66 protein-coding genes, 1 pseudogene and 1 riboswitch (2 of these 68 running past the window's edge) are annotated in these 57,671 nt (G+C 27.0%); of the genes and pseudogenes, 64 read left to right on the top strand and 3 right to left on the bottom strand.

Annotated features, from left to right (window positions below; genetic code table 11):
• From ACYUDJ_RS06100 to ACYUDJ_RS06050, 11 genes are all read left to right on the top strand, one after another.
• On the top strand, position 1 holds a 1-nt sliver of the coding sequence (locus ACYUDJ_RS06100; RefSeq protein ID WP_003489150.1) for a sensor histidine kinase. Its footprint begins 1,028 nt before the window's first position; just 1 of its 1,029 coding nucleotides falls inside the window; its start codon lies off the left edge, out of view; only part of the stop codon is in view: it crosses the left edge, with 1 base visible at position 1.
• 409 nt (positions 2–410) lie between these two features.
• Positions 411–1,436 carry a branched-chain amino acid aminotransferase gene (locus ACYUDJ_RS06095; RefSeq protein ID WP_003489151.1) on the top strand — a complete coding sequence of 342 codons (1,026 nt, stop codon included), beginning with the start codon at positions 411–413 and terminating at the stop codon, positions 1,434–1,436.
• 238 nt (positions 1,437–1,674) lie between these two features.
• A complete protein-coding gene (locus ACYUDJ_RS06090) occupies positions 1,675–1,872 on the top strand; it encodes a helix-turn-helix transcriptional regulator (protein ID WP_003489153.1) in 198 nt (65 codons plus the stop codon).
• Between the two features lie 2 nt (positions 1,873–1,874).
• Positions 1,875–2,300, top strand: coding sequence for a hypothetical protein (locus ACYUDJ_RS06085; protein WP_003489155.1), 426 nt, complete (start codon positions 1,875–1,877; stop codon positions 2,298–2,300).
• Between the two features lie 227 nt (positions 2,301–2,527).
• Positions 2,528–3,076 (top strand): biotin transporter BioY, encoded by a 549-nt coding sequence (locus ACYUDJ_RS06080; protein WP_003489157.1) that lies wholly within the window; start codon positions 2,528–2,530, stop codon positions 3,074–3,076.
• 235 nt (positions 3,077–3,311) lie between these two features.
• Positions 3,312–5,072, top strand: a complete 1,761-nt coding sequence (locus tag ACYUDJ_RS06075; RefSeq protein WP_043031689.1) for a tetratricopeptide repeat protein — start codon at positions 3,312–3,314, stop codon at positions 5,070–5,072.
• A 475-nt stretch (positions 5,073–5,547) separates the two neighbouring features.
• Positions 5,548–6,093, top strand: a complete 546-nt coding sequence (locus ACYUDJ_RS06070; RefSeq protein WP_003489161.1) for a GNAT family N-acetyltransferase — start codon at positions 5,548–5,550, stop codon at positions 6,091–6,093.
• Between the two features lie 71 nt (positions 6,094–6,164).
• Positions 6,165–7,652 carry a LexA family protein gene (locus tag ACYUDJ_RS06065; protein WP_003489163.1) on the top strand — a complete coding sequence of 496 codons (1,488 nt, stop codon included), beginning with the start codon at positions 6,165–6,167 and terminating at the stop codon, positions 7,650–7,652.
• A gap of 282 nt (positions 7,653–7,934) precedes the next feature.
• The gene (gene cobU, locus ACYUDJ_RS06060; protein WP_003489164.1) at positions 7,935–8,492 is read left to right on the top strand and encodes a bifunctional adenosylcobinamide kinase/adenosylcobinamide-phosphate guanylyltransferase; all 558 of its coding nucleotides are present in this window, start codon (positions 7,935–7,937) and stop codon (positions 8,490–8,492) included.
• Between the two features lie 88 nt (positions 8,493–8,580).
• Positions 8,581–9,507, top strand: coding sequence for a hypothetical protein (locus tag ACYUDJ_RS06055; RefSeq protein WP_003489166.1), 927 nt, complete (start codon positions 8,581–8,583; stop codon positions 9,505–9,507).
• An 8-nt stretch (positions 9,508–9,515) separates the two neighbouring features.
• Positions 9,516–10,007, top strand: a complete 492-nt coding sequence (locus tag ACYUDJ_RS06050; protein ID WP_003489168.1) for a hypothetical protein — start codon at positions 9,516–9,518, stop codon at positions 10,005–10,007.
• 139 nt (positions 10,008–10,146) lie between these two features.
• Here ACYUDJ_RS06050 and ACYUDJ_RS06045 read toward each other — a convergent pair whose 3' ends face one another.
• A complete protein-coding gene (locus ACYUDJ_RS06045; RefSeq protein ID WP_003489170.1) occupies positions 10,147–10,914 on the bottom strand; it encodes a MerR family transcriptional regulator in 768 nt (255 codons plus the stop codon).
• 390 nt (positions 10,915–11,304) lie between these two features.
• Positions 11,305–11,485, top strand: a riboswitch (cobalamin riboswitch).
• A gap of 143 nt (positions 11,486–11,628) precedes the next feature.
• On the opposite strand from ACYUDJ_RS06045, the gene ACYUDJ_RS06040 reads away from it, so the two are divergent.
• The 48 genes and pseudogenes from ACYUDJ_RS06040 (at position 11,629) to ACYUDJ_RS05805 (ending at position 51,465) form a co-directional block, all read left to right on the top strand.
• A complete protein-coding gene (locus ACYUDJ_RS06040) occupies positions 11,629–13,110 on the top strand; it encodes a cobyric acid synthase (RefSeq protein ID WP_003489173.1) in 1,482 nt (493 codons plus the stop codon).
• A gap of 257 nt (positions 13,111–13,367) precedes the next feature.
• Positions 13,368–14,330, top strand: coding sequence for an adenosylcobinamide-phosphate synthase CbiB (gene cbiB, locus ACYUDJ_RS06035; RefSeq protein WP_003489175.1), 963 nt, complete (start codon positions 13,368–13,370; stop codon positions 14,328–14,330).
• Between the two features lie 227 nt (positions 14,331–14,557).
• Positions 14,558–15,646 carry a pyridoxal phosphate-dependent aminotransferase gene (locus tag ACYUDJ_RS06030; protein WP_042386337.1) on the top strand — a complete coding sequence of 363 codons (1,089 nt, stop codon included), beginning with the start codon at positions 14,558–14,560 and terminating at the stop codon, positions 15,644–15,646.
• Positions 15,647–15,909: 263 nt separating this feature from the next.
• Entirely contained in the window at positions 15,910–16,629 is a 720-nt protein-coding gene (locus ACYUDJ_RS06025) for an energy-coupling factor ABC transporter permease (RefSeq protein ID WP_003489179.1), read from the top strand.
• A 3-nt stretch (positions 16,630–16,632) separates the two neighbouring features.
• The gene (locus tag ACYUDJ_RS06020) at positions 16,633–16,932 is read left to right on the top strand and encodes an energy-coupling factor ABC transporter substrate-binding protein (RefSeq protein WP_003360875.1); all 300 of its coding nucleotides are present in this window, start codon (positions 16,633–16,635) and stop codon (positions 16,930–16,932) included.
• Complete coding sequence (locus ACYUDJ_RS06015; protein ID WP_003489181.1) at positions 16,910–17,596, top strand: CbiQ family ECF transporter T component; 687 nt, start codon at positions 16,910–16,912, stop codon at positions 17,594–17,596. The genes ACYUDJ_RS06020 and ACYUDJ_RS06015 overlap by 23 nt, the downstream gene beginning before the upstream one ends.
• Before the next feature lie 385 nt (positions 17,597–17,981).
• Positions 17,982–18,629, top strand: coding sequence for an NAD(P)-dependent oxidoreductase (locus ACYUDJ_RS06010; protein WP_042386340.1), 648 nt, complete (start codon positions 17,982–17,984; stop codon positions 18,627–18,629).
• On the top strand, positions 18,598–19,470 hold the full coding sequence (gene hemC / locus ACYUDJ_RS06005; protein ID WP_080333497.1) for a hydroxymethylbilane synthase: 873 nt from the start codon (positions 18,598–18,600) through the stop codon (positions 19,468–19,470). The genes ACYUDJ_RS06010 and hemC overlap by 32 nt, the downstream gene beginning before the upstream one ends.
• A gap of 302 nt (positions 19,471–19,772) precedes the next feature.
• Positions 19,773–21,233, top strand: coding sequence for a uroporphyrinogen-III C-methyltransferase (gene cobA / locus ACYUDJ_RS06000; RefSeq protein ID WP_003489187.1), 1,461 nt, complete (start codon positions 19,773–19,775; stop codon positions 21,231–21,233).
• Between the two features lie 90 nt (positions 21,234–21,323).
• Positions 21,324–22,298, top strand: coding sequence for a porphobilinogen synthase (gene hemB, locus ACYUDJ_RS05995; RefSeq protein WP_003489189.1), 975 nt, complete (start codon positions 21,324–21,326; stop codon positions 22,296–22,298).
• A gap of 129 nt (positions 22,299–22,427) precedes the next feature.
• Entirely contained in the window at positions 22,428–23,750 is a 1,323-nt protein-coding gene (locus ACYUDJ_RS05990) for a cobyrinate a,c-diamide synthase (protein ID WP_003489190.1), read from the top strand.
• A gap of 107 nt (positions 23,751–23,857) precedes the next feature.
• Positions 23,858–24,187, top strand: coding sequence for a hypothetical protein (locus ACYUDJ_RS05985; RefSeq protein ID WP_003489191.1), 330 nt, complete (start codon positions 23,858–23,860; stop codon positions 24,185–24,187).
• Positions 24,188–24,239: 52 nt separating this feature from the next.
• Positions 24,240–24,791 (top strand): SMI1/KNR4 family protein, encoded by a 552-nt coding sequence (locus ACYUDJ_RS05980; protein ID WP_043031692.1) that lies wholly within the window; start codon positions 24,240–24,242, stop codon positions 24,789–24,791.
• A 90-nt stretch (positions 24,792–24,881) separates the two neighbouring features.
• On the top strand, positions 24,882–25,577 hold the full coding sequence (locus ACYUDJ_RS05975) for a flavodoxin family protein (protein WP_003489193.1): 696 nt from the start codon (positions 24,882–24,884) through the stop codon (positions 25,575–25,577).
• Between the two features lie 61 nt (positions 25,578–25,638).
• A complete protein-coding gene (locus ACYUDJ_RS05970; protein ID WP_043031694.1) occupies positions 25,639–26,223 on the top strand; it encodes a sugar O-acetyltransferase in 585 nt (194 codons plus the stop codon).
• Between the two features lie 126 nt (positions 26,224–26,349).
• On the top strand, positions 26,350–26,976 hold the full coding sequence (locus tag ACYUDJ_RS05965; protein WP_043031695.1) for a precorrin-8X methylmutase: 627 nt from the start codon (positions 26,350–26,352) through the stop codon (positions 26,974–26,976).
• Between the two features lie 304 nt (positions 26,977–27,280).
• Positions 27,281–27,889 (top strand): HD domain-containing protein, encoded by a 609-nt coding sequence (locus ACYUDJ_RS05960; protein WP_030033988.1) that lies wholly within the window; start codon positions 27,281–27,283, stop codon positions 27,887–27,889.
• 20 nt (positions 27,890–27,909) lie between these two features.
• Positions 27,910–28,161, top strand: a pseudogene (locus tag ACYUDJ_RS05955) (DUF4829 domain-containing protein); the annotation flags it as partial.
• Between the two features lie 26 nt (positions 28,162–28,187).
• On the top strand, positions 28,188–28,616 hold the full coding sequence (locus ACYUDJ_RS05950) for a GNAT family N-acetyltransferase (RefSeq protein ID WP_003489198.1): 429 nt from the start codon (positions 28,188–28,190) through the stop codon (positions 28,614–28,616).
• A gap of 254 nt (positions 28,617–28,870) precedes the next feature.
• Positions 28,871–29,572 carry a Fic family protein gene (locus tag ACYUDJ_RS05945; protein WP_043031697.1) on the top strand — a complete coding sequence of 234 codons (702 nt, stop codon included), beginning with the start codon at positions 28,871–28,873 and terminating at the stop codon, positions 29,570–29,572.
• A gap of 29 nt (positions 29,573–29,601) precedes the next feature.
• Entirely contained in the window at positions 29,602–30,123 is a 522-nt protein-coding gene (locus ACYUDJ_RS05940; RefSeq protein WP_042386345.1) for a nitroreductase family protein, read from the top strand.
• Between the two features lie 69 nt (positions 30,124–30,192).
• Positions 30,193–30,489, top strand: coding sequence for a hypothetical protein (locus ACYUDJ_RS05935; protein WP_003489201.1), 297 nt, complete (start codon positions 30,193–30,195; stop codon positions 30,487–30,489).
• Between the two features lie 106 nt (positions 30,490–30,595).
• Entirely contained in the window at positions 30,596–31,129 is a 534-nt protein-coding gene (locus tag ACYUDJ_RS05930) for a GrpB family protein (protein WP_003489202.1), read from the top strand.
• Positions 31,130–31,212: 83 nt separating this feature from the next.
• Positions 31,213–31,656, top strand: coding sequence for a hypothetical protein (locus ACYUDJ_RS05925; RefSeq protein ID WP_043031698.1), 444 nt, complete (start codon positions 31,213–31,215; stop codon positions 31,654–31,656).
• Positions 31,657–31,668: 12 nt separating this feature from the next.
• On the top strand, positions 31,669–32,748 hold the full coding sequence (cbiD, locus tag ACYUDJ_RS05920) for a cobalt-precorrin-5B (C(1))-methyltransferase CbiD (RefSeq protein ID WP_043031699.1): 1,080 nt from the start codon (positions 31,669–31,671) through the stop codon (positions 32,746–32,748).
• Positions 32,749–32,918: 170 nt separating this feature from the next.
• Positions 32,919–33,566: a precorrin-6y C5,15-methyltransferase (decarboxylating) subunit CbiE gene (cbiE, locus tag ACYUDJ_RS05915; protein WP_003489206.1), complete on the top strand. Its 648-nt coding sequence runs from the start codon at positions 32,919–32,921 to the stop codon at positions 33,564–33,566.
• Between the two features lie 40 nt (positions 33,567–33,606).
• Positions 33,607–34,062: a GNAT family N-acetyltransferase gene (locus ACYUDJ_RS05910; protein WP_003489208.1), complete on the top strand. Its 456-nt coding sequence runs from the start codon at positions 33,607–33,609 to the stop codon at positions 34,060–34,062.
• Between the two features lie 125 nt (positions 34,063–34,187).
• Positions 34,188–34,769, top strand: a complete 582-nt coding sequence (cbiT, locus tag ACYUDJ_RS05905) for a precorrin-6Y C5,15-methyltransferase (decarboxylating) subunit CbiT (RefSeq protein WP_003489211.1) — start codon at positions 34,188–34,190, stop codon at positions 34,767–34,769.
• Positions 34,762–35,193, top strand: a complete 432-nt coding sequence (locus ACYUDJ_RS05900) for a hypothetical protein (protein WP_003489212.1) — start codon at positions 34,762–34,764, stop codon at positions 35,191–35,193. The genes cbiT and ACYUDJ_RS05900 overlap by 8 nt, the downstream gene beginning before the upstream one ends.
• 35 nt (positions 35,194–35,228) lie before the next feature.
• Positions 35,229–35,780, top strand: coding sequence for a DUF7010 family protein (locus ACYUDJ_RS05895; RefSeq protein ID WP_003489215.1), 552 nt, complete (start codon positions 35,229–35,231; stop codon positions 35,778–35,780).
• 499 nt (positions 35,781–36,279) lie between these two features.
• The gene (locus ACYUDJ_RS05890; protein ID WP_003489219.1) at positions 36,280–36,471 is read left to right on the top strand and encodes a hypothetical protein; all 192 of its coding nucleotides are present in this window, start codon (positions 36,280–36,282) and stop codon (positions 36,469–36,471) included.
• A gap of 89 nt (positions 36,472–36,560) precedes the next feature.
• Positions 36,561–37,022 (top strand): DUF5673 domain-containing protein, encoded by a 462-nt coding sequence (locus ACYUDJ_RS05885; protein WP_003489221.1) that lies wholly within the window; start codon positions 36,561–36,563, stop codon positions 37,020–37,022.
• Between the two features lie 57 nt (positions 37,023–37,079).
• Positions 37,080–37,424, top strand: a complete 345-nt coding sequence (locus tag ACYUDJ_RS05880) for a DNA-binding protein (protein WP_003489224.1) — start codon at positions 37,080–37,082, stop codon at positions 37,422–37,424.
• 65 nt (positions 37,425–37,489) lie between these two features.
• A complete protein-coding gene (locus tag ACYUDJ_RS05875; protein ID WP_003489225.1) occupies positions 37,490–38,206 on the top strand; it encodes a cobalt-factor II C(20)-methyltransferase in 717 nt (238 codons plus the stop codon).
• A 159-nt stretch (positions 38,207–38,365) separates the two neighbouring features.
• The gene (cobM, locus tag ACYUDJ_RS05870; RefSeq protein WP_003489227.1) at positions 38,366–39,124 is read left to right on the top strand and encodes a precorrin-4 C(11)-methyltransferase; all 759 of its coding nucleotides are present in this window, start codon (positions 38,366–38,368) and stop codon (positions 39,122–39,124) included.
• Entirely contained in the window at positions 39,102–40,376 is a 1,275-nt protein-coding gene (locus tag ACYUDJ_RS05865; protein WP_043031701.1) for a cobalt-precorrin 5A hydrolase, read from the top strand. Before cobM ends, ACYUDJ_RS05865 begins: the two co-directional genes overlap by 23 nt.
• 277 nt (positions 40,377–40,653) lie before the next feature.
• Positions 40,654–41,385 carry a precorrin-3B C(17)-methyltransferase gene (cobJ, locus tag ACYUDJ_RS05860; RefSeq protein ID WP_003489231.1) on the top strand — a complete coding sequence of 244 codons (732 nt, stop codon included), beginning with the start codon at positions 40,654–40,656 and terminating at the stop codon, positions 41,383–41,385.
• A gap of 33 nt (positions 41,386–41,418) precedes the next feature.
• Positions 41,419–42,186, top strand: a complete 768-nt coding sequence (locus ACYUDJ_RS05855; protein WP_003489233.1) for a cobalt-precorrin-6A reductase — start codon at positions 41,419–41,421, stop codon at positions 42,184–42,186.
• A gap of 209 nt (positions 42,187–42,395) precedes the next feature.
• A complete protein-coding gene (locus ACYUDJ_RS05850) occupies positions 42,396–42,884 on the top strand; it encodes an ECF transporter S component (RefSeq protein WP_003489235.1) in 489 nt (162 codons plus the stop codon).
• A gap of 174 nt (positions 42,885–43,058) precedes the next feature.
• Positions 43,059–43,841, top strand: a complete 783-nt coding sequence (locus ACYUDJ_RS05845) for a sirohydrochlorin cobaltochelatase (RefSeq protein WP_003489238.1) — start codon at positions 43,059–43,061, stop codon at positions 43,839–43,841.
• 12 nt (positions 43,842–43,853) lie between these two features.
• Positions 43,854–44,693 (top strand): GHMP family kinase ATP-binding protein, encoded by an 840-nt coding sequence (locus ACYUDJ_RS05840; RefSeq protein WP_003489240.1) that lies wholly within the window; start codon positions 43,854–43,856, stop codon positions 44,691–44,693.
• Positions 44,694–45,086: 393 nt separating this feature from the next.
• Positions 45,087–45,608, top strand: a complete 522-nt coding sequence (gene cobO / locus ACYUDJ_RS05835; protein ID WP_042386350.1) for a cob(I)yrinic acid a,c-diamide adenosyltransferase — start codon at positions 45,087–45,089, stop codon at positions 45,606–45,608.
• Positions 45,609–45,724: 116 nt separating this feature from the next.
• Positions 45,725–46,414 carry a Crp/Fnr family transcriptional regulator gene (locus ACYUDJ_RS05830; RefSeq protein ID WP_042386351.1) on the top strand — a complete coding sequence of 230 codons (690 nt, stop codon included), beginning with the start codon at positions 45,725–45,727 and terminating at the stop codon, positions 46,412–46,414.
• Between the two features lie 98 nt (positions 46,415–46,512).
• Entirely contained in the window at positions 46,513–47,277 is a 765-nt protein-coding gene (locus ACYUDJ_RS05825; RefSeq protein WP_003489243.1) for a formate/nitrite transporter family protein, read from the top strand.
• 19 nt (positions 47,278–47,296) lie between these two features.
• Positions 47,297–48,325, top strand: coding sequence for an anaerobic sulfite reductase subunit AsrA (gene asrA / locus ACYUDJ_RS05820; RefSeq protein WP_003489244.1), 1,029 nt, complete (start codon positions 47,297–47,299; stop codon positions 48,323–48,325).
• Positions 48,312–49,109: an anaerobic sulfite reductase subunit AsrB gene (asrB, locus tag ACYUDJ_RS05815; protein WP_003489245.1), complete on the top strand. Its 798-nt coding sequence runs from the start codon at positions 48,312–48,314 to the stop codon at positions 49,107–49,109. Before asrA ends, asrB begins: the two co-directional genes overlap by 14 nt.
• 12 nt (positions 49,110–49,121) lie before the next feature.
• On the top strand, positions 49,122–50,087 hold the full coding sequence (gene asrC, locus ACYUDJ_RS05810; RefSeq protein WP_003489246.1) for a sulfite reductase subunit C: 966 nt from the start codon (positions 49,122–49,124) through the stop codon (positions 50,085–50,087).
• A 355-nt stretch (positions 50,088–50,442) separates the two neighbouring features.
• A complete protein-coding gene (locus ACYUDJ_RS05805) occupies positions 50,443–51,465 on the top strand; it encodes a molybdopterin-binding protein (protein ID WP_042386353.1) in 1,023 nt (340 codons plus the stop codon).
• A 147-nt stretch (positions 51,466–51,612) separates the two neighbouring features.
• Here the strand turns inward: ACYUDJ_RS05805 and ACYUDJ_RS05800 are convergent, their stop codons facing one another.
• On the bottom strand, positions 51,613–51,960 hold the full coding sequence (locus ACYUDJ_RS05800; protein WP_003489249.1) for a hypothetical protein: 348 nt from the start codon (positions 51,958–51,960) through the stop codon (positions 51,613–51,615).
• 231 nt (positions 51,961–52,191) lie between these two features.
• Between ACYUDJ_RS05800 and ACYUDJ_RS05795 the strand changes: the two genes are divergently transcribed.
• The 4 genes from ACYUDJ_RS05795 (at position 52,192) to ACYUDJ_RS05780 (ending at position 55,672) form a co-directional block, all read left to right on the top strand.
• Complete coding sequence (locus ACYUDJ_RS05795; protein WP_042386356.1) at positions 52,192–52,944, top strand: YiiX/YebB-like N1pC/P60 family cysteine hydrolase; 753 nt, start codon at positions 52,192–52,194, stop codon at positions 52,942–52,944.
• 250 nt (positions 52,945–53,194) lie between these two features.
• Positions 53,195–53,797: a hypothetical protein gene (locus tag ACYUDJ_RS05790; RefSeq protein WP_003489253.1), complete on the top strand. Its 603-nt coding sequence runs from the start codon at positions 53,195–53,197 to the stop codon at positions 53,795–53,797.
• Positions 53,798–53,902: 105 nt separating this feature from the next.
• Positions 53,903–54,511, top strand: coding sequence for a hypothetical protein (locus ACYUDJ_RS05785; RefSeq protein WP_003489255.1), 609 nt, complete (start codon positions 53,903–53,905; stop codon positions 54,509–54,511).
• A 135-nt stretch (positions 54,512–54,646) separates the two neighbouring features.
• Positions 54,647–55,672, top strand: a complete 1,026-nt coding sequence (locus ACYUDJ_RS05780) for a hypothetical protein (protein ID WP_003489257.1) — start codon at positions 54,647–54,649, stop codon at positions 55,670–55,672.
• Between the two features lie 327 nt (positions 55,673–55,999).
• On the opposite strand, the gene ACYUDJ_RS05775 is transcribed toward ACYUDJ_RS05780, so the two are convergent.
• Entirely contained in the window at positions 56,000–57,025 is a 1,026-nt protein-coding gene (locus ACYUDJ_RS05775) for an ABC transporter substrate-binding protein (protein WP_043031704.1), read from the bottom strand.
• 419 nt (positions 57,026–57,444) lie between these two features.
• Between ACYUDJ_RS05775 and ACYUDJ_RS05770 the strand changes: the two genes are divergently transcribed.
• Positions 57,445–57,671, top strand: the beginning of a protein-coding gene (locus ACYUDJ_RS05770) for an ABC transporter permease (protein WP_003489261.1). 793 nt of this gene lie beyond the right edge of the window; 227 of the gene's 1,020 nt are visible here — the first part of the coding sequence; the start codon lies at positions 57,445–57,447; its stop codon lies off the right edge, out of view.

The following is a 57,671-nucleotide window of genomic DNA, read 5'->3' as shown; positions in this document are numbered from 1 at the left end:
GAATATTTTATTAAAATAAAAATCATTAATAGCATATATATTGTTAACCTAAATAAAAAAATAATAAACCATTTTCTACAGATTTATAATGAAGCAAGAGTAAGATAGTTTTTAATATTTTTTAAAATTAGGTATTGATAATTTTTAACGTGTCTATTTTATTTTTCAAATATTACCCTTTGTCATAAGAAACTCCAGTAAGATAATCAATCTAATCTGTAAATTACCTAAGGATGTATTAATTAAAATAAAATTAATTTTAAGGAATTAAATTTTAAAAAAATGAGAATCATAAGAATAAATGTTAAATATAAAATAAATATTTATGAAAGATTCTAAATAAGGATACTAGGAATTATAGTTGTAGTAAAAGCCTTAGAAAAAATATTTTTAGTTTGGAGGTACTTTGAATGAATAAAGAAGTAAATATTGATTGGGGAAATCTGGGGTTTAATTATATAAATACAGATTTACGTTATACATCAAGATGGAAAGATGGAAAATGGGATGAAGGTCAATTAGTTGAAGATAATATGATTAGTATAAATGAATCTTCAACTGCTCTTCATTATGGGCAACAATGCTTTGAAGGATTAAAAGCTTATCGTACAAAAGATAATAAAATTCAACTTTTTAGACCAGATAGAAATGCAGAACGTATGCAAGATAGTTGTAAACGTATTTTAATGCCAGAAGTTCCAACTGAAAAATTTATAGACGCATGTATTAAAGTTGTTAAAGCAAATGAGCATTATGTGCCACCTTATGGTAGTGGAGCAACGTTGTATCTTAGACCTTTTGTAATAGGTGTTGGAGATAATATTGGTGTTAAGCCGGCAGCTGAATATATATTTTCTATATTCTGTATACCAGTAGGACCTTATTTTAAAGGTGGTATGGTGCCAGTAAACTTTACAGTATCAGATTATGATAGAGCAGCTCCATACGGAACCGGTGCAGTAAAGGTTGGTGGTAACTATGCTGGAAGTCTTTATCCACATGAATTAGCTGTGAAAAAAGGATTTGCAGATTGTATTTATCTCGATCCAGCTACTCACACCAAAATAGAAGAGGTTGGAGCAGCTAACTTTTTTGGAATAACAAAGGATAATAAATTTATTACCCCAAAATCTCCATCAATTCTTCCAAGTATAACTAAGTATTCCCTTCTTCATATTGCAAAAGAATATTTAAAGATGGAAGTTGAAGAAAGAGATGTTTTAATTGATAATTTAGATGAATTTAAAGAAGCTGGTGCTTGTGGAACTGCTGCAGTAATAACTCCAATTGGTGGAATAGAATATAAAGGAAAATTACATGTATTCCACAGTGAAACAGAAGTAGGACCTATAACCAAAAAACTTTACGATACACTTTATGGAATTCAATTTGGAGAGGTAGAGTCTCCACAAGGATGGATTGTAGAAGTTAAATAATAGGTTACAGAATTCCATAATTATAATTATTAATTTTGAATCTAATGTAATAATCATATCTGAGCCATCATTTATTAATAAGTTTACTTTTCTTATGGTAAATTTATTACAGCAAAGTGATGGCTTAGCTATTTCTATAATTAATTGTTATTATCCATGTAAAGTTTGCTTGACATGGGTTAAGAAATATACTAAAATAAAAATGTAAAGCGAGATTGACATTAGGAGGAAAATAAATGTGAAAAATAAGTTAGAAGAAATAAGAAAAGAACGAGGAATTAAACAGGAAGAGCTAGCAGATATTTTAGAGGTATCTCGTCAAACTATTAGTTCCTTGGAGAATGGGAGATATAATCCATCTATTATTTTAGCCTTCAAAATTGCAAGGTATTTTAATAAAAATATTGAAGATATATTTATTTATGAGGAGGAATAAATATGAAAAAGGAAAGATTAATATTTAGCATAAACAGTGTATTAGGAATTATTTTAATATTACTAGGAGTATCTGTATTTAAGAGTTCCGATCAAGGTACAATTAGAAAATTATGTTTGGCTATTGGTAGTGTATGTACTGCTTTTGGAATAGGTTCATTAATCCAAGAATTAATAGTTTCTACAGTTGAATGTGATGAAATAAAAAAGAAAAAAGATATTGAAGTAAAGGATGAACGTAATACTCAAATTAGAGAAAAATCCGCATACAGGGTATCTTACATTATGAATTATTTGCTTTGGTCCTATACGATTTTTTTAGGTGTTATGAAAGCTAAGTTGATTTTTATTATTCCTGCAGTAGCCTTAATTGTAATTCAGCTAATTCTTTTAATTTATTACTCCAATTATTATTCAAAAACAATGTAATAAGATAAATATAATATTTTATATATTGTATTTTGTTTATGTTTTATTAAATAGGAAAATTTAAAATGTAAATTAGGAATAGATATAAAAATTTTAAATTTTATTGTTAACCTAAATAAAAAATAAGTTGACGATAGTTTGTTCTTATAATATACTATTAATAATAAATTTTGAATACGAAATATAGTCTACACATTTAAATAGTATTTATAGGAGTGATATAAAATATGGCAAAAAAATTAGAAGTAAGAGATATGATATATTCAGCATTATTTGCAACTATTATAGGAGTTTCAAGTTACATTATTATTCCATTGCCCATAAGTCCAGTACCCATAACAGCTCAAAGTTTAGCAGTTATGTTAGCAGGATGTGTTTTAACTCCAATTCAAGCAGTTCTTAGTATGGTAACTTTTTTATTAATGGGAATTATAGGTATTCCAGTTTTTTCTGGAGGAAGATCAGGAATTGGTATTATTGTAGGGAAAACTGGAGGATATTTAATTGGATTTTTAATTGGAGCTATCATAATAAGTCTTTTAGTACGTAAAAATAAATCCTTATTTAATATGTTAATAGCTTGTTTTATTGGAGGAATTGTAGTAGTACATATTTTAGGTTCAGCATGGCTTGGAGAAGTTACTTCTATAGGAATAAAAAAAGCTTTTTTATTAGGGTCAGCACCTTTTATACCTGGGGATTTAATAAAAGCTGTTGTAGCAGTTTTTATTGGAAGGAAACTAAGTAAATCAATGAAAAGAATTGGAATACAATAAAGGCAATGAAAAAAACATAAAAAATATATAAAAATGTAAAGCTGCAAGAGTAGCTTTAAAAATTGAATACAATATAATTCTATAAGCTATTAAGTGCTGTGTATACTTAGTAGTTTTTTTATTGTAAAATATAAAACTCTATGGATTTATTAATAACATAATTATTAAGTTATAATATAATAATTTTATAGGGAATATAATGATTTAATAGATAATATATTTAGAGGTGTTTAATTTGGATAGATTCAGTTTTTTAAAAATAGAATGGCCTGAAATATATCAAGCTATATGTAATGCAGAAGAAAAATCAAAGAAAGATTCTAATACAACATTAATTAAATTAGCACAGACAGTAGAACTAATAACAAAATACATATTAAAGGAAAATCATATTGAAGCAAATACTGAATTATTGGATTCAATAAATTTATTAAAAGATTGTAACAAATTAAATTCTTATATGGTAGATTTATTTTATAAAATAATAGTTGTTTCCAATAAAGCTATTTATGAGGACTATTCTGATCAAATTATAGCGAAGTCATTTTTAGATAAAATGTTTGAAATATTGGTATGGTTTGCAATAGAGTATGGAAAAAGGGACTATAGAAAAGTTGATTTAAGTAATATGATACCAAAAGATAAGGATATGTTTAATAAATATATTAAAAGTAAATCATATAATGATACAGAAAAAAATATTGAAAATGAAACCATTATAAAACCATTTACTATAAACAATGAAGAATTTTTTAAAGAAGAAAATAACACTGATGTTAATAGATATGAGCAGGATGTATTTGAAACAAAGGAAGAGTTTTATAAAAGAATAAAGGACCATGAGATATTTAGTTTAGGTAGAATATTTATAGAAGAGTCTAATATTAATGAGACAGATAAGGTTGTTGCATTTCCATTTTCTATATATAAATCAATTCAAATTAAAATACCAATTATAGATATGTTATATATAGAAAAAGCTGAGTTTGAAAATTTATCCATTGAAGAAGAGAAGTATACTGTATTTTCAAAATTAGATATTATAGATGATAAAATTTGCATTGATATTAACAATATTTATATTGAAGTGAATAATAATAAATGCAAAGTTCATGCTGTAGTATTAGATATATCCTACTACGAAAGTTATGAAAAATATAGAAATATTATTTATTCTAAAAAACCTATTCCAATAGGGATGATTAAACTTAATAAAAATAAGTATGATATTAATAAAAACGAAATGCCTATTACAATCAACTATTATGATTGGATAAAAGAATATATTTTAAATACTAAGGCATATATAGAAATTGATAGATATGAGGCAAAAACTTTATGTAAAGAAAATTTATATTATATTTTAAATGGAAGATTAGACATTTTTAATAAAAAACTTTTAATAAGAGATTATTACATTCAATCCAAAAGTTTAGATAAAAATTTCAAAATAAAGCTTTATAATTCAGATCCAATGAATACATTAAGGTGTTTAGTAGATAAAGAAGAAATATTTGCTATGAATAGTATAGGTGAAATGTATTATAAGGAACAGAACTATAAAGAAGCAATGCATTGGTATAAAAAAGCATCAGATAAAGGTAATTCTACTTCTATGAACAATATAGGTTTCATGTACTATAAGGGAAAAGGAGTAGAACAAGATTATAAAAAGGCAATGGAGTGGTATAGCAAAGCATCACAGGCAGGGAATTTTACTGCTATGGGTAATATAGGATTTATGTATTATAATGGACAGGGAGTAAAACAAGATTATAAAGAAGCGATGTATTGGTATGAAAAATCCTATAAAGAAGGTAACTCTGGAGTTATGAGGAATATAGGAAGTATGTATTATGAGGGAAAAGGAGTAATAAAGGACTATAAAAAAGCAATGCAATGTTATAAAAAAGCATCACAGATAGATAATTTTAATTTTATAAAGAATATTAGTGATATGTATTATGTGGGGAAAAAGAGAGGAAATAAAAATTAGAGCAAGTATATTTTATTATTTTGTAATTGTAGAAATATATATAATAAAATTATACTTTGTTTTAACCTAGATAAAATTTTAAAGCTTAGAAATTGCCTTAAGTATATATGTTTTAAATTAAGTAAGAAAATTAAATAGATTATGGATTGGTTACTAAGTATTTTATTCTTAGTAGCCTATATTTTTATGCCATGACTATCTGCTGTGATACTCCTATTTCTTTAAAAATGGAATATAATTTAATTTTAGTTCCTAAATAGGTTTCATGGTAATCTGGGGAAATTATTATTTGAGGACATTTCTATAATAGTTTTTAATTTATAATAACAAATAAATGCTATTAAATCCTTTATAAGTAAGTTTAAAAAGAATTGTTATTTGGTATAATGTATATAAGATAATATTGTATTTAGTTGTTTTTGTGAATATAATTAGTATTAAATTAAAATATAAATTACGGGATAGGAGGATAAAAATGGGGAAAATAAAACAATCTAAATATAATATTAATGGTAAAACAATTATTATAAGACATGCAGAGGTCCAAGATGCTGAGCAGTTGATTAATGTTATTAAAAAAGTAAATCAAGAAACAGACTTTTTGTTAAAGGATCCGGATGAAGTTTGCTTAACTATTAAAGAAGAGAAAGAATTTATTCAAAGTCAAATAGATTCACAAGTAGATTTATTAATTGTACCAGAAGTTGATGGTAGAATAGTTGGAGTATGTAGCTTGAATGGAAATACCAATAAAAAAATAAGACATTCTGCTCAATTTGGACTAGCAGTTGAGAAAGAATATTGTGGGATGGGTATAGGTAAAAATTTAATGAAATCAGGAATTCAATGGGCAAAAGAAAATGGTATATTACGAATTACACTTGAAGTTGATATAAATAATTATAGAGCAATAAGCTTATATCTAAAATTGGGTTTTGAAATAGAAGGTACATTAAGAAATGACAAGATGCTATCAGATGGTTCTTATACAAGTGGTTATGTAATGGCATTGCTATTATAATAATTAAAATTTTGGCCAAAGTGTTATATATAATGGCTTTGAGGTGAAAAATGGGATAAGGAGGTGAAAAAATGAAACTAGAAAGTGGACAAAATAGAATAGTTAAAAGTAAACATTTAGGATATGGATTATTAAAAGGAGCAGTAGGTACTGGAAAAACTACTGCAGCTATATATAGAGGCATTTATTTAAAAAATCAATATTGTATGTATGATAAAGATAAAGTATTAATACTATCAAAACATGAAGAAAATTTAAATCATATTAAGAACATATATAATGATGCAGAAAAAACAGGAGTTCAATACATTACTTTATTTTCTTATATTGAGGACAAGTTATATTTTAGTGTTATATATAAAATTATAAACAAGTATTTTTGGGAGTACATAGAAAATAATAATCTACAATGTAAAATAGCAAGTGAAAAAGAAAAGCGAACTATAATTGAAGAATGTATAAATGATGTAAAAGCTGAATACAAAAATTTAAAATATATAGATATAAAATATAGTAAATTCTTTTTAGAAGAAATACAATGGATGAAAGATTGTATGTATTATGATTTAGAGGAATATAAAAATGCAGATAGAATAGGTAGAAAAACAAAAAAAGGTGAAGGTCCTCAAAGAATTATAAAAAACTCAAAAATTAGAGAAGCAATATTTAAAATTATGCTTTTATATAATAAAAAATTAAAGGATAAAAATTTGGTGGACTATAGTGATGTAGTATATATAGCATTAAAAGAAGCTTTTCAAAATAAAGAAAATACATTTAATCACATAATAGTAGATGAGGCACAAAATTTTACTAAACTAGAATTAAAATTTATAGAGGCTTTAGGAAGAAAAAATATATATTCAAGCATACTATTTGTTGCAGATAAAGAGAAAAGTTCAAATCCTAAAGGATGGATAACTAAGGGACGGAAATTAAATAATCTTCAATTAGGTTTTGAATTTAAAAGATTTAATTTAAATAAAAAAATATCTATGGATATTAAAGATATAGATGATTACAAAATTACAAAAAAAGTTTCAAACAGTTTTATGGATAAGTTTGAATATGTAGATATAAAGCATAGAAGATCTTATGAATTTTTCAGAGATCTAGGTAGTAATGAAGAAATAATTGTGGAAGATCAAGGTGGTAAAGAAGAGTATAAAGAGGATGAATTAGCAAAACTACCAGTATTTAATGATATAGCAGCAGGAGAGCCTATACTTATGAATCCTTGTGTAGAAGGAGAATTTAATATACCTAAATATTGGGTAAGGGGTATTAAAGATTGCTTCATATTAAAGGTAAAAGGTGATAGTATGATAGGTGCTAACATAGAAGATGGGGATCATGTGGTAATAAAGAGGCAACAAATGGCTGAAAATAAAGATATAGTAGCAGTTAACTTAGAGGGCAGTGCAACCCTTAAAAGGTTATTAATAAAAAAATCTGGAGCAGTACTTATGCCAGAAAATAAAAAATATAAACCTATAGAAATACTAGAAGAGGGAGCAAGCATCATAGGAGTAGCAGTGGGAATAATAAAAGGGAAATAGCAATATATAATTTATTTATGTATTTTGTATGTAATATTCCAATTGAAATTTGTAAACTTTAATACAAAAATTATTAAGTATAAGAATAACTTCATAAGTTTATTAAACTGTTTTGTATTTGTTATAATAAATACAAAACAGTTTTTCTATTACAAATATCTTTTAAATGAAAATATAAAAATCAAATGATTGCTAAATATAACTAAATAGTTTTACATGAAGAATAAGCATTTGAAAAGTGCTAAATATTTTTTACATAAGTATTAGAATGGAGAAGTAAATATGAAGGAAAAAAATAAAATTGTATTAATAACAGGTGGCGTAAGAAGCGGTAAAAGTGAATTTGCAGAAAGCTTACTTGAAAATGAGGAAAGTGTTTTGTACATAGCTACGGCAAAGATTACAGATAAGGAAATGGAACATAGGGTAGAAAAACATAAGAAAAGAAGAAATAGTGCATGGAGAACCTATGAAGGATATAAGGATTTAGGAAAAATAATAAAACATTATAATGAGAAAAACATTTTATTAGATTGTGTAACTGTAATGACAACAAACCTAATGTTTCATAAAGAAATAGATTATGAAAATATTAAAGAGGAAGAGTTAGATAGGATTTTGGAAAGTATTAAAAAAGAATTTTACGATTTAATAATATCAGTAAATGAAGAAAAAAAAGATATAATATTAGTTACTAATGAGGTGGGTTATAGTATTGTGCCAGCTTATAAATTAGGTAGAATATTTAGAGATTTTCAAGGTATTATAAATAAATTTATAGCCTCTTTAAGTGATGAGGTTTATTTAGTAACCTGCGGAATACCATTAAAAATAAAATAAAAATGTTCCCCCAAGGGATATGAACAAAATATATCTTTACTTATAATAGATAATATGGTATTATTTACCATGGATAGGGGGAATTGTTATGAGAATTAAAAAAATATGCAAATTGATTCTTGGACTAACTTTGAACTTGTCATTAATAGCTAGTGTGCCATCAGTATCTTATGCTAAGGAGAAAGATACTAAGGAGGTACAGGTATATACTGAAACTACAGATAAGTTTAGTAAGAATGTTTTTGAAGAAGTGTTTACAAATGAAGATACGAAATTTTTAAGAGAGTCTTTAAAGGCTGAAATAAAGTATTTAGAAGATTCTGTTGAAGTGAAAATTAGAACTAGAATTCAACCATCTACTGAGAAAGGACTTACTTTGTATGCCGATGGTAATCCAGTAGAAGTTAGTTCAAAAGGAACTATAATAATACCTAAAAATACTAAATTAATTTCTAAATTAAATAAACAGTCAAACCATAGTAATATGAAGGCTAAAAACATGAGTGCAGTTAATGGAGAAAATAGAGCTATAGTATCAGACAATTTTTTTACAACAGATATTAAACAAACAAGTTCAAATAAATCAGAATCTGTCTTTAGAGTTAGTTCTGGAGAACTTCTGGAGAAAATGGATCAGTTAGAAGATTCATGTGGTAAGGATCTTCATAATGCTAGATCTTTAAAAGCTAGTGCTAGAAAAGGCTATGGAGATAAATATTATACTGGAGATACAGTTCATTGTAATAGATTTAATGGACAACTTACAGATGATGTACATTATAACTGGAGAACTGGAAGTGCTGCTGACAAAGCTAAAGCCGTAAGGAATTTTTATGCAAGTGATTGTCATATAGCATTAGTTCAAGCAGGAAGTGGATGTACAAGCAAAGGCTCTTGTCAGTGTAATACAACAAAAAGGGCAGCTTATTGTTCAAGCTTTACAAGAGATGAAAATTCACTAAGAAATTGCCCTTACACATATCATAAACATACAGGATTAGTAATTCCAAGATAGTGTTTATAATGAAAAAGACTAATAAAATTATTTTTATTGTATTCATTGTTATATTTATAGGCTTGTCATATAGACATTTTACTAACACAGATAAAGCTAGAATGGAAATTTCATCATTATCAAGCATAGATGTTTTTAAGTTTAATAGCTTTTCTAAATTTAGTAATGATAAGATAGGTGTAATTTATGATGAAGAAAAATTATCAAAGTTTAAAGTGATTATGAATTCACTAGATACATCAGAGGGAATTAAAAAAATAGAAGTTCCTAAAGATGCTAATATAGAATCATTTAAATATTCTTATCATATACAACCTAACCTAAAATATGTTGAAGACAATAATGTGTATGATGGTTACTTTCTTTTGTACATTTTGGTAGGTGATTCAGAAGGGAAATCATACATAATTTTTTCTGGAACAGAATTGAGTTATGTTCTTGATAAAAACAATACAAATATTTTAAAAGAAATATTTTTAAATGTAAAAAAACAACAATAAATTAAGGCAAATCCAATTTGAAGCTTTTAAGATCTATCTTCATAATTTGGGTTTGCCTTTTTTACACAAACATGATATTGAAATATATGTTAAGTGATATATTAGAGAAACGATTTATAGATTTAAAAAAGTTTTACATTTATTCTTTTATATTATCACAATAAACATTAATAGCTTCTCTTAAAAATTTAGAAAGACCAACTTTATATTTATCTATATTGGATGTAAATCTTTCATCATTAATATAAAGATCTCCAAGACCTCTAAATATTTCAGGAGTACAGTTATAAAAGTTTTTAGAAATATGATTTCTAAAATCATGAACAGCTTCTTGAACTTCTTTATGCCCTGGATCTCTATCCATAAGATTTACTAGTTTTTTATAAATTTCATCCCAATCTTTCATTATATTATTCCAATCTTCTTTTGTATATTTAGAGGTTTTTTCATTACTTTCTTTATAAGCAGAGGTGTTTCCATATTTCTCTTTTACTTCCTTTGAATATTTCTTTTGATGTTCTTCTATTTTAGTCATATCAAATGCTCCAAGCACTTCTTTTTTATCCATTTTTATTCCTCCTTCAATACAATCTATGGTTTTATCCACAGATTGTATAATTTTTTCAAGTCTTATCTTTTTTTCTAAAAGTAACTGCCTATGAGTTTTTAAAGCTTCTTTTCTATTAAAATTTGGACTGTCCAAAATGATTTTTATTTCTTGTAGGTGAAAATTAAGTTCTTTAAAAAATAGAATTTGTTGCAATCTATCAAGATTTTCATCTGAATAAAGTCTATAACCTGCAGTATTTATAGACTCTGGTTTAAGTAAACCTATTTTGTCATAATGATGAAGCATACGTACACTTATGCCGGCCATGTCAGCAACTTCTTTTACTTTATAATGCAATGTTTATCACCTCTATTTTTATAATAAGCTATAACACAGTGTTAGGGTCAATGGTTATTTGAAATTTTTATAATTAATTTTTAAGTGTTATATAAATAAAATTTAGTAATTCATTTATTATAATTTACCAGAAAATAAATAATATAAAAAAGTGTAAAGGTAACAAATAAGAAAGTGTTGCTTTTACCATTATATAGATAAAATCTAAGAATATTTTAACTATAACATATTAAAAAAATTTTGTTATTAAGTTTATTGATAAATTTCTTTTGGTGTTAATATAATAATGTAGGAGATATTAAGTATAAATAAATATAATAATAAGAAATGTATGTATAAATAATTGTTTGTTGACAATAAGATATATTTGTTATAACCTTAAATATGGTAATTTAATAAAAAAATTTAGGTGCCTTTACATAAAAGGTGAAAAGGGAATGTGGTAAAATCCACAGCAGCCCCCGCTACTGTAATTGAGGACAAATCTTTAATAAACCACTCTTTATAAAGGGGAAGGGAAAGATGAGGAAGAATCATGAGCCAGGAGACCTGCCTAGATTTTTATTAGGTAAACTTTCGGAGGGAAAGATAACTGTGCAAAAGGAATATAATATAGGTGAACTATGCCTATTTTTAACTATGCATTGGCTATAAACTCTAAAGTTTATAGCCAATTTTTATATTAAAAAATAAATTGAAATTGGAGAGAATTTTATGGCTAAAATAATGATTCAGGGAACAGCATCTTCTGTAGGAAAAAGTCTTATAGTGGCTGCCCTTTGTAGAATATTTAAGCAGGATGGATATAGTGTTTGCCCTTTTAAATCACAAAACATGTCTTTAAATTCTTATATAACTTTAGATGGAAAAGAAATGGGAAGAGCTCAAGTACTTCAAGCCTATGCAGCTGGTTTAGAGCCAGAGGTTTATATGAATCCTATACTTTTAAAGCCTACTTCAGATAAAAAATGTCAAATAATAGTTAATGGTAAAGTGTACGGAAATAGTACAGCTATGGGATATCATAATTTAAAATTAAAGTTTAAAGATATGCTAAAAGAGCATTTTAATAAATTAGAAGAAGATTTTGATATAGTTGTTATGGAGGGGGCTGGAAGCCCTGCAGAAATAAATTTAAGAGATAGAGATATAGTAAACATGGGTATGGCAGAACTTATAGATGCACCTGTACTTTTAGTTGGAGATATAGATAAAGGAGGAGTTTTTGCATCCTTAGCAGGAACTATGCTTCTTTTAAAAGAGGGAGAAAAGGAAAGAGTAAAAGGAACCATAATAAACAAGTTTAGAGGAGATGTAGAAATACTAAAACCAGGTTTAGATATGCTAGAGGATATAGTACATATACCTTGTTTAGGGGTAGTCCCTTACACTAGATTACAGTTAGAGGATGAGGATGGAGCAGTAGAATTTAATAAAAAAGCCTATGCACCAATTGATATAGCAGCAATAAAGATGCCTCATATATCAAACTTTACAGATTTAGATGCTTTAAAATCAGAAGAGGATGTATCTATAAGATTTATAACTTCAAAAGAGGAATTTAAAGAGCCGGATCTATTAATAATACCAGGGAGTAAAAATACCATAGAGGATTTACTTTATTTAAGACAATGTGGATTAGAAGAACGTATAAAAGAATATAGTAGAGAGGGCAAAATAATAGGTATCTGTGGAGGATATCAAGTATTAGGTAGTAAAATTAAAGATCCATACAAAGTGGAGACAGATTTAGGAGAGATTGATGGATTAAATCTTTTAGATATGGAAACTATTTTTGAAGAGGAAAAGGTTACAACACGGGTTTCTGCAAGACTTTTAGATGAAGAGACTGAAAATGCTGTTTATGGTTATGAAATACATATGGGAATAAGTAAATATGGTAAAAATGTTACTCCATTATTTAAAATCTATGATAAAAATGGAGAAAAAGTAGATTACTTTGATGGAGCAATAAATAGAAAAGGAAACATAATGGGGACCTATATCCATGGGATTTTTGATGGAGTAGCTTTTAGAGAAAAAATAACAAATGAATTAAGAGTTAAAAAAGGTTTAAACAAGAAGAAATCACAAGTATATGAACATATGAGAGAAAAAGAACTAGATAAGCTTGCAGATATAGTACGACAAAGCTTAGACATGGAAAAAATTTATTCCATTATAGGCATTAAGTAATTTTTAGCTCTAGAAAGATAGTTTTATTACTATAAATCTTATGGAAATATTTCTTAGAAGATTTACTCTTTAGTAGTAAGATTATTGAAAGATTTGATTATTAGTATTAGATTTTTTACAAGTTTCACTTGCTATAAGAATTTCTTATGCTCTAGCAAAAGGAGTTATTTAGTGGAGTAGTCCCTTTTATATAAGACTAAATGTTAGGGATTTTAGACATATGATAAAAAAAGTAAGAATGTAAGGATGATAATGAGATGTATTTAAATGTAACTGCAAATTTTGTAGATATAATTATAGCGGTTTTTATAGATTGGATTATTGGAGATCCTCATTGGTTTCCCCATCCAGTTATATACATAGGGAGGCTTATTAATTTTTTAGAAAAAAAATTTAGAGCTAAAGTGAAAAATGAGGAAAATTTAAAGCTCTATGGTGAAATAATTGTAGCGATAGTGTGTTTTGCTAGTTTTTTAATTCCATTTATGATTTTGCAAGCTTTTAAATTTAATTTTTATATTTATCACGGGCTAAATATTTTAATAATATGGACAACTTTAGCAGCTAAATGTCTCCATGAAGAAGCTATAAAGATATATCATGCTTTATATAAAGAAAATATAGAGGATGCAAGATTAAAACTTTCTTATATAGTAGGAAGAGAAACAAAAGATTTAATTGAAAATGAAATAATAAGAGCAGATGTAGAAACCGTAGCAGAAAATGCATCCGATGGTATAATAGCACCACTTTTTTATGCAATAATTGGTGGAGCACCTTTAGCTATGATGTATAAAGGAATAAATACTATGGATTCTATGCTTGGATATTTAAATGATGAATATAAATATATAGGATTTTTCCCAGCTAAGGTAGATGATGTTTTTAATTTTGTACCAGCAAGATTAACAGGAATATTAATGTGTATATCAGCGCCAATAGTAGGGGGCAATCCATTTAAAAGTTTTAAAATAATGATAAGAGATAGAAAAAATCATAAAAGTCCTAATTGTGCCTATCCAGAAGGAGCTACAGCAGCAGCCTTAAAGATACAATTAGGAGGAACAAATGTATATTTTGGGCAAGTGGTAGAAAAACCTACTATAGGAGATGAAATAAAGGAATTAGCACCAATACACATAAAGGAAAGCATAAAACTTATGTATGCTAGTGAAGCGTTAATGATAGTAATGTGTGTTATAATTTTTAAACTTTTTTAAACTATATAGCTAGCTTTTTATCTTGAAAATTAATGATAAGCAATAATTAATTTAATTATAGGGACAGTTCTTTAATTTTGGTAATTAAATTAAAGTGAAAAGCAGGTAATTGATAGGGAAACTTTAGAAGTTAAAAATCTATATAAATTTTTTAGAAGTTTTTAATGTAATGAAAAATTATAACCTTAATTCTTAATTCGTAATTGTTTAAAAAAGGTGGTATTTATATGCATGGTGGAGATATTTATACAGAAGGAATTTTAAAAGGAAAAGAACTTATAGATTTTAGTTCTAATATAAATCCTCTAGGGTTGCCAGACAGTTTTAAAGATAATTTACAGGAAGCCCTAAATTGGGTACAAATTTATCCAGATATTCAGTATAGAAATTTAAAAAGAAATTTAATAGACTATTTAAGCTTTTTTCTAGATTATTTTTATAAAGAAAAAGTAGGCAAACTTAACATAAAAGAAGAAAACTTGGTTTTAGGCAATGGTGCCGTAGAAATAATAGATTTAGCTATAAGTAATTTGAAAAGCATATCTATTTTAGTGCCTTCCTTTGTTGAATATGAATTATGTGCGAAAAAATGGAATGTACAAATAGATTATTGTAATTTAAATGAAGATATGACATATAACTATGAAAATATAAAAAAATCCTTAGAAAAAACAGAAGGAATAATATTGGGAAATCCTAATAATCCTAATGGATCAGTAATAGATAAAGATAAGTTTATATACATATTAGATTATTGCGAAAAAAATAATAAAATTGTAATTTTAGATGAAGCTTTTATAGAGTTTACAGGAAAGAATTCCTTTAGTTTTTTAAACTTATGTGAAAGATACAAGTGTATTTTTATAATAAGAGCTCTAACTAAGTTTTTTTCTATGCCAGGCATAAGATTTGGCTATGGGATAAGTTTTAATAATGAATTTTTAAATAAAATAAGAGAAAAACAAAATCCTTGGAATATAAATTGTTTTGCAGAAATTGCAGTTAAATATGTTTTAAAGGATGAAGAGTTCATAGAAAAATCCATAAATTATATAGAAAAAGAAAAAATATTTATCTATGAAAATCTAAAAAAATGTGATTTGTTTCAAGATGTATACAGCACATATAGTAATTTTATACTTTGTAAGTTAAAGGATATTACAGGAGAACAGCTTAAACAAAGACTTTTAGATAAAGGATTTGTTTTAAGAATTTGTAAGGACTTTAAAACTTTAAATAATGATTATGTAAGATTTGCAATAAAAACTAGAGAGCTTAATCAGGCTTTAGTAAATATTTTAAAGGAAATAAAGTAAAAGAAAATTCCCTTTAAAGTGAAGAATTATTTCATAAAATGAATAGTTGGTTTTAAATATAAGAATAATTATATGAAATATATAGCTGTTTTTAAAGCAAAGAATAATTTTATAAAAAAGATACATATTTTTAAAGCTTAAGAATTTTAAGAGTTCTCAGTTTCATAGAAGAGGGAGTATTGGCAATGAGAAAAATAGATAACTATATTTTAAATATTATAAAAATATTATAGTTTAATTAATAAAAAATAGGAGGGGGAAAAATGAAGAAGAAGTATTTATTTTTATTAACGACCGCACTTGTACTAGCTTTATCACAAAGTGCATATGCCATGCATATTGCAGAGGGATTTTTACCACCTAAGTGGGCAGCACTATATTTTGTTTTAAGTGCACCCTTTATAGTAATAGGTGTAAAACACATAAGACAAAAAACTAAAAAGAATAAGGATTTAAAGATGTTATTAGCAGTTGTTGCAGCTTATGCATTTATACTATCTGCTATGAAAATACCATCAGTTACAGGTAGTTGCTCACATCCAACAGGAACAGGTCTTGGAGCCATAATATTTGGACCCTTTGTAGCATCAGTGGTTGGAGTAATAGTGCTTTTGTTTCAAGCCATATTACTAGCTCATGGTGGAATAACAACTCTTGGAGCTAATACTTTTTCTATGGGAATAGTAGGACCCATAGTATCTTATTTAATATATAAAGGATTAAAAAATAAAAATCAAAAATTAGCTGTGTTTTTGGCAGCAAGCTTAGGAGATTTAGCTACATATACTGTTACATCATTGCAGTTAGCACTATCTTTCCCAGCAAAAACAGGGGGAGTTATGGCAGCCTTCGCTAAATTTGCTACCATATTTTCTCTAACTCAAATACCACTAGCTATTATAGAAGGCTTAATAACTATAATGATTTTTGAGTTTATGATGAAATACTCAAAAGAAGAATTAAAAACTTTAAGTGAGGTATAGTATATGAAAAAACAAAATATTATTATAACTATAGTATCTGTAGTAGTTATACTTGCTTCTTTATTTATAGGAGGAGCAAGAGGTGGAGAATTTGCAGGAGCTGATGACCAAGCAGAAGGTATTATAGAAGAAATGAATAAAGATTATGAGCCTTGGTTTGAAAGTATTTGGGAACCACCATCAGGAGAAATAGAAAGTTTATTATTTGCATCACAAGCAGCATTAGGAGCTGGAGTTATAGGATATTATATAGGTAAAAAGAAGAATGCTAAGAACAATAATGCTTCTGTCAAGAACCAGTAAGCTTTCTAATATACATCCTTTAGAAAAGGCAGTTTTGAGTATAATCCCAATTGTAATTTTGGGATTTACTCAAAACTACATAATTGTTTTTTGCAATATTTTATTTTTCCTATTTATAAATATCATTTCTAAAAATAATAAAAAAATATTTACAAAAATAACTCTAGAGGTAACAGTTTTTGCAGCCATATCTTCTATAACTTTTGTTTTTGATTATGGAATTGTATACACATTAACTCTCATACTTAAAAGTGTAAGTGCAGGCTTATGTCTTTCATTTTTTTCACTTACCACACCTATAGATGATATGCTTTATTGCCTGGGCAAAAAAGAATATTTTAAAGATATCTGTGATATTGCCAAGGGAATGGAAAGATTTTTGGTAGTCATAAATGATGAATATAATATTTTATATAGTTCTATAAAATCTAGAGGTGGATTTGACAGCTTTAAACTTAAAATTAGAAATACAGGAAAAATGGCAGCTCTTCTTTTTATAAATACATTAAGTAGATGGAAAATAATAAAAGAAGGATTAGACAGTAGAGGATATGTAGGATATATGCCTTATTTAGAGAGAGAATTTGATTTTTCTTATATAAGATTTTTTAGTATACTCACCTATATTATTTTAATACTATTATTAGTAATATTTTTAAAATAAAAACAACAATTTAAGAATTGTAAAAGATTGGAAGTTGATTATATAAATTTAAATAGTTAGAACCCAATTGACATAAATAATAAGGCTTGTTATTTAAAAACTATTTAGAAAGATTAAGTCTTCGTTCGTTAAAGGCTACTTATATAAATAATGAAGGTTTTTGATTTATAAATCTAGTAAATTATTAAAATAATAAAAATTAATAGTATATAAGTAAAAAGTTATGTTGTATATAAAAACATAATATTTTTAATTATATTTATAGAAGTATATAATTAGAATTAAGGAAAAACAATGGTTTAAGATTACTATAAATACTTTATATTATGATTCTTTAGTATATTAAATTTAAATTATAGAAGATGAAATTTTGGAGTGGATAAATTTGCAGGAAAAATATAATTTTATTGCTTTAAAGTCTAGAAGAATAAGAATATTAATAGTAGGAGGGGGAAGGGCAGCTTTTATAAAAGGGAAAGCTTTTTTAGATAGAGAATGTAGTTTATATATACTAGCTCCTAAGTTTTCAAAGGATGTATTAAATTTAAAAACATATAACAATGTAGAATTTATAAAAAATAATTATGATAAAAAATACATATTAGATAAGCATTTAGTTGTTATAGCTACAGAAGATGAAGAAGTAAATAATGAAATAAGAAATAATTGTGACGAATTGAGTAAACTATACATAGATTGTTCTGATAAAGATAAAAGCCTATGTTTTAACAGTTTTCAAAGGGAAAGTAAAACTATGGTGTTAGCTTTAAATAACAAAATAGGTTGTCCAAAAGCTACTTCTTTTATAGGAGAAAAAATAAAAAGAGACTTAGAAAAATATGATAATTATATAGAATATGTAACATATATAAGAAGCATCACAAAAAATAATCCTATGAAAGATGAGATTATAGATTTTATCTGCAGCAATGATTTTCACTTCTTTTTTGAAAAAGGGTATGGTAATCTAATCTTATCAATGTTTTATGGAGGTATGGATTTTGAATTTTGTAATAGCCACAAGAAGAAGTAAGCTTGCTCAGGTGCAAACAGAAATAATAATAGATTCGTTAAATAAAAAGCATGATATAGAATGTGAAAAATTATTGATAGAAACTATAGGAGATAAAATATTAGAAGTATCTTTAGATAAGATAGGTGGAAAAGGGCTATTTGTTAAAGACATAGAAGTAGCTATGTTAGAACAAAGGGCAGATGCAGCAGTACATAGCATGAAGGATGTACCTTATGAAATGCCTAAGGGATTTGAAATAATAGCTATTCCTGAAAGAGAAGATGTAAGAGATGCCTTTATATCCTTAGATAATATAAAATTTAAGGATTTAAGAGAAGGTGCTAAAATCGGTACAAGTAGTAGGAGAAGAGCAGCCCAGTTAAAGCTTCTACGTCCAGATTTAGATATTGTTCCTATAAGAGGAAATGTTCAAACTAGGATAGAGAAGATAAAAAAAGAAAATCTAGATGGAATAATATTAGCAGTAGCAGGTCTTAAAAGGGTAAATTTAGATCATTTAATTACAGACTATTTTGATACAAAAGAAATGGTACCCGCAATTGGACAAGGTGCCTTAGGCATAGAAGTTATGGAGGAGCATCCTAAAAAGGAGTTATTTAAAGATTTAGATCATTATAATTCAAAAATATGTGTTTTGGCAGAAAGAGCTTTTATGAGGGAACTAGATGGAGATTGCCATTCAACTATAGGAGCCTATGCATCTATAAAAGATAATATAATGCATATAATAGGCATATTTGAAAGAAAAAATAAAATTATTAAAAAAGAAATTACAGGAACTAAAGATCAGTATGAAAAATTAGGTATAGCCTTAGCAGAACATATATTAAAGGACTAAAAGTAGGCATTTTCATAGATTAGATAAGATATGTTCATTAAGTTATTCTTATACTAAAGTAAAGTTTGTTTATAGGAATTTTATAAAAGCTTATAAAGAGGATTATCAGTTACTATGCGAAGTATAGGAATTATAAATTTAGTATGAATAGTTATGTTTGATTAAGATATAAGGTAATTATTATGATTATAAATTAATAATACTCACTTTAATAGAATATGCGAGTATTATAAGTGGGATTAGTGGGAAAAAGTAATTTTAAATAAAAAGGTATCCCGCACTTTTATGTTTAGGAGGAAAATATGAGTAAGGTATATTTAATTGGTGCAGGGCCAGGGGATGAAGAATTAATAACTTTAAAAGCTATAAGAGCCCTAAAAAAATGTACTGCAGTTATGTATGATAGATTAGCAAATGGAGAATTGTTAAAATATTTAGCACCAAGTTGTGAAATTTATTATTGTGGAAAAGAACCGGGCTGTCATTATAAAAGTCAGGATGAAATAAATAAAATGCTAGTTAAGTTAGCAAAAGAAGGTCATATTGTAGGAAGAATAAAAGGTGGAGATCCCTATGTATTTGGAAGAGGGGGAGAAGAAGCCTTAGATATTTTAGAAGAAAATATAGAATTTGAAGTTATACCAGGAGTAACTTCTCCAGTGTCTGTACTAAATTATGCAGGAATTCCTATAACCCATAGAGGAATATCAAGGGGATTTCATATTTTTACAGCTATGACTAAGGATAAATTAGATATAGATTGGAAATCTGTGGCTAATATAGGAGGAACTTTAGTATTTTTAATGGGTCTTGGAAGATTAGAATTAATAACTAAAGGTCTTATAGAAAATGGAATGGACAAAGAAAGTAAGATAGCAGTAGTTATGAAAGGCACTACCTCAAAGCAAAAAAAAGTTATAGGCAACTTAGAAAATATAGTAGAAAAAGTAAAAGAAGCTAAACTAGAGTCACCAGTAATAATAGTAGTAGGAGAAGTAGTTAGTTTTTCAGATAAATTAAATTGGTATGAAAAAAAGCCTTTATTTGGAAGAAATATATGCATAACCCGTACAAAAGAGCAAGCTAAGGAATTAAAAGTTCAACTTTTAGATTTAGGGGCTGAAGTTACAGAAATAAATTCCATAGAAATAAAAAATACAGAGGATAATTTAAAGTCTTATTTAAGTAAATTAAAAGAATATGATTATATAGCTTTAACCAGTGTAAATGCAGTTAAAATATTATTTGATTATTTGATTAGAGAAAATATAGATATTAGAAATATTAATGCTAAATTTGCAGCTATAGGACCAGCCACCAGTGAGGCAATAAGGATGAGAGGAATAATGCCAAGCGTTAAGTCAAAGCATTTTGTAGCAGAAAGTCTTTTTGAAGAAATGAGAAAGCATATACAAAAAGGAGATAAGATACTTGTGCCTCGTTCAAAAGATGCAAGACCCTTTCTTGTGGATGCATTAAGAAAAGAAGGTTGCATTGTAGATGAAGTACATATATATGAAACTTTATGTGGACAATGTACATACACTGAAAGATTTGAAAATGCAGACACAGTATTATTCACAAGTCCATCTACTGTTAGAAATATGATTTCCATGGTGGACATAGATAGTATAAAAGAAAAAGATATTATAGCAATAGGTCCTATTACAGCCAAAGAATTAGATAAAAATAATATAAAATGCAGTATTTGTGATGAATATTCTATAAATGGCATAATAGATAAACTTTTAGACCTTAACTAGATGTTATAAATCTATAAAATCTTTATAGTTTATATATAAATAAATTCAATTTAATTAGCTTAGGCTAGATATTAAAAGGAGACGAGAGTTATGTTTAGAAGACACAGAAGATTAAGAGAAAATGAAGCAATAAGAGCTATGGTAAGAGAAACAGTGATTAGAGAAGAAGATTTTATATACCCAATGTTTGTAGTAGAAGGAAAAAATATTAAAGAAGAAATATCTTCATTACCAGGAAATTATCATTATTCTATAGATAGATTAGAGGAATTAGTAGAGGAAGTAAAAAAATCAGGCATAAAAGGTATAATGATATTTGGAGTACCAGATCATAAAGACGAATGTGGTTCTGCAGCTTTTGATGACAATGGAATAGTTCAAAAGGGTATAAGAAGATTAAAAGAATTAATGCCAGAATTATATATAGTTGCAGATGTATGTATGTGCCAATATACAAGTCATGGACATTGTGGAATAATTCATGGTCATAATGTGGACAATGATGAATCATTAAAATATTTAGCGAAAATATCTTTATCCTATGCAAAAGCTGGAGCAGATATGATAGCCCCTTCAGATATGATGGATGGAAGAGTTTATGCTATAAGAAAAATATTAGATGAAAATAATTTTAAACATGTAGGTATAATGGCTTATAGTGCAAAATATTGTTCAGCTTTCTATGGCCCTTTTAGAGAAGCAGCTAATTCAGCACCACAATTTGGAGACAGAAAAACTTATCAAATGGATCCAGCAAACGGAAGAGAAGCAATGCTTGAAATAGAAGATGATATAAATGAAGGTGCAGATATAGTAATGGTAAAACCAGCTTTACCATACTTAGATGTTATAAGAATGGCAAAGGATAGATTTGAATTTCCGTTAGCAGCTTACAATGTAAGTGGAGAATATGCCATGGTAAAAGCAGCAGCTAAACAAGGATTAATAGATGAAAGAAGAGTAGCTCTAGAAATGCTAACATCAATAAAAAGAGCAGGAGCGGATATAATAATAACTTATTATGCATTCGAAGCAAGTGCTTGGCTAAAAGAAGACAGAAAATAGTACATAGAAGCTGTCGTAAAATGAGTAATTAGTTTGCAATAGAGAATAAGTAGATAGTTTGCAATGGGTGAAATTTTTTCATGAAATGAAAAAATTTCACTCTGTACTCTGAATCAAAGGGGTGTTTTTATGAGAAGTATAATAATATCTTCCAATAGTAGTGGTGGAGGAAAAACCACAGTAACTTTAGGTCTTATGAAGGCTTTAATTAAAAAAGGTTATAAAGTTCAAGGCTATAAAGTTGGTCCTGATTATATAGATCCTGCCTTTCATTCTTATGTAACAGAAAACAGTTCTAGAAATTTAGATTTGTTTTTAATGGGAGAGGATGGAGTTAAAGCATCCTATAGTAGGGGAAAAGGTGATTTAGGAGTAATAGAAGGGGTAATGGGATTATATGATGGTAAAGGAATAGATACAGAATACTCTACAGCACATCTATCAAAGGTTTTAAATTTACCAGTGGTTTTAGTATTAACTCCAAAGGCTCAAAGTGCTACCTTATGCGCGGAAATTATGGGAATATTAAATTATGAAAAGATAAATATAGTTGGAGTAATTTTTAATAAAGTAAGTGAAATCTATTATAAATTGCTTAAGAGATTAGTTGAAGAAAATTGTGGATTAAAGGTCTTTGGATATGTACCAAAGGAAGAAAAATTAGAATTAAAAAGTAGACATTTAGGTCTTATACAAAGTAGTGAAATAAAAGATTTAGAAGAAAAAATAGATATATGTAGTGAATTAATTTTAAAATATGTAGATATAGAAAATTTAATAAATCACTTTGAAAAAACAGAAAAATATAAAGATAATTTTTACTTAGAAAACAAAAATCTAAATATAGGCATACCTTATGATAAAGCTTTTAGTTTTTATTATAAAGAGAACATAGAACTATTAGAAAATATAGGTAACATAAAATATTTTAGTCCTATGAAGGATGAAAAATTGCCAGAGTATTTAGATTTTTTATATATAGGTGGTGGATACCCAGAAGTTTTTATAAAGGAATTAAGAGAAAACAAATCTATGCTAAGTAGTATAAATAAAGCATTAAATAATGGACTACCATGTTATGCAGAATGTGGAGGACTTATGTATTTAACAGAGGGCATAGAAGATTTAGAGGAAAATTATAAAAAGACTGTAGGATTTTTTAAAGGTAAATGTCATATGACTAAAAGGCTTCAGAACTTCGGGTATGCTGAAATAGAAGTGGGAAAAGAAAATAAAATATTACCTAAAGGGCTAAAAATTAATTGCCATGAATTTCATAAATCCTATGTGGATTTAAAAGAGGATAAAATATATGAGCTTACTAAAAATCTCTATGATGATTCCACAAAAAAATGGAGCTGTGGATATATAAAAAATAATACATTGGCAGCATATGCTCATGTACATTTCTTCGGAAATGTGGACTTTATAAAAAATTTATTCAACAGATAAAAATTTTAAAATATGAAGTCTTAGAATATATCACGATTAAATTATAATATATTCTAAATTGAGTTTTACTTAACTTAGGAGAATAATAATTTGATGGAGGAATTGATATGGACAAATTTCAAAGTGGACTTCTAGCAATTAGTTCAGCAACCTTATTAATTTTTATTATTTATACACTAGTAAATGAAAAGAAGTCATCTAAGTGGTTTAAGTGGTACAATCAAATGGATAGTGAAGAACAGAAAAAATATAATTCCATAATTGCTGTTCATAAACTGAAAACAGTGCTTTTTTTAATAGTATTGGTTGGAATTTCTGGATTCTTAATGTCATTCTATATTTCATCGATTTCCATAGTTACATTTGTTTTAATTTTTATTATCTTTCTTGTTTCTATAGGATATTTGGGACCAAGAGGGTGTAAGAGTGAGAAGTGAATTAAATTTGTAAATTCCGATTTGTGGTAATTTATATAGGAGTTGAGTAGTTATGTTTGATGATAATATATTGAAAAATCTTTGGGATGATTGTGATTATTCATATAAAGAATATATATCTGACTATCCTACAGATGAAATAATAAAACAGGTAGAGCAGGAAATATTGTATAAATTGCCTGAATCATATATAGAGTTAATGCGTATTCATAATGGAGGACTTCTCAAGAAAGATGCTATTCGTACAGAAACCCCTACAAGCTGGGCAGAAGATCACATAGGCATAACAGGATTATTTAGTATTGCTTTAGACAAATCATGTTCATTGTGTGGAGAATTTGGAAGTAGATTTTGGATTGAAGATTGGGAATATCCTGATATTGGGGTTGCAATAGCTGATTGTCCATCAGCTGGACATGATATGATATTTTTAGATTATAGGGAATGCGGACCTAAAGGGGAACCAAGTGTTGTGCATATTGATCAGGAATATGATTATGCAATAACTAAATTAGCAGATAATTTTAAAGATTTTATTTGTAATTTAATTAGTGAAGCGGAATTTGATTTAGAGGATGAGTCATCAGGAAATGGTTTTGATTAGTGATAGATTTCAGTAATTTAAATAGGAATTTGTAAGTTAGATTATTTTTATAACAGAAAAATAAATTATGTTTTAAGGAAGTTGAATAATATGAAGATTACTGTGATAAATGGAACTGAAATAAAAGGTTGCACCTATAATATAAAAGAGAATTTTTTAGAGATTTTGCGTGAGGGAAATGAAATAACAGAATTTTATTTGCCAAAAGATTTGCCTCATTTTTGCTGTGGATGTAAAAATTGTTTCTTTAAAGGTGAGCAGTTTTGCCCTCACGCAGAGTATGTTATGCCTATTTGGAATGCTATTTTAAATGCTAATTTGCTTATATTTACTTCTCCTGTTTATGCCCTAAGAACTACTTCCCAGATGAAAAGTTTACTTGATCATTTGTGTGTGCATTGGATGGTACATAGACCGGATGAAAGAATGTTTAATAAAAGGGCTGTAATTTTGACAAATGCTATAGGTTTATTTAATGGTGGAGCGCAAAAAGACATTGCAACAAGTTTATCTTGGCTAGGGGTTTCTGATATTAGAAAATTAGGAATAGGATTGCTCGAGGGTGTTATTTGGAATGAACTATCCAATAAGCGTAAAAATATTATTATAAGAAAAACAAAAAAGCTTGCTGAAAAATATAAAAAAAGGCGTATAGCACATAAGGGAATAAAAGTAAGGATTAAATTTTCCATCACTAAAATGATGCATCAGGCTGTTGCTAAAAAAGAAAAGACATTATCTGTTGATAATCAACATTGGGTAGATAAAGGGTGGATTAAAGTATAATATATTCTAAAGTTAATTTTTATTCAACTTATAAAAATAGGAATTTGTGGAGGTAGTTAAAATGACTGAAAGAGAAAAAATGTTGGCAGGAGAACTTTATGACTGTGGAGATAGCGAACTGCTTTCGCAATGGCATAGGGCAAAAAACTTGGTTCATGACTATAACCAAACAAATTCTGAAAATTTGGAACAGAAAAATAGGATTTTAACAGAATTGTTGGGAGGGCGAGGCGCTAATCTTTGGATAACGGCACCATTCTTCGTAGATTATGGAAATAACATATATTTGGGAAACAATTGTGAAGTAAACATGAATTGCACTTTTTTAGATGATAATAAAATCATTATTGGTAATAATGCCCTAATTGCTCCAAATGTGCAAATTTATACAGCATTTCATCCCACAAATGCACAAGAAAGATTTGGAGAAGTTAAGGAAGATGGTTCTTTTGAGTTTTGCAAGACACAGACAGCTCCAGTTGTAATTGGAAACAATGTTTGGATTGGCGGTGGAGTTATTATCATGCCAGGTGTTACTATTGGAGACAATGTAGTGATTGGTGCAGGTAGTGTTGTTACCAAGGATATTCCCTCTAATAAGATTGCTTATGGAAATCCTTGCAGAGTTATGAGAGGTAATGGTTAATTGTCCAATTTAAGTATATTGGGCTGGAAAATCAGAATTTTATATGATATTCCATGAAATGGTAAATTCGAGTTTGTATGATATTTATTTAATATGTTTAAGGCTTAAAGGTAGGGAGATAGAGTTATGAAAGATTATATAAAAAAACCAATGGATATAGAAAAAAGAAGTTTCGAAATAATAGAAGAAGAAATGGGAGAACATAATTTTTCTGAAGAAGAATTAAAGATAGTAAAAAGAGTAATACATACTACAGCAGATTTTGAATATAAGGATTTAATCTATATAAAGGAAGGCGCCATAGAGGCAGCAAAAGAAATTCTTAAAAAGGGTACAAAGATTTATACAGATACCAACATGGCTTTATCAGGTATAAATAAAAAGGCTTTAAAGGATTTAAATTCTATAGTTCAGTGTTTTGTATCTAAAGAAGATGTAGCTCTAATTGCAAAGGACAGAGGAATAACAAGATCCATGGCAGCAGTAGAGTTAGCAGCAGAGGAAGGTATAGAATTTTTCGCTTTTGGGAATGCACCAACAGCACTATACAAGCTTATGGAACTTATGAAAGAAGGAAAAGCAAATCCAAAATTTATAATAGGAGTACCAGTAGGCTTTGTAGGAGCAGCGGAATCAAAAAAAGAATTAGAAAAATTAGATATACCATTTATAACCATAAAAGGAAGAAAAGGTGGAAGTAATGTGGCAGCTTCTATAGTAAATGCACTAATGTATATGTTAGTAAAAAGATAGAATCTATCCCCCGGGGGGGCATGTAAATAAAATATGAATACAATTTGGGTTTGTGAAAATATTACAATCTACCGAAAGATAAATAGTAAATTTGAGGGGATGACTTCAAATGAACCTTGCTCTCTGGATTGCAATAGGTACTGCTATTTTCTGTAGTATTATTGCCACCAATAAAAAAAATAACAAGAAATAAAATATATTCATTGTAATTAATTAAAGCGGACATATAAGTAATAATTACCCATAATTAGTATGGCAAATTATAGTGAAGATTAATTATACTTGTGTTAAGAGGAGTGATGTTATGTGTAGGAAGTATCCTGATAAAAATACAGCAATAAAAGTTCTTGAGCAGGCAGAAAAGTTAAATCCGGGGCCTTGGAAACAACATTCTGAATTTGTAGCTCTAGCTTGTAAAAATATTGCAAAGCATTGTACAGATATGGATAGCGATAAAGCATATGTTTTAGGATTGCTACATGATATAGGTAGACGAGTAGGAGTAGTTTCAGAACGACATATGATTGCTGGATATAAATATTGTATGGAACAAGGCTGGGATGAGGTTGCTAAAATTTGTGTTACACATTCATTTATAATACAAGATATTGATTCAGCAATAGGAAAATGGGATGTTACAAAAGAAGAATATGAGCTTACTAAAAATATTATAAATTCTGCTGTTTATGATGACTATGACCTATTAGTACAATTAAGCGATGCATTAGCTTTATCCACAGGATTTTGTTTGCTTGAAAAAAGGTTTGTTGATGTTGCTTGTAGATATGGTGTAAATGAATATACTATTGCAAGGTGGAAAAAAACAATAGAAATAAAAGGTTATTTTGAAGAAAAAATAAAGTGTTCAATTTACGATATACTTCCGGATGTTAAAGAAACTACTTTTGCATAATATATTAATTTGAAGATTTCAAATATAAAAAGATAAATACAATAAAAGAAGAAAAGGATCAAAAGTATAAAGAGGGATATATTAAAAATGGAAGAGGAACTATAACTAAGGCAAAAGAAGAGAATATTATAATCTATAAAGTTTATTATGAAGTAAAATATAAAACAGGCGCAATTACACCACAGGATAGTGGTTCATACGAAACATGGTTTACTCTTATTAGAAAAGATAAAAATTCACCCTGGTTAATTGATGAAGTAGGAGAAGGTTAAATATTTATAAATTTGGGGGTAGAAATATGAATAATTATTTTATTAGAGAAAGTAATAGTGAGGAGGAAGCAGACTTAATTGTAGATAGACTAGTTAAATACAACTTATCAAAGGTTCCTGGTAAACAAGAAGTTCCTCTTTTATGGATAAATAGAGTTATTGAAGATACAAATGGAGAAATTATTGCAGGAATACTTAGTAATATGTATTGTTGGAATTGTATATATATAAATGTTTTATGGGTTAAAGAAGAATATAGAAAAGATGGATTAGGTACGAAACTTTTAAAAGAAATAGAAAAAATAGCTAAAGAAAAAGATTGCCACTTAATTCATTTAGATACTTTTGATTTTCAAGCAAAGGATTTTTACATTAGGCATGGATATGAAATCTTCGGCGTATTAGATCAGTGTCCAGAGAATCATAAAAGATATTTTATGAAAAAAAATATATAGTTCATAAAATTACAATGGTTAATTTATGATATATTTAAAGTAACGTTTAGAAAATAATATATCCTAGTATTGTTAATATTATATAATAAAGTTAAGCATGGGAAAGTATGAAATTTCAAAACCTATTAAAAAAGGTTATGGAATTATTAATATAATAAGTAGAATTATTTATGAAAGAGGCAGTATTTACAGAACATGATGTAATGTAGAGGGATATATGTATTAAAAACAATAAATATAAGGAGTGGATTTAATTGGATAAATTCACACAAAATATAAAGATAGCTAAGGATATAAAAAACTCAATTTATTATAAGCTTAGACATGAATTTTTATATCATTCAAATAAAATAGAGGGAAGTACATTTACTACTGAATCTCTTGCATTATTATTAGATAAAAATGTTGTTGAAGGTAAGCATACATTAGATGATGTTCAAGAAACTGTGAATTCATCCTATGTGTTTGATTATATTATAGATACTATGGATGAAAAGGTTGATATGAGATATATAAAATACTTACATAGCATGTTAAAGTATAATACAACAGATTATGAAAGTAGATTTTCAGGAGTATTTAAGAAAATACCTAATACTATTTTAGACACTAATGTACAACTAGCTCAACCTTATGAAGTTGAATACAAATTAGAAGATCTTATATCATGGTATTATCAAAATAAAATTATAAATTTAGATATAATAGCAGAATTCCATTTTAGATTTGAAATGATTCATCCATTTCAAGATGGTAACGGTAGAATAGGTAGGTTTTTAATGTTAAAACAACTGTTAGAAAATAACTTGCCTTTATTTATAATATCTTGGGATACAGAGGATTTATATAGAAAAGCACTAGCAAAATGTTCAATAGGAAATTATGCACCTTTAGTTGAATATTTAAAATCTATTAATGATTTTAAAAAAGTAAATAAAGCTTTATGGGATTTTTAAGTTTAATAAAACTGGAGGGAAATAAAATTATGTTAGATTTATTAAAACAAAGAAGAAGCATAAGAAAATTTCAACAAAAGCCAATAGAAGAGGAAAAAGTAGAAGCTCTAAAAAAGTCATTACTTTTAGCACCATCCTCTAGAAATATAAAACCTTTAGAGTTTATATTTTTAAAAGATAAGGAAGCTTTAAGTGATATTTCAAAATGTAAACCTCATGGAGGAATTTTTATAAAAGATGCAGCCTTAGCAGTGGTTATATTAGGAGATGAAGATAAAAGTGATGTATGGGTAGAGGATGCATCTATAGCCTCTATAATACTACAACTTGAAGCAGAATCTCTAGGATTAGGATCTTGCTGGTCACAAATAAGAAATAGAAGCTATGATGAAAATAAAATGGCGGAGGATTATATAAAAGAAAAACTAAACATAAAAGAGAATTATAAAGTAGAATCTATAATAGCCATAGGCTACAAAGATGAAGTTAAGGAACCTATAAGTGAAGAAAAATTAGATTTTGATAAAATTCATGTTAACAAATTTATTTAAGAAAAATAAGAATTAATATGTTATAAAGAATACATTAAATAGTAATAAATTTGATTGGAGATTATAAATATGAAGGTAGTGCTACATTTTATAATTTTTATGGTCTTAATTATCTGCGTTGAAAAAATGATTGAAAAAATTAATATTCATGTTGCATTAGTAAATAAAATTAAAAAATACAAGCATTACAAAAAATTTTTATTTATAGGATTGATTATTATTGGATTTATGATAGAAATGGCCAAACAATCATTAAATGTAAGATTCGGTAAGCATAATATACCAAGTATTGTATTAGGTGCAATTATACTCGGTATATACTTAGAATTTTTACCTTATATTTTTTCAAAAAAAGAAATATCTTAGTATTTTACAATACATTCATACGGGTAATAAGAATAATTTTATATAAAATAACTAAAAGCAAGTATTAGATGGTTGTAGATAGAAGATATGTAAAGGAGTTTAAAATATGAGTGAGGAAAAACAAGTTAGAATAATAGAAGTAGTTCCACACAACTCTAAATGGAAAATAGAGTATGAAAAAGAATCAGAAAAAATATACAACATAATGAAGGATGAAATAGTCCAAATATATCATATCGGAAGTACAGCTATAGAAGGTATTTATGCAAAACCTATAATAGATATTTTAGTTGAAGTAGAAAATATTAACAATGTGGATAATTATAATGAACAAATGAAGTCTTTAGGATATATTCCAAAGGGCGAGTATGGAATAAAAGGACGTAGATTTTTCTTAAAAGGATTGTATTATAGAACACACCATGTTCATATATTTGAAAAAGGTGATTCTGAAGTAGAAAGGCACATAAATTTTAGAGACTATATGATAGAACATAAAAAAGAAGCTAAAGAATATGAAGAGTTAAAGAAGGAACTAGCTTTCAAATTTAGATATGATATAGATTCTTATTGTGAAGGTAAGGATAGGTTCATTAAAAAAATAGATGAAAAAGCTAAGCTGTGGGTAAAGCAAAAATAAGGATATTATATAAAAAATTATAGATACTAGCTAACATTGGAATTTAAGTAAGTATAAAGCATGGATTATATGGAGTGGATAACATGGGAAATTATAAAAAAGGTCAAAGGACAGTTTATATTATTGCAATAGTATATTTTATATTAGCTATAATAACTAATTTCTTTTTAGATATAAAGGTTCCACATGGAGATTTTACTGATGCCATATTAAAATTTAGTTTTAAAGGATTTACTATAGCATCAGTAGTGAGTATATTTGTGACTTTAATTATATGTTATTTTTTATGTGTGGGAAATAATACTGTTAAAAATATCCTAACAGCAATGATGTCTATTGGTATGTTTTTTATGTTATTAGACGTATTAAATGGCATAGAAGGTGGAAGGTTTGGAGTAGGCAATTGGTTTGCTTTAGTTGAGTTTTTAATATCTTTAATTATAGTAATACTATTAAATAAGAATAAGAATGTTAAATCCTTTTTTAGTGAAAAGAAAAAAGGAACTCATAGCATTAACAAAATGTAATTCGGAGGATTTATGCTAGATTTATATGTAAATTGTGATGGAAAAAAATTAAGATGCGGATATACTACCGGTTCTTGTGCAGCTGCGGCAGCTAAGGCAGCTGCTATAACTCTTTTTTATAATAAAAAATTAAAAGAAATAAATATAGATACTCCTAAAGGGATAGAACTTACCATTCCTATTGAAAAAATAGTGATAGATGACAATTCTGTAGAATGTGCAGTTATAAAGGATGGTGGAGATGATGCGGATATAACCCACGGAATAGAAATATGGGCAAGAGCAGAAAAAAAGTCCAGTGGATATGCCTTGAAAGGTGGAAAAGGTGTTGGAGTAGTTTGTGGTGAAGGCCTATATGTAAAAAAAGGGGAAGCTGCTATAAACCCAGTTCCACGTTCCATGATAGAAAAAGAGGTAACATCGGTAATACCAAAGGATTCTGGTGTGGAAATAACCATATTTGTTCCAAGGGGAGAGGAGATAGCTAAAAAAACCTTTAATCCAAGATTAAATATTATAGGGGGAATATCCATATTAGGAACAACAGGAATAGTAATGCCTATGTCTGAAGATGCTCTAAAAGCCTCCATAGAATTAGAAATAAATCAAAAAACCTGCCATGGTGAAAAAGAATTAATACTTTTATTTGGTAACATGGGAGAAAAAATGGCAAAAGAGGTTAATTTAAAGGAAGATAATATGGTGATAATGTCCAACTATGTGGGTTTTGCTCTTAATTGTTGTATGACAAGAAAATTAGAGAAAGTAACTATAGTAGGTCATATAGGAAAAATATCTAAAATAGCTTCTGGCTGTTTTAATACTCATAGTAGAGTATGCGACACTAGATTAGAAACAATAGCTTTAGAATTAGCACTTATGGGATATGATAATGATTTAGTAACTAAAATATATAACCAAAAAACCACAGAGGGTGCAGTGAATTTATTAGGAGAAGGCTACGAGAAATTATATAAAAATTTAGGAGAGAAAATAATAAGAAAAATAGAGCAATATACCTATGATTCTATAAAAGCAGATATTGTAATGTATTCTATGGAAAAAGGAATACTATACTCTTCTATAGAATAAGTGAAGCCAATACAATTCTTAGATTTTATTACATATTATTTAATTTAGGAGAGGTTTTATATTAAATTATAATCCCTTAAATAAATATAAAAAATTAAAAGTGTTGTAAAAAGGAAATTTTATAAAACTATCTATTGTTCAATATTAAATATGGACGAGGGGGGATTTTCATGAATACTATACATAAGAATTTACAATTTAATAAGATTTACATAGTAGGCTTAGGGCCAGGGCACAAAGATTATATGCTCCGGGGTGCCATAAACAATTTAGAAAAAGTAGATGTAATAATAGGCTTTAAAAGAGCAATAGAAAGTTTAGATTTTATAAAGAATAATAAAAAAATAGTAAATAAATTAAGTGAAATATTAGATTACATAAAAGAAAATAAGGATAAAAACATATCTATAGTAGCCTCTGGAGATCCTTGCTTTTATGGTATAGGCAATTATATTAAAAACAATTATGAAGGTAAAATAGAAGTAATTCCAGGCATAAGCTCTTATCAATACATGATGGCAAAGATAAATGAAAGTTGGCAAAATAGTTTTTTAGGAAGCCTTCATGGTAGAGAAGAAGAGTTTATAGAAAAAGTTAAAAGCTATGAAAAATCTATTTGGCTTACAGATAAAAATAATAGTCCAGATAAATTATGCGGAATATTAACAGAAAATAATATAAAAGCAGAAATAATAGTAGGCGAAAATTTATCCTACAAAGATGAAAAAATAATTAAAGGTAAACCAGAAGAATTAGAAAATATGAGTTTTGGGGAGCTTACAGTAGTGTATATAAACAGGAATTTGTTGTTGAGATAAAATAAGGAGATTATTTATTTCTGGCGAAGGAGAATGATTAATGAATATCATAGTTAAAAGGGCAACAGAAGAAGATGCTGCCGATTTAATTGAAGTGCAAAATAAGGCTTTTTTATCGGATTATCTATTATATGGAGAGTGTCCAGGTTATAACAGGACTAATGAGAGTATGAAAAAATCTATTAAGCAATGCCATACATTTAAAATCATGGATGAAAATACTTTCATAGGTGATGTAATTGTAAGATATAATGGCAACAATAACTATTATTTAGGGGCACTTTGTGTCATTCCGGAATATGAAAATAGAGGTATAGGACAAAAAGTAATGAGTTTTATTTTTGATTATTTTGTTGATGCTAAACATTGGTCGCTTGAAACTCCTGCTGATAAAAAGCGCAATCACTACTTTTACAAAAAACTCGGTTTTAATATAACAAAAGAATATATGGCTGGCAGCGTAAAGGTTGTGCTTTTTGAAAAGAACTTGCAGTGAAGTTATGAGCATAATGTGATTGAGTTAATTCCCTTTCTTTTTTATTATAAAGTAAATTTCAAAACTAAATAAAAAAACTATATAAAAAAACTATATAAAACCTATATTAAATAAGGGGGAAGGCCATGAGATATATAAAAGATGAAGAATTTATAAGGGGAAGTTGTCCTATGACTAAAGAGGACATAAGAATTTTATCTATAGCTAAGATGAATTTAGAGGAAAATTCAAAGATTTTAGATGTAGGAGCAGGAACAGGAAGTATAAGTATACAGGCAGCTAAAATATGTGCGAAAGGACAAGTTATAGCTATAGAAAAAGATGAGGAAGCTTTAGATATTATAAAAAAAAATAAAGAGAAATTTAATTGTGAAAATCTAAAAATAATAGAGGGAGAAGCCTTAGAAGTAGAAGAACATATAAATGATAGTTTTAATAGCATATTCATAGGTGGTAGTGGTGGAAATCTAGAAGAAATAATAAGTAGATATCAGAATAAGCTTTTAAATAATGGAACAATGGTTTTAAATTTTATAACCATAAACAATTTAAATAGGGCGTTAGAAATTCTAAAAGAATTAAATTATAAAACAGAATGTATTCAAGTTGCTATAAGTAAAGCTAAAGGAAAATCAAATATGCTTATAGCAAATAACCCTATATTTATAATAACAGCTACTAAAAATGGAGGGGGATATAATGAATAAGGGGAAAAAAGTTATACTTTTGGCTTTAGTTATATGTTTACTAGGTGGTATTGGAATATATAAATATCTAGATACAAATTATAAAAATGATTTTACAATAAGTGATGTTAAGTGGGATGGAGAAACAAGATGGTGGACGGAAAACTCTAGTGGTAATGAATATAATATTAAATTTAAGCACTTTAATGGCAAAGGTGTAAAGAAAATAACTTCTAAGAAATCTAGTTATGATATAAAAATTAATAGTAAAATTGAATCAGGAGATTTAAATATAAAGATATATGATAATAAGAGAACATTATTTAATAAAAATGGTACATTAGATGAAACTATAAGAATCCCTAATACTGATAATAAAGATGTGAAAATTGAAATTACAGGTAAAGAAGCTAAAGGCGGCTATTTTAAACTTAAAGTAATGTAGTTTTTAAAACTATTACAACTAAGGAGGATACCAATATGAATTTGGAAGAATTAAGACTAGACTGTTCAATTAAGCAGAAAAAGGGACTACATTTTATTTTAGCTTCTATTATAATTTGGTGTGCGGTATGGATAATTCACTTAACATCATTACCCATACTTACAAAAAATTTATTTACATTTTGTTGTACTGCACCGCTTATTCCATTAGCTTATATGATTTCAAAAGCTATTAAAGTTGATTTTACTAATAAAGAAAATCCTTTGACAAATTTAGGGGTACTTTTTTCTTTAAATCAAATGTTGTACTTACTTATTGCTATGTGGATTTATCAAGAGGTTCCAGAAAAAATGTTGATGGTTTTAGCAATGATTTTTGGTGCTCATCTAATGCCTTATGGATGGCTATATAAATCTAAAACTTATATAGGTATGTCTGTTTTTATTCCAATTGTTGTTTTGATAATTGGTTTAAATTTTAAACCACATATAATAGCAGTAATTATGATATTGTTCGAAATTGTATTTAGTTTATTATTAATGATTGAGATAAAAAAATTAACTAATATAATAAATCATACTGGTTAATTATTTAGTATCTAAAAGTTATAAAAATATAAGGTCGGTGTAATTGCATGAAAAATAAATCTTCGCTCAAAAATATTGGAAATATACTTGGAATTGTTTCCTTGAGTATAGCTCTAGTTATATTTTTTCTAATATTAAATCATTTTTTTAAAACAACATCATATCAAAGATTAGAATGGCTACCTTTGCTGATAATATTTTTTATAATTCCCATAGGGTTTAGTCTTGGTTTTTTATCAATAAAAATATACTTTAATAGATTCGCAAGATGGGGAGTTATTATTAATGGTATATTATTTTTAGTATTATATATATTTTTTTTGATCAAAATTTTTATATTATTGTTTCATGTCATAGTTTAATATATTAAACATATAAAATTTTTCTCATAAAAAAGGAAGTAAAAGAGAACGGTTCAATTATGAAACGAATTAAGTAACCACGTAGATAAGTTCACAGCATTCTTGTAATGTTCATTAACTTTGTTTGGAGGAGTAGTATGAAAAAATCTAAACTATTTAATTTTATACTTTGGATTATTGGATTTATCTTAGCTGAATTATGGAGACGCTTATTAAAGGATATCCATATTCATGAATTTTTTAAATGGTTTACTGGGATTGCAATAATAATTTTTATATTTTTTATTATTAATAAAATTACAAGTTTATTAAACAAGGAGAAAAATTGATTTTGAAGGAGTTGTTTAATATTAATATAAGTAAACTCAGTTCAATATTATATCTATTGTTTATATCAAATTAAGGGGAAATGTCTTATATGATGAATTGGATTTTGGTTGTTTTATTTGTGGGTATTATTTTTAAAGAATTTAAGATTGTAAATCAATTAGTAATAAAAACAGAGAAAAAACTTATTGAAACAATATTATTGATAATAGGTATAGTGGTTTTCTTTTACATTACTTATATATATGCAAAAAATCAGATGCATTATTTACTAGGAATATTGGGCACAATTTTGTATGTAGGTGTTTATTTGAAAAATGGTATAACTTCAAAGGGGGTTGTATCTTCTTATCGTTATCTACAATTTGTTCCCTGGGATAAGATAGAAAAAGTGCATATAAACAAAAGAAAAAGTATAAAGGTTTCCTACTCAGGAAATGGAGGCACTAATAGACTCTATTTTAAAAATAAAGATTACGACAAAATAATAGAATTGTTAAATGAAAAGTTAATTAACAATTTAATTACTATTGATCATGATTTCAGTAATTAATATCATTAGCATATATAATAAATTCGTATTAACTACTCAAATTTTAAGGAGGAATTAATGTTGAAATTAAAAGCGTGGACGTTATGGCTCATTGGTGCAATTTGTTTTATAGTTGCAGGAATAATGAAGATTACTAAAAAAGAATATTCAAATGGATTTATTTTTATAATTTTAGGAGTAGCATATGTTATTTTTAGTATAGTTAGTTATAAAGGTATTAATAAAATTAATGGGAATACATTATCTGATGAAGAATTAAAAAATATGGATAATGAATTAAGAGAACTAATTACAGATGGAGAAAGGATTAAAGCAATTAAAAAATATAGAATGGTTACTGGCGCTGGATTAATTGAAGCCAAGGAATATGTTGATTCTTTAATAAAAGGAGAAACAAAATAGATGGATAAATATCCAAAATTAATTTATATAAAAAAGATAAATTATTGATATTAAGGAGTTAACGCATGAAAGATATACATAATAATATAGAATTTGAAAATAGGGATTCAGATAAAAAATACGGAACCTTATATGGAATTGGAGTAGGTCCAGGAAATGAAGAATTATTAACTATAAAAGCTGTAAAAATTTTAGAAAGCTGTGATGTAGTTATAGCCCCAACAGCAAGAGATCAAGGTGAAAGCATAGCTTTAAATACAGCTAAAAATTTTATAAACACTAAAGCAGAAATATATCTAAAATATTTTCCAATGAAAAAGGAAAAGGAAGCAGAGATATATGAAAACTATAGATTCATGGAAAAATTATTATCAGAAGGCAAAAATGTAGCATTTCTAACTATAGGAGATCCTTTTGTATATAGTACCTACATATATTTATTAGAATACATGAAAAATCATAATTTAAATATAGAAACAGTACCAGGCATAACTTCTTTTTGTGCAGCAGCAAGCTTAGCAGGGGAAACTTTAGTTATAGGAGATGAGCCTCTTTTAATATTGCCAGGGAATAGATTAGATTCTATAAAAGATGAAAAATATTTAGTAGTAATGAAATACTACAAAAATACAGAAGAAGTTCTGAATAAGCTAGAAGAAAAAGGCTTTAAATATGTATGTGTAAAAAGAGCTTATAGGGAAGGACAAGAAATATTAAGAACAAGAGAAGAAATTTTAAATTCTAAAGATTATATGTCAATTATAATAGCTAACAAGAAATAGAATATATTTATCAATCTTGTAAGAAAGTTCATTTCATTTTGAAGAAGATGGGAGTATTAGAGCGGGTAGTCATCGTATAAATTTATTGAGAAAATAATAAAAAATTTAATGTGAATATTATAGAAGTTACTTTATTTTGAAGAAGATTGGAGATTTAAAATGGAAAGTAAGGTTTATTTTATAGGAGCAGGTCCTGGAGATCCAGATTTAATAACAGTAAAAGGAAGAGATATTTTAACTAAAGCAGATGTAGTTATATATGCAGGTTCTTTAGTAAGCAAAGAACATTTAGACTATTGCAAGGAAGGTGTAGAGGTTTATAATTCAGCTTCCATGACTTTAAAAGAAGTTATAAACGTTATACAAAAAGCCCATAATGAAAATAAATCTATAGTAAGACTTCATACGGGAGATCCATCTATATATGGAGCTATAAAGGAGCAAATGGATGAATTAGATAAGCTAAATATATGCTATGAGGTTGTACCAGGAGTAAGTTCTTTTTCAGCGGCTGCAGCATCTATTAAAAAGGAATTCACATTGCCAGGAGTTAGTCAAACCCTAATACTTACAAGAGTAGAGGGAAGAACACCAGTACCAGAAAAAGAAGATTTGGAAGTTTTAGCAAGTAGAGGAGCATCCATGGCACTATTTTTATCAGTAGGTATGATTGATAAAGTAGCTTTAAAATTAAAAAAGGGATATGGAAGAAATGTTCCAATAGCAGTAATTCAAAGAGCTACTTGGCAGGATGAAAAAGTAGTTATAGGAACTTTAGATGATATAGCTAAAAAGGTTAAAGATGCTAATATAACAAAAACAGCTCAAATATTAGTAGGGGATTTTATAGATTGTAAATATGACAAAAGTCTACTATATGATGAGAAATTTACCCATGAATTTAGAAAAGGAATCTAGGATAATGAAAATATCTATAATTAATGTAACCAAGATGGGTAATGATATAGCCTATAAAATAAAAGAACATATGGATGCAGATTTATATTCAAAATATGTTACAAAAGAGTTAATAGCGGAAACTAGCTTGCAATATAAGCATCCACATTGTAAAGAGAGTAATTTAAATTTATTAAATGACAAGCATTATTTTAAAAAAGAAGATTTTAATTTTAAAAAAATAGTAAAAAAATCTTTTCAAGATTATGATGCCATAATATTTATAAGTTCCACGGGTATAGCAGTAAGGGCTATTGCACCATTTATACAAAGTAAGGATAAAGATCCAGCGGTTATTGTAATAGATAGCATAGGTAAGTATGCTATAAGCCTTTTAAGTGGACATCTAGGTGGGGCCAATGAATTAACAGAAAAAATAGCTAAAACTATAGAAGCAGAACCTATAATAACCACAGCCACAGATAATTTAAATATAAAAGCTCCAGACATTGTAGCTAAAGAAAATAATTTAGTAATAGAGGATCTGAAAAAGGCAAAGGAAATAGCTGCATTACTGGTAAATGGACAAAAAGTAGCCTTTATAGATGAAGATGGTTTAATAGATTTTCCCAAAGGTTATGTTCATAACATTGAAGATGCTAAAGGGATAGTCTTTGTAACAAACAAATTATATGTAGATAAAATTTTTTTTAATGAAAATGAGCAGTTTATTTCAGAAAATAAAAGTACATATAAAAAAGAAAATTTAAATAGCAAGGAAACAGTAATATCAAAATACGCAGAGGGAAATATAAACCCAATAAATAAATCTGTACAACTAACAATAAAACATGAAGATTTGGAAAAGCAAAGCTTAAATAATAAATGTATTTTAAAATTAATAAGAAAAAATATAGTTTTAGGTATCGGTTGTAGAAAAAATTATGATGATATAACTATGAAAGAAAATGTAATAAAGGTTTTAAAAGAAGAAAATATAGATTTAAAAAGCATAAATTCTATAGTTTCCGTGGAAATAAAAAAAGATGAGAATGCAATAAAGGAGTTTTCAAAATTTTTAGGATGCCCCTTTATAACTTATAGCATAGAGGAAATAAAAAAAGTAGAACATAAATTTAAAGGTAGTGATTTTGTAAGAAAAACTATAGGAGTAGGGGCAGTGTGTGAGCCATCTATAGAATTAAAAGGCGGGAAAATAATTAAAGAAAAACAAAAACTAACTGGGATGACTTTGGCAATTGGAAAACTATAAGTTTAAAGGTCTTCCCATAAATAAAAATTTTTAAAACCTGTGAAGGTTAAGTAACCTATAAAAATCAAATAGTGATTTTAAATTAATGAAGAGCGAGACATAGATAGAAATGTTATATTTTTAAATTGTGGAATTTTTAAAGTTATTCATATAATTAGAAATACATAAAAACTAAAAAGAAAAGAGGTGAAAATTTAGTGAGGTTTGGTACTTATAAAGCATATTCTCATTAAAGATGATTAATGAAAGCTTAATATAAATCTTACTAAATACAAACATGGGAAAACTTTATGTAGTTGGTATAGGACCAGGAAGCTTAGAACATATAACAGTAAAAGCTAAAAAGGTATTAGAAGAAAGTGATATAATAGTAGGTTATTCGAAATACATAGATTATGTAAAACCTCTTATAGAAGAAAAAGAAGTACATACTACAGGAATGAAAAAAGAAGAAGAAAGATGCCAAAGGGCATTAGATTTAAGTAAGGATAAGGTTGTTTCAGTAATAAGCACAGGTGATGCTGGAATTTATGGTATGGCAGGGCTTATATTAGAAATGAACGAGGATAAGAATTTAGAAATTGAAATAATTCCAGGGGTAACAGCATCCACATCAGCGGCTTCTATAATAGGGGCACCCCTTATGCATGATAATTGTAACATAAGTTTAAGTGATTTAATGACACCTTATGAAATTATAAAAAAGAGAGTTAAATTAGCGGCAGAAGGAGATTTTGTTATATCCTTGTACAACCCTAAAAGTAAAGGAAGACCATATTATTTAAAAGAATGTATAGAGATAATAAAGGAATATAGAAGCAAGGGTACTCCCGTTGCAGTGGTGAAAAATGCCCTAAGAGATGGGGAAGAAATACGCCTATATACTTTAGAAAATTTTACAGATGATTTTGCAGATATGCTATCCACAGTAATAATAGGAAATAGTAGTAGTTTTATAAAAGAGGGTAAGTTTATAACTAGAAGGGGTTATAAAGTATATAAAGATTAAAAAATATTATATATAAAATTTAGGAGATAAAAAATGATAGCTTTAATATTAGGTACTTCAGAGGGAAGAGAAATACTTTCTTTACTAAATAAGTTTACAGATAACATATTAATATCTACAGCTACAGCTTATGGTGGAGAAATTTTAAAAAACTATAAATATAAAAAATTAAATACAAAACCTTTAAATAAAGAAGAACTTTCAAATATGCTAAAGGAGAACCAGGTAAATATATTAATTGATGCCTCTCATCCCTATGCTTTAGAAGTAACTAAAAATGCTAGAGAAGTATCAAAAGATTTAAATATAGAATATCTAAGGTATGAAAGACCATCCTCAGCAGAGGAATTTAAGGAAAATAAAAAAGTAGTATTTTTAGAGGATTATAAAGATTTAAATGAGGCTTTAAAAAATATAAAAGGTAATATATTAAACACCTCTGGTAGTAGAAATATGAATAAAATTTTAGATTTAAAACTAGAAAATAGGATAATACATAGAGTGCTTCCATCTGTAAAAGTTTTAGAAGATTGCTTTAATTTAGGGGTAAAAGTAGAGGATCTTATGGCTATAAAGGGACCTATAAGTAAAGAATTAAATAAAGCATTTATAAAGGACTATGATGCCAAGGCACTAATATTGAAAGATAGTGGACCACAGGGTGGCACAAAGGAAAAAATATTAGCCTGTCTGGAATGCAATATATATGCTTTGGTAATAAGAAGAAAGAAGATAAATTATGAAAGAGAATTTAATAATATAGAAGATTTAGTTGAATACATAAGTTCAATGATTAATTAATAATAATTAAGTATTAATGAATAAGTGTCAATAATTGATGGTCAATTTTTACGATAGGTAATTATCAATTGTTTATTAAGTGAGGACATGTATTAAATATTAAATATTAAGTATATGGTTTAAGTTGTGATCAAAATTGATTATTTATATTGTTTAAGTTGAAGATAATTTAATAGATTAAAAACTTAATATTGGAGGAAGAAAACAATATGAAAACTAAAAGATTAGTTATTGTAGGATTATTTATAGCTTTAAGTTTTGTAGGAGCAAATATAAAAATAATGGGAAGTATAGCCTTTGATTCTATGCCAGCATTTTTAGGGACATTAATATTAGGACCTATTATGGGGGCTATTATAGGGGCAGTAGCTCACTTTTTAAGTGCTTTAACTAGTGGATTTCCATTAAGTTTACCAGTACATATGATAGTTATGGTAGATATGGCAGTGACTATGTTATTATTTGGAGTAGTTTATAATAAATTAAAAAATAAAAATAATATTTTAGCAGCAATAGTTGCAACAATAGTAGCAGTTATTATAAATGGACCAGTATCTGTGTTTGCTATAATCCCTATAACAGGAAAAGGAGTATTAGCTATATTACCAATACTTTCTTTAGCAGCTTTAGCAAATGTAATAATAGCTATTATAATATATAGATTTATACCTGAAAAATATTTTGAGAGAAATAAATAAAATATTATATATTTAAGTATTAAAAACTTTAATATTATAAAAAATATATAAAGTATATATTTAAGGTATGTTAAACAAAAAAATTATAAATTTAAATTGATGCATATATTTAATGAAGTATTTAAGAAATATGTTAATTAAATAATATTATTAGGATAGATCAGGAGGATAAGAATGGATAAGAACAAAAGAGCTATATTAGTGGTTAGCTTTGGTACTAGTTATGAAGAATCATTAAAGGATTGTATAGAAAGCACAGAGAATTTTATAAAAGAAAGTTTTAAAGATTATGATATAAAAAGAGCTTTTACTTCTTACATGATAATAAATAAAATATTAAAAAGAGATAATATAAAAATAAATAATCCTATGGAAGCATTAGAAGAACTAAAAAAGGAAGGTTATGAAGAAGTTATAGTTCAACCTCTACATATAATGTTTGGAGAAGAATATGAAAAAATAGAAAAAGCTGTTCTTAAGTTTAAAGATGAATTTAAGGTATTAAAATTAGGAAAGCCTTTATTATTTAAAAATGAAGACTATAAAATAGCTACAGAAGCCTTAAAAACTCAGCTTCCTAAATTAAATAAAGAAGAAGCTATAATACTTATGGGACATGGAACAGAACATCCAGCTAATGCTGCTTATTTTCAATTTGATTATTATTTAAGAGAACACATAAATTCTAATATATATCTTTGTAGTGTAGAAAGTGATCCATCTATAGAGTCAGTAATACCCAAATTAAAGAAATCTGGAGTAAAAAATGTTTTACTAATGCCTTTTATGTTAGTGGCAGGAGATCATGCCAACAATGATATGGCAGGAGAGGATGAAGAATCCTGGAGAAATGTTTTGGAAAAGGAAGGCTTTAAAGTTGATTTATATTTAAAGGGTCTAGGAGCAAATATAGAATTTCAAAAAATATATAGAGATCATATAAAAGAAGAAATCTAAGGAGAGTATTTCATGGAAGTTACAGCTAAATATCCAGGAAGTTTTGGAGAAATACTTCAAGGAAATCTAGGGGAAAAGCCTGTATTGGTTTCTTCCCCTATAAATTTATATACATCCGTTAGACTATTTGAAAGCAAAAAAGAAAAGAATTTCTATAGAAATATTAAAGCAAATAAATTTATAAAAAATATACTTACAGATTGGGGTCACAAAGATTACATAAATACTATTCATATAGAAATAAATAGTAGAATTCCAAGAGGAAAAGGTTTAGCCAGTAGTACAGCGGATTTATGCGCTACTTATAAATGTTTAACCAAATTATTTGAAAAAAATTATTCCATAGAAGAATTACAAAAACATTGTTTAACCATAGAACCTACAGACAGCATAATATTTAATGAATTTACATTGTTTGACTATAAAAAGGGAAGCTTTAAAGAAAAATTGGGTCCCTATATAAAATTTTATATATTAGTTTTAGAGGGAAGTAGAATAATAAATACCATAGATTTTAATAATAAAAATTTAAAAAAGATGAATTCAATAGAAGATTTAATACCAGATTTAAAAGATAGTATACAAAAAAGAAATATTAAAAATATATCACAAATTTCGGAGGAAAGTATAAAAAGAAATTTTAATAGATTAAATTATGATTATTTTAATATAATAGAAAAATATAAAAATAGAACCAAAGGACTAGGCATAATAGGATGCCATAGTGGGGATGCTTTAGGCATTGCGTATGATAATAAAGAAGATTTATCAAAAGCAGAAAAAAATATTACAGATACAGGTAATTTAAAAAAGTATACTTTAGAAACGCTTTTAAGTGTTGAAGAGATATAGAAATATATATTATTTTAATACCTCAAATATAAAAAATACACTCATAAACTAATTCGTTTGGCTAAAAAGTTCTAAATATGATTCTATTAAAAATTTTCTATCCAGTAGAGGCTCCATCCTTGGATTCATCACTGGCTCCTCAGGTCCTATGAGGGATTAGAGGTTAATTTTTAATTCCACCATATTAAGAACTATTAAAGCTTATTCATACGTCTATTACATGTACTTTTTATATTTCCTATATTAAAATTTAATCTATTTTGAGATGCTTTTATCAATATAGATTTTGCCATAATAAGAGAGATATATTTTATTTTAACTTATACAGTTTTTTACTGTATTATAAGGTATATACATTATACAGAACATATAATGAAAAAGGCAGGTGTAATTATGAAAGAAGAAAAAGGATACATACAAGTTTATACAGGAAATGGTAAGGGTAAAACTACAGCAGCTTTAGGAATTTCTTTAAGAGCAGTCTGTTGTGGAAAAAAAGTTTTTTTTGGACAGTTTACAAAGGGAATGAAATATAGCGAACTAAAGGCTCCAACTATATTACCTAATTTTACTATGGAACAGTTTGGACGAGATAAATTTATATTCGGAAATCCAGAAGAAGAAGATATAAAATTAGCAAAAGAAGGACTAAAAAAGATGGAAGAAATATTAACTTCTGGTTATTATGATTTAGTTGTTATGGATGAAGTTAATATAGCTTTATATTATGGATTATTTACAGTAGAAGAAGTAATAGATGTATTAGATAAAAGAAATCCAAAGGTAGAGGTTATATTAACGGGAAGATATGCCAAAGAAGAAATAATAGAAAAAGCAGATTTGGTAACAGAAATGAAAGAAATAAAACATTACTATGAAAAAGGTGTACCTGCAAGAGTAGGAATAGAAAGTTAGAAAATAGGTAAAAGTATTTTAGTATGTGGTTTCAAATCTAATTATATTAATATTGAAATAAAAATGAATAATGGAAATATGATATATGAGAATAAAAAATGGGGGTATTAATTCTCATGAATAATTCAATAAAATATAAATTAAAAGATTTAGAGATATTTTCTAGTCTTAAAAATGATGAATTAGATATGTTAACAAATAAATTTAGAGTAATAAATTTAAAAAAAGGAGAAATTTTATTTTATGAAAGAGATTCTGTAGATAATGTATATATAGTATTAGAAGGAAAAGTTACTTTGTATAGAACTTCAGAAAATGGTCAAAAAAGAGTAATATTTATAATAGATAAGGGTAAATTTATAAATGAAATTATACTAGATAAAAAACCAGCATCTATATGTTGTGAAGGTTTTGAAAATAGTAAAGTTTTATCAATTAAAAGAAATGATTTATTATATATAATGGGTGGAAACTTTGAATTTACTCAAGAAGTGATGTTTTCAATGACCAATAAAATAAGAAGGATGTATAGACAACTAAAAAATACAGTACCTCTTAAAGTAGAAAAAAAAGTAGCAGCTAAGCTTTGGAAATTGGCTAAAGATTATGGTGAGTGTGAAAAAAATGGAGAAGTCATAAAGCTAAATATAACAGTTACTTATCTTTCAGAAATGTTAGGAAGTTCAAGGGAAACTATATCTAGGGCATTAAAAGAGTTAAAAAACAAAGAACTTATATATTATGAGGGTAAAAAAATAATAATTAAAGATAGAAATAAATTGTCAGAATTTTTTAAGGGTATGTGATTTTTATCACATACTTTTTTTATTTTACAATGTAGAATAAATTATAAGCAGTAATAAATTTTATATAACTCATTAAAAATAAAAGGGGGTTCTAGGGTATGTATAGTGAAGAAATTAACAAAATTAGTAATGTGGCAGAAAACAAAAGGGACTTATTAAGAAATAATAAAGTAGGTTATTTAGTATCTTCTGCTCTTGCAGGGATATACGTTGGCATAGGTATTATACTCATATTTACATTAGGCGGAAATTTAGCATATGTTAATTCCCCTTATGTAAAGCTTATTATGGGGCTATCCTTTGGTATAGCTTTAAGTCTTGTTATTATGGCGGGATCAGAACTTTTTACAGGAAATAATATGGTTATGATTATAGGAACATTAAATAAGAAGACTACATGGAAAGATACCTTAAGCATATGGGGATTCAGTTTTGTAGGAAATTTAATAGGATCAATGCTTTTAGCTTTAATATTTGTTAATGCAGGATTAGCGAAAGAAGCTGTAGGTAAATTTATTTTAAAAACAGCAGAAATAAAGATGACACTACCCCCTATGGAGTTATTTTTAAGAGGTTTGTTATGTAATATTTTGGTTTGTTTAGCTGTATGGTGTAGTTTAAAAATGAGAGAAGAGGCAGGAAAACTCATAATGATATTTTGGTGCTTATTTGCCTTTATATCATCAGGTTTTGAACATAGTGTAGCAAATATGACATTACTTTCTATAGCTCTATTTATACCACATGGATTAGGAGTATCCATAAGTGGATTAGCGTACAATTTAATTTTTGTTTCCTTAGGAAATATTATAGGCGGAGCATTATTTGTAGGAGCAGCCTATTATAAAATATCAAAAAAATAGTTTTAAGAGGTGAAACATAATGGGTTTTAAGATTAGAAAAGAAAATTTTAATAATGTTTTAAAAAATTTAAGAAAAGATTTTAAAGTTTATGCACCGACTACATTAGAAGGAAAGGGGACATTTTCAGATACAAATTCCATAAGATATAAAGAAATCTCGTCTGTGGAAGAAATAAATTTTAAAGAAAAATCTAATTTTTCATTTAAAGAAGTTATACTACCAATAACTCAAACATTATTTTATTTTACAGAAGACAATTGGATCGAACCTAAGACAGATAAAGAAAATATGCTTATATTTCTAAGAAGTTGTGATCTACATGGATTAAAACGCATAGATGATATATATTTAAAAAATGGAGCTGAAGATCCTTATTATAAAGCTATAAGAGAAAGAGTTAAATTTGTTGTTATGGGATGTAGTGAAAGCTTTGAAAATTGTTTTTGTGTTTCTATGGGAACTAATAAATCAGAAAATTATAATTTAGGAATAAATATAGATGAAGAAAATGTATATGTAGATATTAAAGATAATTCTTTAGAAAAATATTTTAATGGAGTACAAATAGAAGAAAAACTTGAGATAGAGCCAGATTATGTTGAAGAAAATAAAATAAAAGTAAATATATCAGATAAAATAAACTTAGCTAAAATAGTAAACCTAGATTTTTGGAATGAATATTCTGGGAGATGTATAGCCTGTGGAAGATGTAATTTTGTATGCCCAACCTGTACTTGCTTTACTATGCAGGATATATTCTATAAAGATAATGCTAAAACAGGAGAGAGGAGAAGGGTGTGGGCTTCTTGTCAGATAGATGGATACACTAATATGGCTGGAGGTCATGGATTCAGAATAGATAAGGGACAAAGGATGAGATTTAAGGTTATGCACAAGGTAAATGACTATAAAAAGAGATTTGGATATCATATGTGTGTAGGATGCGGAAGATGTGATGATGTCTGTCCAGAATATATATCTTTCTCAAATTGTGTAAATAAACTTTCAAATTTAGTAGAAGGGGTGAATTCTAATGACTGCAAATAATGTATACATGCCTTTTAAATCTGAAATATTAGATATAAAAAAGCATACAGATATAGAATATACTTTTAGAATGTCTTATGAAGGAGAAGTAAAACCAGGACAATTTTTTGAAGTATCTCTACCTAAATATGGAGAATCTCCTATATCCGTGTGCGAAATAGGAGAAGGATATGTAGATTTAACTATAAGAAGAGTAGGGGTAGTTACAGATGAAATTTATAATTATAATATTGGACAAAGCTTATTTTTAAGAGGACCTTATGGTAACGGATTTGATTTAGATAATTATAAAAATAAAGAAATAGTTGTAGTAGCAGGTGGTACAGGAGTTGCACCAGTTAAAGGAATAATGGATTATTTCTCAAAGAATCCAAAGGAATGCAAAGGTTTTAATCTTATAGTAGGATTTAAAACTATAAATAATGTACTATTTAAAGAAGATATAGAAAGATGGAAAGAAAATATTGATGTAACTGTTACATTAGATGTGGCAGAGGAAGGCTATAAAGGCAATACAGGTCTTGTAACTAAATACATTCCAGAATTAGATATAAAAGATAAGGAAAATGTACAGATTGTAGTAGTAGGACCACCTATAATGATGAAATTTGCAGTAGCAGAGTTTTTAAAATTAGGAATAAAAGAAGAAAATATTTGGATATCTCAAGAAAGAAAAATGTGCTGTGGACTTGGAAAATGTGGTCATTGTAAAATAGATGATACTTATATTTGCCTAGACGGTCCAGTTTTTAATTATGTAAAGGGAAAAACTCTTATAGATTAGGGAGGATTTTAAATGGATATTAATACTAAAGCTATAAAAAAGAATGCATTTAGAGTTACAAAACATAGAGGTAAAACAGCTTTAAGAGTGAGGGTTCCTGGGGGAGACCTGCCAGTAAAGTATTTTGCTATATTAGCTAAAATAGCTGAAGAATATGGTAATGGAAAAGTTCATGTAACTACAAGGCAAGGATTTGAAATTCCAGATTTAGATTTTAATAAAATGGATGAAATAAATAAATTAATACAACCGGTTATAGAGGGGCTAAATATAAACCAAGATAAAATAGGAAAAGGATATTCAGCAGCTGGAACTAGGAACGTAACTTCCTGTGTAGGAAATGAAGTCTGTCCTTTTGCTAATTATAATACTGCAAAATTTGCTAAAAGAATAGAAAAGTCTATATTCCCTAATGACTATCATGTAAAAGTAGCTCTTACAGGATGTCCAAATGACTGCATAAAAGCTAGAATGCATGACTTTGGAATATTAGGAATGACAGAACCTCAATATGATAAGTACAGATGTATAGGCTGCATGGCCTGTGTTAACAACTGTAAAAAAAGGGTTACAGGAGCTTTAAGATTTGAAAACTTTAAAGTTATAAGGGACCATGAAAAGTGTATAGGATGTGGAGAGTGTGTAGGTAAATGTCCTACGGGAGCATGGACTCGTAGCAAAGAAAAATATTATAAATTAGCTATAATGGGAAGAACAGGCAAGAAGAATCCTAGACTTGCAGAAGATTTTATAAAGTGGGTAGATGAGGATAGTATAGTAAAAATAATAGTAAATACCTATGATTATATACATGAATATATAGACAAGGATGCTCCAGGTGGGAAGGAACATATAGGTTATATAGTAGATAGAACAGGATATCAAGAATTTAAAAAATGGGCATTAAAAGATATAAATCTAAAAGAAAAAGCAGAGTTAGCTAAAAATATAAATTGGAGTGGAATAAAGTATAAATAGTATTAGAAATATTAGAAACCAAATGATTATTATTTTATAATTAAATGTAAAAAGTAGTGTATTTTGATAGAGATTCAAAATACATTGTTTTTTGTTTTGAAATATATTATTTTTTAGTATATTCATCATTTAATCGAAGAAGTATTCCTAATCCGTAATACACGCTATCTAATATGTATTATGCTAGAAATCTATTATTTTCAAATTTAACATAATATAGGATAGATTATATGTTAAAATATGTAGTTTAGTAGTATAATATAAGAAAGAATTTTACAAAAAATTATAAAATATAAATAGATTTACAGTATTGTGAGAGAATACAATGATAAAAGTTAAAAATGGGGGATTTTATATGAAAAAAATATCTGTAAAAGAAGCAGTAGGATGTGTATTATGTCATGATATAACGCAGATAATTCCAGGGAAAATCAAAGATAGAGCTTTTAAAAAGGGTCATATAATTAGAGAAGAAGATGTGCCTGTATTACTATCTTTAGGAAAAGACAACATATATATATGGGAGAAAAAAGAAGGATATTTACATGAAAATGAGGCAGCAGAAAGACTTAAAGATTTATCAGCAGGAGATGGACTAGCCTTTTCAGAAGTAAAAGAGGGAAAAATAAATTTTATTGCAAATAGAGATGGAATTTTAAAAATAGATAAAGAACTTTTAATGGAATTAAATCTAATAGATGAGATTATGTTTGCTACAAGACATAACAATATGACAGTTAAAAAAGGGGAAAAAGTAGCCGGTACAAGAGTAATTCCACTTGTTATTGATGAAAAAAAGATATTAGAAGCAGAAAAATTAACTAAAGGTAAAAAAATAGTAAGTGTTAAGCCATATAAAAAATTAAAAGTAGGATTAATTGTTACAGGAAATGAGGTTTATTATGGAAGAATAAAAGATGCTTTTTCACCAGTAATAGAAGAAAAGATATCTAAATTTAATTGCGACATAATAGACAAGGTTATATTATCAGATAATCCAAAAATCATAACTGAAACTATAGAAAATTATATAGATAAAGGAGCAGATATTATACTTTGCACAGGTGGCATGTCCGTAGATCCAGATGATACTACTCCAACAGCTATTAAAAATACTGGGGGAGAAATAATATCCTATGGAGCACCAGTGCTTCCAGGAGCAATGTTTTTAGTTGCATATAAGGATGATATTCCCATTTTAGGATTACCTGGTTGTGTAATGTATGCTAAAACAACTATTTTTGATTTAATTCTTCCAAGAGTAATTGCTGGAGAAAGAGTAACAAAAAGAGAATTAGCAGCATATGGACATGGAGGATTTTGTGCAGAATGTGAAGTCTGTAGATATCCCAACTGCAGCTTTGGTAAAGGATGGTAATATAGTTATTTTAAAATATGAAAATAAAGAAATAATTTTGCTATAATAGTATTTTTATTAAGTCACCATTAGAGGGAAAAATCTTCCTAAATATTATAATGTTTAGGAAGATTTATAATTATTGTTTAAGGTATATATACTTTTTTATTAAGTAGTTAAATTTTTCATTAATAATACTGCGATTATATTTAAAAAAATATAAAAGGGTGTATAAATTAATGCTGAAACATTAAGAAAAAATAACATTATAACAAGTAAACTTAAAAATAATAATATTAATTCGACCAATAAATTAACTTTTAATATTCCAGATATAAAACCTAGAATAAGACATATTATTGGATATCCCAAAAAAAGTAGTGATAAAAGTGAAGGATTATCTGGTTTATTATTTAAATTTAATATAATAGTTATTGGTAAAGTTAGAGAAATAAATGAGAGAATTAAAAATATACCATCCTTAGTTAAATTTTTTTTATTAATTTCAAAGTTCATTTAATGATCCCCCTATGAAGTAAATGTTTTCATATAATAATTATACCATTTAATACATAATAAGGTAAGGGATAAGAAATATGGCGGAATTTTATTGTAATTCAGTTGCAAAATAATACAAATTATTACTATTTAATATGATAATATATAAATTGTAATAAAATACAATTAATTATGTGCACTAATTAATCTGAATATTTCATTACTATGAAGAATAAAAGGGGTTTTGGTATGAATAAAAAAAATATTGGTATTATATTATTAGCAATTTCCATTTTTGCCATATCAAGCAGTAATGTTAAGGCTGCTGAAAATAATATGGAAGGAAAGCAGAAATATACTATTGAAGAAAAACAAGTTATAGAAAAAAACGATAAAGAAATGAAAGAATTAATTAATAACTGGGATAAAATAAAAGAAGCTACACCAGAAGAATTTATTAAAATAGAAAAAGAAAAGAAATCAAAGTTTAAACCTAATAATGTAAGATCCTTTAGTGCAGGAGATAATACTAATAGGACTCAAGAAGAATATCTTAGAGATTATGAAGATTTTTTAGGTGGATACGGAGATATTTTGATTACTCCTATGGGAAAATATGATAGTTTTACAGGACATGCTGGAATAGTGTGTGTTGATAATCAATATACTATTGAAGCTTACCCTATAGGAAAACAAGTAGAAGGAGTTCAACGAAGGGTAAATAATTGGAAAGATAGATATGATAAAGTTATACTTGCTGGGGTTAATGGGGCAGATGAGCCTCATTATAGAAATGCTATAAAATATGCAGAAGAAAAAATAGGCCTTGGATATAATTATAATATATTAAATAAATGGACCACAAATAGATTTTATTGCTCACAAATTGTTTGGAGAGCTTGGATGGAACAAGGATTTGATTTAGATAAAGATGGCGGAAGTGCTGTTCTTCCTAATGATCTAATAAGTGATAAATTACAAATATTAAAAGCATCTAAGTAGAAATAAGTATTTTATTTAGTTGTAATTTTTTCATGTTTATTTTTAACTGTAAAAGTTTTAGCATCTACAATAATCAATCTAAATACTAGAGCTTTTTAAAACTAAGTTAACAAAAATACTTATACATCCATTAAGATTAGAATTCTCAATAGAAAAATTTAACCATTGTAACATTATTTATATTAAAATCATATATTAAAAAAGAGAATTTTATTTTAAATTTTTTAATATCTTCAAAAGGAGTTTTTTTATGGAGTATTCAGTAATCTTTAAAAATGAATCTGCAAACTCTGGAGATGTTTGTATTTATCAAGAAGATCCCGATTTAGATATAGCCAGTTTAGCATGGTTAACTAAATTTATTCATCCAATGACAACTGTAAAATTTACTTGGTCTACTGATTATATTTTCATATGGATTAAAACTGATAAATTGCATTCAAAAACCATTATTCAATCTAGTGAAATTATGAATACTGATTTAAATAAAAACAATATGGTTGAATTATCCTATGAGAATAATGCTTATATGTTTAAAAATTTACAAACTAATTTAGATAAGGCAGATGAACTATGTATAGTTGAAAACGGATCTATTCCTTTAAATGATGCACTTGTTGGTATAGGCATGTCTGGTGTTGGTACTTTTGTTAAACAAGCTCAGCCTAATAGAAATCTTTCATTTAAGCCTAACCCTCAATATTGGATTACATTTGGGAGATATTTTCAAGGAGAAGTTTTAGATACTAATAGAATAAATAATAAAGTATTATTAGGATTTAAACCTAATTTATATTGTTTAACAGTTACTTTGAAAGAAGATAATCAATGGGAAATAATACCTAGGATTTAACATAAAATTATTTATTTGTAACATAAATTTTAATAATAGCATATGTTAAAATGAAAGAAGAAAAATTTTTCTTCTTTTTTAATATATTCAAAAGGGGTTTTTTTTATGGAATATTCAGTAACTTTTAAAAATGAATCTTCAAACTTTGGAGATATTTGTATTTATCAAGAAGATCCAAATTTAGATATAGATGTAATGAGTTTAGCATGGTTAACTAAATCTGCTCATCCAATGACAACTGTAAAATTTACTTGGTCTACTGATTATGTTTTTGTATGGGGAGAAAGTGGTGAATTGCAGCCTGGAACTATATTTAAATCTAGTCAAATTATAGGTGCTGATTTGAATACAAATAATATGGTTGAATTATCCTATGAAAATAATGCTTATAAATTTAAGAATTTGCAAACTAGCCCAGATAAAGAAGGAGAACTATATATAGTTGAGAATTCATCTATTCCTTTAAATGAAGCCATTGTTGGTATAGGTATGTCTGGTTTTGGTACTTTTGTTAAACAAGCTCAGCCTAATATGAACTTATTTTTTAGGCCTCATCCTAAATATTGGATTTCATTTGGAGAATATTCACAAGGTGAAGTTTTAGATATTACTAGGATAACCAACAAAGCATTATTAGAATTTAAACCTAATGTATACTCTTTAACAGCTACTTTAAGCCAAGATAACTCTTGGGAAATAACTACTAGTGTTTAATATAATATTACAGGACAAGCTAATTAAATTTAAAAATAGGAGCAATTGTAATTGTTCCTATTTTTGGTACTCTACAAAAATTACTTGCTGAATCTAAGATTAATAAAGAATATATTTAAAAAGGAGAAAAATATTATGAGAAAAAAGCAGATATACATATTAGTCTTATTAGGAATATTAATATTATTATCAAGTTTAGGAATACATTATTATAATAATAAAGCTTTTATTGGCATACTTTTTTCAGATGCATCAATTAAAGACAGTGAACTAAAAATTTTAAATGAGAATTTCCATAATAAAAAAAGTATTAAATTAAATGCTATGGATGCTCCTATGGTATCATATATTAACAATTCAGTATATATTCCCACTTCCCTTGATAATAAATTGTTTTATATAGATAATAATTTTAAAGTATCTGAAGAAAAAGTAGATGATGGAGCAAGCTTTGTTAGAACTAAAAAAAATGGACAACTTATATTATTCAATCTTCCAAGAAATAAAATCAATGGGGATAATAATAGAGTGTATTTTTCTTGTAATAATAAAAAGAATGCACTTGATATTAAAAATTCCTTATTATTATGTGGAGATTTTGATAATAAATATATATATGTTATAGGTGCTAAATTTGATAGTGATACGGATACAGAAACATATCTATTTATTATAGATAGATCTAATTTTAAATTAGTAGAAGAAAAGAAAATGCCTACTAATGTAAGAGTAATTTCAACAGAATTAATAGATAATAAATTATTTATCAGTGTTGATGCAAAAGTGGATTATTTTTTATATTATGATATTTTAGATAAAAAAATAAAAAACATTAATTATAATAAATTAATTAAAAATAATTTAGATATAAGTAAAATAGTTTATGATGATAATAATATATTTTTAGTTTCCCTTACAGGAGATATTGTGAAATTAGATAGAAAGAAACTTCTTATAACTGATGTTAAAACTCTATATAACAGAAGAATAATTGGTGCTGATATTAAAGATAATAAACTATATTTATTAAATAAATATGAGGAAAATAGAAAAGTTGCTAGAGTAAATGTGCTTGATGCAAGTACTTTAAAACAAATAAAAGAAATATCAGTAGGGCCTATAAGGAACACTATGCCTCAAGATATTTTCATTTATAAATAAGTATGTTCTTATTGTTTTTAAGGAAAAGGAAAATGATTTAAAGTGAATATAAATTTTTACATTAAAACCAAATCAATGAAATTTTAGAAGATAATAAGGTAATATTGATATTATCTTTTTTTCTTATTACTTTTAAAACATGGAATAAAAATTATACTTTTTAAAACTTAAACTAGCTTCCTTTGGTTTAAAACGTAGGGAGATGTGGAGTAGAAGGCATTGAATAAGAACCTCTTATTCAATGCCTTTATGACAATACATTCTTTTAAAAATCAGGGGTTGTACAATTTTTAAAAGTACTAATTATTTATTATATATTAGTATCAATTAAAATTTATCAGGGTAGAACTCTTTAGCTAATTTTTTTACAGTGCCTGGAACTCTTTCACCAGGATATAATTCAGTTAATTCAACTTTTATAAATTTATTATTTTTTATAGCATTTACATCCTTTAAAGCAGGATTTGCTTTAAGGGCTTTAACTTTGTTTTCAAAAGTTTCTCCGCCGTTTCCAACAGAATATTCTAAAATCATTATTACGTCAGGATTTTTCTTTATTACTTCTTCCATAGATACCTCTGGATAAGTTTTATCTATATTTCCAAATATGTTTTCTCCTTGAGCTAGTGAGATTATTTCATTACTTATACCTTTTCCAATTACTGCAGCTTTATCTGTTCCCGAATCATATCCTAAAACCTTAACTTTTTTATCAATATCTTTAATTTTATCTGTAGTTTCTTTTAATTCTGATTTAATCTTATTATTTACTTCTTTTGCTTTGTCTTCTTTGTCAAAGATTATTCCAAGATTATTAAAGTCCTCATATATAGAATCTATTGTTGCATTTGCTTCTCCAGATCTTGGAATATAAGCTTTTATTTTATTCTCGTTTAACCAATCTATAGTACCAACACCTTTATCGTTAAAACTGCTACCCCAACTTATTATAAAATCCACACCATTTGATAGTAGTTGTTCTTTAGAGGGATGAGTTTTACTCATAACGGTCACCTTATCATAAGCAGGCTTTAAAGCTGGAAGTATATTGTTTTCAGCATAAGCTGTACCAGCCATTTGGTCTTCTAATCCCATAGAGAGCATCATTTCTATCATGCAATTTGTTATAGCCAAAGCTTTTTTAGGTTTTTTATCATAAGTCATTGAGAATTTGCTAACACTGTCATCATGTCTGCTAGTTTGTACAAAATCTAGTTTTAGTGGTTTATTAGCAGATTGTTCATTTTTACTATTTTCTTTATTTGTGCTAGTATTTTTTGAATTAGAGCAGCCAGTAACACCTCCTACTAATATTAATGTCGATAATGTTATAGCGATTAACTTTTTGTTCATAAATAAATCCTCCTAAATTCTTTACTTTGTTTTACATTAACAATCAATTATAAAGTGTGCATAAAATATAGTTAATTGTTAACTAAGGAAAGAAATATCACATGACAATACCGATTCTAACATGAATTGTAAAAAAAGGCAAATCATTACTGATAAATAAAAGTGTTTTAGTGAAAATTTACTAAAAAAATATATAATTCATTCTTTTAGCGAATTGAGTCGTCTTTTTAACTACATAGCTATTTTTAAAACAAGGATAGGATAACTTATTTTAAAATTTTAATTTTTTATTTGTAAGGTTTATTTAAGATTACATTTAATAAGCTGTAAGTTAGTGAAACTATAATAATAATTGTTCCAAGGAAAAAGGATAAAAAATTATAAAATATAATGAACTTAATAAATTAGGAGGAAAAAGTATGATTGGTTGGGAGATAAAAAAAATAGCAAAATCAAAAATTGCTTTAATTGCAATAGCAATCTTTATTCTTTTAACATCCATAATGGCAATAGTAAAACCAACTTTGGAGGATGAAATAAAGCATGTAAATGAACAGCATGAAACAGTTGTAGATAAAAGAGCACCTATTGTAATTGGTAAAGAAAATTTTAATAAAAAAATTGATGGGTTAGTAGAAGCCTCTAA

The sequence above is a fragment of the Clostridium sp. CTA-6 genome (assembly GCF_054768115.1).
Note: the sequence above shows the minus strand (reverse complement) of the source record. Positions and strands in the feature narration are given on the sequence as shown.

What these genes read in the sequence shown, in the direction of transcription:
- ACYUDJ_RS06065 (WP_003489163.1), top strand. Translation starts at nt 6,165, where the DNA reads ATGAAACTAGAAAGTGGACAAAATAGAATAGTTAAAAGTAAACATTTA.
- ACYUDJ_RS05935 (WP_003489201.1), top strand. Translation starts at nt 30,193, where the DNA reads ATGAAGGTAGTGCTACATTTTATAATTTTTATGGTCTTAATTATCTGC.
- ACYUDJ_RS05885 (WP_003489221.1), top strand. Translation starts at nt 36,561, where the DNA reads ATGATGAATTGGATTTTGGTTGTTTTATTTGTGGGTATTATTTTTAAA.
- ACYUDJ_RS05990 (WP_003489190.1), top strand. Translation starts at nt 22,428, where the DNA reads ATGAGAAGTATAATAATATCTTCCAATAGTAGTGGTGGAGGAAAAACC.
- asrA (WP_003489244.1), top strand. Translation starts at nt 47,297, where the DNA reads ATGGGTTTTAAGATTAGAAAAGAAAATTTTAATAATGTTTTAAAAAAT.
- ACYUDJ_RS06080 (WP_003489157.1), top strand. Translation starts at nt 2,528, where the DNA reads ATGGCAAAAAAATTAGAAGTAAGAGATATGATATATTCAGCATTATTT.
- ACYUDJ_RS05950 (WP_003489198.1), top strand. Translation starts at nt 28,188, where the DNA reads ATGAATAATTATTTTATTAGAGAAAGTAATAGTGAGGAGGAAGCAGAC.
- ACYUDJ_RS05975 (WP_003489193.1), top strand. Translation starts at nt 24,882, where the DNA reads ATGAAGATTACTGTGATAAATGGAACTGAAATAAAAGGTTGCACCTAT.
- cobJ (WP_003489231.1), top strand. Translation starts at nt 40,654, where the DNA reads ATGGGAAAACTTTATGTAGTTGGTATAGGACCAGGAAGCTTAGAACAT.
- ACYUDJ_RS06055 (WP_003489166.1), top strand. Translation starts at nt 8,581, where the DNA reads ATGAGAATTAAAAAAATATGCAAATTGATTCTTGGACTAACTTTGAAC.
- ACYUDJ_RS05805 (WP_042386353.1), top strand. Translation starts at nt 50,443, where the DNA reads ATGAAAAAAATATCTGTAAAAGAAGCAGTAGGATGTGTATTATGTCAT.
- cbiT (WP_003489211.1), top strand. Translation starts at nt 34,188, where the DNA reads ATGAGATATATAAAAGATGAAGAATTTATAAGGGGAAGTTGTCCTATG.
- ACYUDJ_RS06095 (WP_003489151.1), top strand. Translation starts at nt 411, where the DNA reads ATGAATAAAGAAGTAAATATTGATTGGGGAAATCTGGGGTTTAATTAT.
- ACYUDJ_RS05890 (WP_003489219.1), top strand. Translation starts at nt 36,280, where the DNA reads ATGAAAAAATCTAAACTATTTAATTTTATACTTTGGATTATTGGATTT.
- ACYUDJ_RS05795 (WP_042386356.1), top strand. Translation starts at nt 52,192, where the DNA reads ATGAATAAAAAAAATATTGGTATTATATTATTAGCAATTTCCATTTTT.
- asrB (WP_003489245.1), top strand. Translation starts at nt 48,312, where the DNA reads ATGACTGCAAATAATGTATACATGCCTTTTAAATCTGAAATATTAGAT.
- ACYUDJ_RS05850 (WP_003489235.1), top strand. Translation starts at nt 42,396, where the DNA reads ATGAAAACTAAAAGATTAGTTATTGTAGGATTATTTATAGCTTTAAGT.
- ACYUDJ_RS05880 (WP_003489224.1), top strand. Translation starts at nt 37,080, where the DNA reads ATGTTGAAATTAAAAGCGTGGACGTTATGGCTCATTGGTGCAATTTGT.
- ACYUDJ_RS05980 (WP_043031692.1), top strand. Translation starts at nt 24,240, where the DNA reads ATGTTTGATGATAATATATTGAAAAATCTTTGGGATGATTGTGATTAT.
- ACYUDJ_RS05855 (WP_003489233.1), top strand. Translation starts at nt 41,419, where the DNA reads ATGATAGCTTTAATATTAGGTACTTCAGAGGGAAGAGAAATACTTTCT.
- ACYUDJ_RS05940 (WP_042386345.1), top strand. Translation starts at nt 29,602, where the DNA reads ATGTTAGATTTATTAAAACAAAGAAGAAGCATAAGAAAATTTCAACAA.
- cbiD (WP_043031699.1), top strand. Translation starts at nt 31,669, where the DNA reads ATGCTAGATTTATATGTAAATTGTGATGGAAAAAAATTAAGATGCGGA.
- ACYUDJ_RS05965 (WP_043031695.1), top strand. Translation starts at nt 26,350, where the DNA reads ATGAAAGATTATATAAAAAAACCAATGGATATAGAAAAAAGAAGTTTC.
- ACYUDJ_RS06025 (WP_003489179.1), top strand. Translation starts at nt 15,910, where the DNA reads ATGAAGAAGAAGTATTTATTTTTATTAACGACCGCACTTGTACTAGCT.
- ACYUDJ_RS05875 (WP_003489225.1), top strand. Translation starts at nt 37,490, where the DNA reads ATGAAAGATATACATAATAATATAGAATTTGAAAATAGGGATTCAGAT.
- ACYUDJ_RS05845 (WP_003489238.1), top strand. Translation starts at nt 43,059, where the DNA reads ATGGATAAGAACAAAAGAGCTATATTAGTGGTTAGCTTTGGTACTAGT.
- cbiE (WP_003489206.1), top strand. Translation starts at nt 32,919, where the DNA reads ATGAATACTATACATAAGAATTTACAATTTAATAAGATTTACATAGTA.
- ACYUDJ_RS05925 (WP_043031698.1), top strand. Translation starts at nt 31,213, where the DNA reads ATGGGAAATTATAAAAAAGGTCAAAGGACAGTTTATATTATTGCAATA.
- ACYUDJ_RS05785 (WP_003489255.1), top strand. Translation starts at nt 53,903, where the DNA reads ATGGAATATTCAGTAACTTTTAAAAATGAATCTTCAAACTTTGGAGAT.
- ACYUDJ_RS06085 (WP_003489155.1), top strand. Translation starts at nt 1,875, where the DNA reads ATGAAAAAGGAAAGATTAATATTTAGCATAAACAGTGTATTAGGAATT.
- ACYUDJ_RS06015 (WP_003489181.1), top strand. Translation starts at nt 16,910, where the DNA reads ATGCTTCTGTCAAGAACCAGTAAGCTTTCTAATATACATCCTTTAGAA.
- ACYUDJ_RS05800 (WP_003489249.1), bottom strand. Translation starts at nt 51,960, where the DNA reads ATGAACTTTGAAATTAATAAAAAAAATTTAACTAAGGATGGTATATTT.
- ACYUDJ_RS05780 (WP_003489257.1), top strand. Translation starts at nt 54,647, where the DNA reads ATGAGAAAAAAGCAGATATACATATTAGTCTTATTAGGAATATTAATA.
- ACYUDJ_RS05960 (WP_030033988.1), top strand. Translation starts at nt 27,281, where the DNA reads ATGTGTAGGAAGTATCCTGATAAAAATACAGCAATAAAAGTTCTTGAG.
- ACYUDJ_RS05970 (WP_043031694.1), top strand. Translation starts at nt 25,639, where the DNA reads ATGACTGAAAGAGAAAAAATGTTGGCAGGAGAACTTTATGACTGTGGA.
- ACYUDJ_RS05840 (WP_003489240.1), top strand. Translation starts at nt 43,854, where the DNA reads ATGGAAGTTACAGCTAAATATCCAGGAAGTTTTGGAGAAATACTTCAA.
- ACYUDJ_RS06040 (WP_003489173.1), top strand. Translation starts at nt 11,629, where the DNA reads ATGGCTAAAATAATGATTCAGGGAACAGCATCTTCTGTAGGAAAAAGT.
- ACYUDJ_RS06020 (WP_003360875.1), top strand. Translation starts at nt 16,633, where the DNA reads ATGAAAAAACAAAATATTATTATAACTATAGTATCTGTAGTAGTTATA.
- asrC (WP_003489246.1), top strand. Translation starts at nt 49,122, where the DNA reads ATGGATATTAATACTAAAGCTATAAAAAAGAATGCATTTAGAGTTACA.
- cbiB (WP_003489175.1), top strand. Translation starts at nt 13,368, where the DNA reads ATGTATTTAAATGTAACTGCAAATTTTGTAGATATAATTATAGCGGTT.
- cobU (WP_003489164.1), top strand. Translation starts at nt 7,935, where the DNA reads ATGAAGGAAAAAAATAAAATTGTATTAATAACAGGTGGCGTAAGAAGC.
- ACYUDJ_RS05910 (WP_003489208.1), top strand. Translation starts at nt 33,607, where the DNA reads ATGAATATCATAGTTAAAAGGGCAACAGAAGAAGATGCTGCCGATTTA.
- ACYUDJ_RS06050 (WP_003489168.1), top strand. Translation starts at nt 9,516, where the DNA reads ATGAAAAAGACTAATAAAATTATTTTTATTGTATTCATTGTTATATTT.
- ACYUDJ_RS05830 (WP_042386351.1), top strand. Translation starts at nt 45,725, where the DNA reads ATGAATAATTCAATAAAATATAAATTAAAAGATTTAGAGATATTTTCT.
- ACYUDJ_RS05930 (WP_003489202.1), top strand. Translation starts at nt 30,596, where the DNA reads ATGAGTGAGGAAAAACAAGTTAGAATAATAGAAGTAGTTCCACACAAC.
- ACYUDJ_RS05865 (WP_043031701.1), top strand. Translation starts at nt 39,102, where the DNA reads ATGAATTTAGAAAAGGAATCTAGGATAATGAAAATATCTATAATTAAT.
- hemB (WP_003489189.1), top strand. Translation starts at nt 21,324, where the DNA reads ATGTTTAGAAGACACAGAAGATTAAGAGAAAATGAAGCAATAAGAGCT.
- ACYUDJ_RS05825 (WP_003489243.1), top strand. Translation starts at nt 46,513, where the DNA reads ATGTATAGTGAAGAAATTAACAAAATTAGTAATGTGGCAGAAAACAAA.
- cobA (WP_003489187.1), top strand. Translation starts at nt 19,773, where the DNA reads ATGAGTAAGGTATATTTAATTGGTGCAGGGCCAGGGGATGAAGAATTA.
- cobO (WP_042386350.1), top strand. Translation starts at nt 45,087, where the DNA reads ATGAAAGAAGAAAAAGGATACATACAAGTTTATACAGGAAATGGTAAG.
- ACYUDJ_RS05895 (WP_003489215.1), top strand. Translation starts at nt 35,229, where the DNA reads ATGAATTTGGAAGAATTAAGACTAGACTGTTCAATTAAGCAGAAAAAG.
- cobM (WP_003489227.1), top strand. Translation starts at nt 38,366, where the DNA reads ATGGAAAGTAAGGTTTATTTTATAGGAGCAGGTCCTGGAGATCCAGAT.
- ACYUDJ_RS05900 (WP_003489212.1), top strand. Translation starts at nt 34,762, where the DNA reads ATGAATAAGGGGAAAAAAGTTATACTTTTGGCTTTAGTTATATGTTTA.
- ACYUDJ_RS06030 (WP_042386337.1), top strand. Translation starts at nt 14,558, where the DNA reads ATGCATGGTGGAGATATTTATACAGAAGGAATTTTAAAAGGAAAAGAA.
- ACYUDJ_RS05775 (WP_043031704.1), bottom strand. Translation starts at nt 57,025, where the DNA reads ATGAACAAAAAGTTAATCGCTATAACATTATCGACATTAATATTAGTA.
- ACYUDJ_RS05790 (WP_003489253.1), top strand. Translation starts at nt 53,195, where the DNA reads ATGGAGTATTCAGTAATCTTTAAAAATGAATCTGCAAACTCTGGAGAT.
- ACYUDJ_RS05985 (WP_003489191.1), top strand. Translation starts at nt 23,858, where the DNA reads ATGGACAAATTTCAAAGTGGACTTCTAGCAATTAGTTCAGCAACCTTA.
- ACYUDJ_RS06070 (WP_003489161.1), top strand. Translation starts at nt 5,548, where the DNA reads ATGGGGAAAATAAAACAATCTAAATATAATATTAATGGTAAAACAATT.